Genomic DNA, 54,422 nt, shown 5'->3' on the forward strand with positions numbered 1-54,422 from the left:
CTCCGGACCGGTCCTCTACCGGCCGGCCCGTTCCCCGGCCGCGTCGAGCATCCGGCGCGCCTCGGCCCGGCCCGCCCGGACCCGTTGCCCGGCATCGGCGTCCGCGGTGGCGGCGAGCGCGACGGCGAGTTTGGCCCGCCCCTGGCTGAGCCGGCTGCGCACGGTGCCCACCGGGATCCCGCAGGCGCGGGCGATCTGCTCGTACGAGGCGTCCTCCGCGCTGAAGTAGCGCAGCACCAGCGGCATGCGCAGCACCGGGGAGAGTTCCGCCAGCGCCGCCCAGAGCCAGTCCCGCACCGCGTTGCGCTCGAGCCACTGTTCCGGGCCGGCGTCCTGCGACGGCAGGGGCAGCTCGTCCATCGGCTGCACCAGGGCGGAGTACCGCAGCACGGCCCGGCTCGCGTTGCGCACGATCGCGCGCAGCCAGGCGCCGACCGCCGCCGGGTCCCGCACGTCCCCGATCCGCAGCAGCGCCGTCAGCGCCGCGTCCTGCAGCACGTCGTCGACGTCCGCCGCCCGCCCCAGCACGCTCAGCGCGACCGCCCGCATGCCCGGCCGGTGCCGCTCCAGCAGCACCCCCAGCGCGGCGGCCTCGCCCGCCTGGGCCGCCCGCGTCAGCACCGCGTCCTCGACGAGCGCGCCCTCGGCGACTTCCCGAACCATGAGATCCCTCTCCTGCCCGGCCGGGGCGTAAGCCACGAAGCCCACGATGTGCGTCCTCGGATCAATATTCCAACTCTGACAGGTGGAACGTAGAAGCTCCGGCGACAACATGTCAAGATAGGAATGTGAGATCAGACCTGTCACTATTGGAATAAGCGAGCTAGGGTTGCGGCATGAGCCTTCGCCACGCCCTCCTGGGTCTGCTCGTCTTCCGCCCCGGCAGCGGCTACGACCTGCTGAAGATCTTCAACACCTCGCTCGGCCACGTCTGGCCGGCCCGGCAGAGCCAGATCTACGGCGAGCTGACTAGGCTGGACGCCACCGGCCTGATCACGGTCACCGACGAGGGCCCGCGGGGCCGCAAGCAGTACGCGCTGACCCCCGAGGGGCACGCGGAGGCGCGACGCTGGCTGGCCGGGACGGAGGAGCACCGGCCGCGTCGCAACCCGATGCTGCTGCAGACGTTCTTCCTCGGCCTCCTGCCCGCCGAGGAGGCGGCGGCGCGGCTCCTGCGCCACGCGGACACCGCGGCCGAGGAACACGCCGAACTGGTGGCGCTGCGCGACTCCGAGGCCTGGGACCGCGACGCGATGACCGAGTGCGGCCGGCTCGTCCTGGAGTACGGCGTCCGCCAGCGGGCCCTGGAGCAGGAGTGGGCCCGCTGGGCGGCGGAGCGGCTGCGCGAGGGCCGCCGGAGCACACCGTCCGGCCGGCCGGACGTACCGCGGGCGCCCTGACCCGGGGCCGGCGGGCAACCGGGGCTACGTCCCGCGCACCTGCCGCTCGTGGAGCTGCCGGCGGTCCGGCTGCGCGGGGGCGTCCACTAGGCCACCCGGCGGGCCGCCGCCCTACGAGCCGTCCAACAGGAAGGACACCGGAGGCAAAGGGCTCGCAAAGAACGCGATACAACTGTCCGGACTGTTCACCTTCCGGGTCGGGTCCGTTGGCCGACGGCAAGTTGTCCGGACGAGTTGGGCGACCACCGTTCCAAGGGTGAGTGCGACCAGGTATCTGGAGATCGCGGACCTGCTGGCGGCCGAACTCGACGGCTGCGCCCGCGGCACGCGGGTGGCCAGCGAGGCCGACATCGCGCGCAGGTTCGGTGTCGGGCGGGCGGCCGCCAGGGCCGCCGTACAGGAATTGGAACGCAGATTCGTGGTGCGCCGGACCCAGGGTTCGGGCACCTTCGTCAACCGCCGGATCGACTACGTCATCTCCCGCAGCGTCCCGCCGTCCTGGTCGACGACGATCGCCGCGGCGGGCGCCACCCCTCGCGCCCTGGTCAAGTCGGTACGCCGGACCACCCTCCCTGCCGACCTCGCGGACCGGTTCGAGCGCTCCGCCGGGGTGTCCGTGCACGAGGTGGTGCGGGAGTTCTACATCGACGACCTGCTGGCCGCGTGGGTGCACGAGTGGATCCCCGTCGACGAGGTGCCGGACCTCGGTCTCGCCCTGCACGCCGTCGAGTCGATGGACACCGTGCTCCGCCAGCTGGTGCGGGTACGGCCGGTGCGCGCCTGGTGCCGGGTGAGCATCGACGTCCCGCCGGCGGAGGTGCTGCGCGCCCTGCGGATGGAGAGCAGCCAGCCCGCGTGGCTGGTGGAGAGCGTCAGCCGGGCCGAGCGCACCGGCACCGTCCTGATGTGCAGCCGCACCTGGACCCGCGCGGACGCCGTGCGCGTGGTGGTCGAACTCGACGAACAGCCCGGCGCGCCGGAGACGGCACCGGAGCCGACCGGGCCGGACGACAAGGAGACACCGTGACACACGTGGTGAGCAGGGAGCAGCGCTGCGCCCTGCTGGCGGAGGCGGAACGCGAGGAGCTCGTCGCGCTCGCCGACGCCTGCCTGGAGGACGGCACGGGCGTACGGGTGCTGGTGGCGCCCGAGGTCGGCTGTGTGACCGCCCAGGTGCGCGAGCCGGTGCTGGCCGAGCGGTTCCTGCTCGGTGACGTGCTGGCCTGCCGTGCCGAGGTGGAACTGGCCGGCCACCGGGGCTGGGCGATGCGGCTCGGCGACGACCGGGCGGCCGTGCTGGCGGCGGCCGTGCTCGACGCCGAGGCGCAGTCCGGCAGGCCACGGGCGGCCGAGATCGACCGGCTGTGCGAGCGGGTCGCGCGCCGCCGGGCGGAGCGGGAGGGCCAGGAGTGGGCGGAGCTCGCCCCGACCGTCGTCGAGTTCGAGGAGCTGACGTGACCGTGGCAGAACAGCTGCCCCCGGTGGCGGGGACCGCGGACCTGGTGACCGCGGCGAAGCCGTCCCCGCGGCAGGCGCAGGCCGTGTTCCGCGCCGTGCTCGACGCGCTGGCCCGGCCGGGTACGACCACCCGGCTGCCCGCCGACCCCGCGGGCCGGGTACCCGCCGCCCTGCTGCCGCTGCTGGCCCTCGCCGACCTGGGGACGGGCTTCCGCGTCCTGGAGGCGGCGGACGGCGCGGGCGGTGCGGACGGCGCCGACGGCGCCGACGGCGCGGGCGGTCCGGGCCGGTGGTCGGAGGTGGTGGCCGTGGCGACGAACGCGCCCGCCGTGCCGCTGGCCGAGGCCCGGCTGGTCGCCGCCGTGCGCCCGGTCACACCGGCCGAGATACGGCAGCTGCGCCGGGGCAGTGCCGAGGCGCCCGAGGACGGCGCCCTGCTCTGCGTGCCGGTGGCCGCGCTGGACGGCGGGCCCAGGAAGTGGCGGCTGTCGGGCCCCGGCGTACCGGGGGGCCTGGTCGTCGCGCCGGACGGCCTGCCGGACGGGTTCGCCGAGGCACGGGCGGAGGCGGTCGCCGGATTCCCGGCCGGCATCGACCTGCTGCTGGCCGCACCGGACGGGCGCCTGCTGGGCCTGCCGCGCAGTACAGCCGTCGTGGAGGAGGAGAACTGATGGGGTACTCGGGAGCACGCGGCGGCCTGGCGGCGATCCTCGCCGCCGAGGACCTGGTCCGCCGCAAGCGCGACCACGCGCCCGTGCCGTGGGCGTCGACCGGGCAGATCACCGCCCGGTTCCGGCTGGCCGTCGACCGTGTGATGGGCGAGGCCGGGCTCTACGACGGGCCGACCGCGGCCGCGGCGCTGCGCCAGGCCGAAGGGGACACGCTGGAGGCCTCGCACCTGCTGCGGGCCCAGCGGTCCACGCTGCCCCGGCTGGCGGTGAGCGAGCCGGTCGACCCGGACGAGATGACGATCCTGCGCCGGATCGTGCCGGCGTTCCGCAGCCCGGACGGGCCGCAGCTGCTCGGCCGTACCTCGGACTACACGGGCCGGCTGCTGGAACAGCCGGACGGCCCGCCGGAACCGACCGCGGAACTGTCGGCGGAACCACCGGCGGAGCCCTCCGCGGAGGGTGCGGCCCGCACCGAGGAGCAGCGCCGCCCGCGCCGGTTCCTGGAACTCCTGCGCAAGCTGGAGCTGGTCGACGAGCAGCCGGCCCACGACGACCCGGAGCCGCACGACATCACCCGCAGGCCCGCCCGGCCGCCGGCCGCGCGCTCCGCCGTCCTCGCGGCGATGGCCCGCGCCGAGACCGGCGCCCTGGTGGCGCTCTGGTACCGCTCGGTCCTCGGCCCGGACGGAGACGTCCACGAGATCACCCTGGGCGAGCTGCGGCACGGCCGCCTGCCGCTGCGGGTCCGCCACCCGCACACCGGGAACCCGGTCGCCGTCGGCGAGTTCCGGGTCACCGAGGCCGAGGCCGTCGAGGACCTGGACGGCGCGGAAGAGGACCGTACCCGCTTCGGCGTCGGCTACGGCCTGTGCTTCGGGCACAACGAGCGCAAGGCGATCGCCATGGCCAACCTGGACATCGCCAACCGCCGGTTCGGCCGCAGCGGCCCGCTGGAGCAGCTGCTGCTGATGACGATCGACGGCCTGGACTCCGGCGGCTTCCTGGAGCACCTGAAGCTCCCCCACTACGTCACGTTCCGCTCGATGGCCGAGCGCAAGCAAGCCATGCGGGCCGCCGCCGAGGCGGGCGAGGAACCGCCCGCGCGCTTCGCCGGCCCCACCGGAAAGGACTGCCGATGACGACGACCACGGCCCACACCTCCGGCGCCTCGGCTACCCCCGGCGCCTCGGCTGCCCCCGCGACCTCCGCGACCTCCGCGATCGGCGCGCTGGTCGCCGAGGCCGATGCCGGTGCCCCGCCCGCCGGGCTCCTCGACGAGGACGCCAAGCGCGAGATCCGCCGCGCCTGCCTCACCGCGGTCTGCGTCCCCGGCTACCAGGTGCCGTTCGGCTCCCGGGAGATGCCGGTGGCCCGCGGCTGGGGCTCGGGCGGCCTCCAGGTCACCCTCGCGGTGATCGGCGCCGACGACACCGTCAAGGTGATCGACCAGGGCGACGACGCCGGGGTGAACGCCACCAACCTGCGCCGCCTCATCGCCGGGACGACCGGCTCCGCCGAGTCGGCCGACACCCGGAAGGCCACCGTCGTACAGACCCGGCACCGCGTCCCCGAGGAGGCCCTGGGCGCCCAGCACGTGCTCGTCTACCAGGTCCCGGTGCCGGAACCGCTGCGCGGGGTGCAGAAGTCGGTCGCCGAATGCGCCCGCATGCACGCCGAGGACGACTACTCGGCGATGTGGGTCAGCCTGTACGAGGACATCGTCCGCAACGGCATGATCACCGCGAGCACCGGCTACCCGGTGCTGGTCGGCGGCCGCTACGTCATGGCCACCAGCCCCGTCCCGCGCTGGGACGTGCCCCGGCTGCACCAGGCGGAGCACGTCAACCTGTTCGGCGCGGGCCGCGAGAAGCGGATCTACGCGGTGCCCCCGCACACCGACGTCCGTCCGCTCACCTTCGACGACGTCCCGTTCGAGGTCGAGCACGCACCCGGCGCCCGCTGCCGGTTCTGCGGCAGCGACGACGTCTTCCTCGTGGACTCCGGGACGTCGGGCGACTTCGCGTGCAGCGACACCGAGTGGTGCGCGCGGGTGCGGGACGGCGACGCCGACACGGCGGCCCACCGGCGCCGGGCACCCCTGGCCCTGCTGCCCGACCCGGCGGCACGGGCCCGGCACGCCACACCGGACCCGGCGGAGCACCCCGCGACGCCACGACCGGCCCCGGCCCCGGGTCAGGCCCCGGGTCAGGCGTGGGCGCTGCACGTCGACGGCATCGGCAAGGTGCACGGCGCCGGCGGCGCGGCGGCCGTCCCCGGCACCGGACCGGAGCACGGCACCGCGATCAGCCCGGCCACCGGCGCGGTGGTCGCGGCCTGGGACATCTCCTTCGACGTGGCCCCCGGCGAGGCGCTCGGCGTGATCGGCGAGTCCGGCTCGGGCAAGTCGACCGTGCTGCGCTGCGTGGTCGGCGACGAACCCGCCACGGCGGGCCGGGTCCGGCTGGCCGGGGTCGAGGGCGGTGCGGTGGACGTGCTCGCCCTCCCCGCCGCCGTACGCCGGGCGCTGCGCGTCGACACGATGGCCGTCGTCTACCAGGACCCGGCCGCCGGACTGGACCTGCGCGTCTCCGCGGGCGGCAACATCGCCGAGCGGCTCACGGCGGCGGGCTGGCGCGGCTACCACGCCATCCGGCGCCGGGCCGCCGAACTCCTCGACCGGGTCGAGGTGCCGCTCGCCCGCATGGACGACCCGGTGCACACCTTCTCGGGCGGCATGCGGCAGCGCGTCCAGATCGCCAAGGCGCTGGCCACCGAGCCCCCCGTGCTCCTGCTCGACGAGCCGACCACCGGCCTGGACGCCTCGGTCGCCGCCGGGGTCCTCGACCTGCTGCGCAGCCTGCTCGCCGAGCGCGACGTCGCCGCGGTCGTCGTCAGCCACGACTTCTCGGTCATCGAGGCCCTGACCGACCGCACCCTCGTCATGCAGACGGGCCGGGTGGTCGAACGGGGCCTGACCGACCAGCTCTTCCACGACCCGCACCACCCCTACACCCAGCGGCTGGTCGCCGCGGCCCGGAGGTGAGCCCCATGCACAGCCCCGTCCACAGCCCGACGACTGAAGCCGTTCTCACCGACGCCGATCTCACCGACGCCGATCTCGCTGAAGCCGATCTCGCTGAAGCCGATCTCGCTGAAGCCGATCTCGCTGAAGCCGTTCTCTCGGTGCGCGAACTGCGCAAGTCCTTCACCCTGCACAGCATCGACGGCCGTACGGTCCCCTCGCTGCACGGCGTCGACCTGGACGTGCACGCCGGCGAACACGTGGCGCTCGCGGGCCCCAGCGGCGCCGGCAAGTCCTCCCTGCTGCGCTGCGTGTACCGCACGTACCTCCCGGACTCCGGCTCGGTACGGCTGCACACCGACGCCGGCCCCGTCGAACTCACCGACCTCCCCGACCGCGCGATGGCACGGCTGCGCGGCCGGGAGTTCGGCTACGTCTCGCAGTTCCTGGCGGCCCCGCCGCGTACCGGGCCGCTGGAGGTGGTCGCCGCGGTGGCCCGGCGGCGCGGACTCGACCGGGGCGAGGCCCGGGAGGCGGCCGCGGCGGCACTGCGGCGCCTGAAGCTGGACGAGACGCTGTGGGACGTCGACTGCGGTGTCCTGTCCGGCGGCGAACGCCAGCGGGTGAACCTGGCCGCCGGCACCGTACAGCCGCCCCGGCTGCTGCTGCTCGACGAGCCGGTGTCCGCCCTGGACCCGGCCAACCGCGAGGCCGCCCTCGAACTCGTCGACTCCCTCGCCGGACAGGGCGTCGCCGTCCTCGCCGTCTTCCACGACATGGACGCCATCCGCCGTCTGGCCTCCCGCGTGGTGTTCGTCCGGGACGGCCGGATCACCCGCCAGTGCACCCCTGCCGAGACACTGGAGGAAGCAGCATGAGCACGGGTACGGGTACCGCCACCGGCCTTGCCGGACCGGTCGCCCAGGGCTGGACGCTGGGCGCGCCGCCCGCCGACTACGTGCTGGGCCACGTCCGGGCCGTCCTCGCCGACCGGGTCCTGGACAACGCGCTGGTGGCGGTCAGGGACGGCCGTATCGCCGCGGTGGAGCCGCACCCGGCGGGCCTGGAGGCGGACGTGGACGGCCAGGGCCTGCTCTGCCTCCCCGGCCTGGTGGACGTGCACAGCGACGGCCTGGAGAGGGAGCGGCTCCCCCGCCCCGGCGCCGAACTCCCCCTCGAATTCGCCCTGTTGTCCTTCGAGGGCAAGCTGAGCGCGGCCGGTGTCACCACGGCGTTCCACGGCGCGGCCTACGAGCAGAGCCACGGCCGGGGCCTGTCCCGCAGCGTGGAAACGGCGGAACAGATCTGCCGCGCGGTTCAGGCCCGCGCGAACGGCATGGTGGACCACCGCATCCTGCACCGCCTCGACGTCCGCTGCCCCGAGGGCCTGGCCGCGCTGCGCAGGCGGTTGGACACGGTCGACGGCACCGCGCTCGTGTCGCACGAGGACCACACCCCCGGCCAGGGCCAGTACGCCGACCGCCGCTACTACGAGCAGTACCTGATGGGCACGCGGGGCATGTCCGAGGACGAGGCCCGCGCCCATGTGGACAGCCTGATCGAGGAGCGGGACGGCCGCCTCGGCATCCGCGAGGAGGCGCTCGCCGACCTGGGCGAGCGGGCGACGGCGGGCCGGGTCCGCCTCCTCGGCCACGACCCCGGCTCGGCGCAGGAGGTGGCGGCGCTGCGCGAACGCGGCGGCGCCGTAGCCGAGTTCCCGACCACCCTCGCCGCCGCCGAGGCCGCCCGCGACCTGGGCATGCCCACCGTGATGGGCGCCCCCAACGTGCTGCGCGGCAACTCCCACAACGGCAACGCGTCGGGCCGGGACCTGGTCGGCCGCGGCCTGGTCACCGCGCTCGCCTCGGACTACCTGCCCTCGGGCCTGCTGGCGGCGGCCCTGCTGCTCGCCGAGGAGGGCCTGGCCACTCTCCCCGCCGCGGTGGGCCTGGTGACCGCCGGACCGGCCGAGGTGGCGGACCTGCCCGACCGCGGCAGCCTGGCCCCGGGCAGGCGCGCCGACCTGGTCCTGGCGGCACCGGGACGGCCGTGGCCGGTGGTGGCGGCGGTACTCCGGGACCGTACGGACGGGCTCGCGGGCCGCATTGCAAGCGGCATCACGGGCGGCAGTGCGAGCGGCACCGCGTGCGGCAGTGCGAGCGGCGCCGCGTGCGGCAGTGCGAGCGGCGCCGCGGGCGGAATCGCGACCGGACCGGAGGCATCGGCGTGACCGGAAAGATCACCTGGCCGGTCCCCGCGCCCCAGCTGCCACCCGGCGTCCACCCGGCCCTCGCGCAGGCGACCGAGGCCGCCGTCACCGCCTTCCGCACCGCCCGCGAACGCTACGACCGCGCCCAGCTCGCCGAGAAGGTCCGGACGGGCGCGGACGGAACCCCGACGACGCGGCTGGACATCCTCGTCGACACCGCCATCGCGGAGGTGGCGTCCGCGCACCGGATCAACCTGCTCAGCGAGGAGCTGGGCAGCATCGACAACGGCTCCGCGGTCACGCTGGTGACGGACCCGGTGGACGGTACGGCGAACGCCGCGGCCGGCGTCCCCCTCTCCGCCTTCGCCGGCGTCATCGCCGTGGACGGCGTCCCGGTCGAGGCCCTGACCTGCTGGCTGGACACGGGCCGCTGCTGGCACACGGTGGCCGGGCAGCCGTCGCCGTACCGCACCAGCGGACGCGAGCACCTGGACGGCGCCGCCGTCAGCCTGCTCCGCCCCCAGCGGCACATCGCCGGGGCCTGGTGGCGGGTGGCCGAGCGGGCGGCCCGGATCCGCATCCTGTCGACCAGCTGCCTGGAGGCGGCCCTGGTCGCCGAGGGCTCGACGGACGCGTTCGCCGACGCGGGCTCCGACACCCACCGGATCGTCGACCTGGCGGCGGCGATGCTGACGGTCCCGGCGGCGGGCGGCGCGGTCATCGACGTACACGGCCGCCCGCTGGAACTCGACCCCGACCTGAGCCGCCGCTGGTCGGGAGTGGTGGCGGCGACACCGCGGCTGGCCGAGGAACTGGCGGAGGCCGTCCGCGGCGACCGCCCCGACGTAGCGGAATCCCCGGAGGAATCATGAACACGCTCACTTCCGGCCGGCTGGCCGAACTGGTCGACGGCCTCGCGGGCCTCCCGTACGGCGGCGAGGCGGTGGACCAGCGCACCCACGCGCTGCAGGCCGCCCACCTGGCGAGGGCGGCCGGTGCCGACGACGAACTGGTGGTCGCCGCCGCGCTGCACGACATCGGCAGGGCGCGGCCGGTGCGGGCCGAACACCCGGGCCTGCCGCACGAGTTGGCGGGCGCCGAGTGGGCCCGCCGGCACCTGGGCGAACGCCCGGCGTGGGTGATCGCCCAGCACGTCCCGGCCAAGCGCTACCTGGTGGCCACCGACCCCGCCTACCGCGCCCTGCTCAGCCCGGCGTCCATCGCCTCGCTGAAGGTGCAGGGCGGCCCGATGGACGAGGCGGAGGCCGCCGCCTTCGCCGCCCACCCGATGGCCGGGGACGCGGTGGCCCTGCGCCGCTGGGACGACGCGGCGAAGGACCCGGAGGGCCCGGTGCTGGAGCTGGCGGAACTGCTGGCGGCGTACGAGAGGTGCGTCGCCGCTTCCTGACCGGCGCAGGGCGCTTCAGGAAGCGGCAGCCGCGGCGGCCGCGGCGGCCGGCCGGACCGTCGCCCGGATGTGCTTCATCAACGGCTGGTCGCTCTGTTCGCTGTAGTCGCACAGGGCGATCAGCACGTTCATCTCGGGCATGTACCCGGCCGCGCAGCCGCGCGGCAGGTCGTACGGAATGGCGAGGTACCCGTTGAGCACCCGTGTGCTGCCGTCCTTGGCCGTGCTCTCGATGTCCACCGGATCGAACTCGTCGATGCCGCGCTCCCGCATGTCGGCCGCGTTCATGAAGACGAGGGTGCGGAGGTTCCTGATCCCCCGGTAGCGGTCGTTGTCGGAGTAGATCGTGGTGTTCCACTGGTCGTGCGACCGCATGGTGCCGAGCGCCAGGGTCCCCGGCGCGGGTACGACGTCGGGCAGCGGCGCGGAGGAGAACTCGGCGAGCCCGGAGGCCGTACGGAAGACCAGTTCCCGCGCGGGCTGCCGGATCCGGAACCCCAGCGGCAGCCGTACCCGTCGGTTGAAGTCCTCGAAGCCGTCGAGTACCTGGGCCATGGTGTCGCGGATACGGTCGTAGTCCTCGACGTACCAGGCCCAGGGCGTGGTGCTGTCGGGAAGCGCCGCGCGGGCGATCCCGGCGATGACGGCGGGCTCGGACAGCAGGTGCGCGGAAGCCGGCTTCTTCATCCCCACGGACAGGTGCACCATGCTCATGGAGTCCTCGACGGAGGTGCCCTGGATGCCGCACCGCTGATGGTCCTTCTCGGTACGGCCGAGGCAGGGCAGGATCAGCGCCTGCCGGCCGTGGACCAGGTGGCTGCGGTTGAGCTTGGTGCTCACCTGGACGGTGAGCTCGCAGGTGCGCAGGGCCTCGCAGGTGGCGCGGGTGTCGGGCGCGGCGAGGGCGAAGTTGCCGCCCATGCCGACGAACACCTTGACGTCGCCGCGGAGCATGGCCTGGATGGTGCCGACGGTGTCGAGCCCGTGCTCGCGGGGCGGGTCGATCTCGCACACCGCGGCGAGCCGGTCCAGGAACTGGCTGGTGGGCCGGTGGTCGATCCCGCAGGTCCGGTTGCCCTGCACGTTGCTGTGCCCGCGCACGGGCGAGGGCCCGGCCCCCTCCCGGCCGAGGTTGCCGCGCAGCAGCAGCACGTTGACGATCTCCCGCACGGTGTCGACCCCGTGCTCATGCTGACTGACACCGAGACACCAGCTGATGATGCTGCGGTCGGCGTCCCCGTAGATCCGGGCCGCACGGAGGATGTCGGCGCGGCTGACCCCGGACTGCCGCTCGATCTCCTCCCAGGAGGTGGCCTCGCACACCTTCCGGTAGTCCTCGAAGCCGCTCGTGTAGCGGTCGATGAACTCCTGGTCGAGTGCCTTGGGATCGGACACGGCCTGGTCGAGTACGGCCTTGGAGATCCCGCGCATCAGTGCCATGTCACCCCCGACGCGCACCTGGAGGTTGAGGGTGCCGGTGCGGGTCGAGTGGCAGGCCGCCATGTCCACGAAGTCGTGCGGGATGATCGTCCGCCGCGAGGCCGCCTCGATCAGCGGGTTGACGTGCACGATCTGGGCACCGCGCTTGTAGGCGGCGGCGAGGGCGGTGAGCATCCGGGGCGCGTTCGACGCGGCGTTCACGCCCATGATGAAGAGCGCGTCGGTGGCATCCCAGTCCTGGAGATCGACGGTCCCCTTCCCGGTCCCCAGCGAGGCGGTGAGGCCCCGCCCACTGGCCTCGTGGCACATGTTGGAACAGTCCGGGAGGTTGTTCGTCCCCAGCTCGCGGGCCATGAGCTGGTACAGGAAGGTGGCCTCGTTGCCGAGCCGCCCGGAGGTGTAGAAGGAGGCCTGATCCGGACCGTCCAGCTCCCGCAACGCCCGCCCGACCAGCGCGAACGCGTCGCACCAGCTGATCGGCCGGTAATGGTCCGAGTCGGCGTCGTACACCATCGGCTCGGTCAGCCGCCCCTGGTCCTCCAGCGCGAAGTCACTCCATTCGGCCAGCTCGGCCACGGAGTGAGCGGCGAAGAACTCCGGCCCGACCCGCTTGCGGGTCATCTCCCAGGTGACGTGCTTGACCCCGTTCTCGCAGAGATCGAGCCGCAGCCCCTTGGTGTCGTCGGGCCAGGCACACCCGGGACAGTCGAACCCCCCGTCCTCGTGGTTCATCTTCATGATCGCCCGGGGCCCCTCGACGAGCGCCCGCTCCCGCACCAGGAACTTGGTCACGCTCTTGGCGGCGCCCCAGCCGGCCGCAGGATGGTGATACGGGTGGAAGAACGGCTCGCCCTCCGGCCTGGGCCCTACCCGCTCCTCGACCGCCCCCGGGTCCGGATCCGCCGCCCGCATCCGCTTCTGCTCGTCGTGGGAGGTACTCACGGCTCTCACCCTTTGCCGGCGCGGGGGACACACCGCCGGGGTCAGCGGCGTCCTTCTCATGCTAGGCAGGGGGGTCCGGGGAGGCGAGGCGAGACGAGCCGGGAGAGGCCCACGACAGGCGCACATCACTCTGTGTCAACACAGGGCCACACCTGCCGTGAAACGGCGGACCCACGGCGCCCGGAAGGGGTCAGATGACGGTCTCGAACTCGGACTGGCCGAGGTCGAAGTAGTCCACCCAGGAGGTGAACCGCCGGAAGTCCGGCATCAGCTCGAAGACGCCGACGATCGGGAGGTCGACGTCGTGGTCGGCGTTCGTGTAGCGGTACGAGTCGACGCGGGTCGCGATGACCGTGTTCCGCCAGGAAACGGCCTTCTGGATGGTGAGGGTGGTGTACTGGAGTATCCGGATCTGTTCCGCAAGGGCCTGCTGGATCGCGTCGCGTCCCGTGACGACACCCGGCAGGGGGATGTTCTGGTAGGTGGCGTCCGCCGCGAAGAAGTCGGCCAGTTCTGCTGCGTCCAGGTTCGACCACGCGGCACAGAACCGCTGGACGAGGGCGGTTCCCGGGCCCGGTTCCAGCGCGCCGCCGGTCTCCGGGAGCGACGGCGCGGCGGGGGCCGGCCTCCCGACCGCCCCTGACCCGATGGCGCCGAGGGAAACGCCCCCGGCGGCCCGGAGGAGTCCTCTTCTGGTGGAGCGGATGCGGATGCGGATGTCCATGCCGAACTCCGTTGCTCGTGCGGCGGATTGTGTCGCCCGTGTAGCAGCGGGCCGCCATGCCGCCGGGAGGGTGACGCGGGTAGCCGACCGAAGGGGATGAGGCTCCGCCCGAACGGGAGCCTCTCCCGACTACCTGACCGACCCCGCCATCACACCTTGCGAAGTGCCGCCGGCTGGAAGGCGAAGAACACCACCATGGGCACCACCGGGGACCGGAACGCGCCCGGCACCGGCACGTCGGGTTGCTGCCGAACTGCCTGCCCCATGGTCGAGGCGCACCCGGCCCAGGGCGGCGGTACGGTCGTGCCCGTCCAGCCCTCTGCGCAGAAATCAAGCCAACGGACGTCTGAACAGCGGCAGTTGGAGCCAGTGATGCTCCTGAGTCGAGTCGGCGCGGAATAGCGTGGGCAGCCACGACCCGCGTCCGACGGTTCGGCCCTCTTCACCACACGCAGACACAGGAGCTTCCATGGCGCACGAGGCAGACAACTCCGAGCAGGAGGCACTCTCCAAGATCGACACCTCCGTGCCGCAGTCGGCCCGGATCTGGAACTACTGGCTGGGAGGCAAGGACAACTACGAGGTCGACCGGGTGGCCGGCGACGCGTTCCGCGCGATCTTCCCCGGCATCGAGACGGGCGCCCGTGCCGCCCGGTACTTCCTCGCCCGCGCCGTCCGCCATCTGGCCGCCGACGAGGGCATCCGCCAGTTCCTCGACATCGGCACCGGACTGCCCAGCGTGGACAACACCCACGAGATCGCCCAGCGGGTGGCCCCCGAGTGCCGCATCGTCTACGTCGACAACGATCCGTTGGTCCTGGCACACGCCCGTGCGCTGCTCACCAGCACGCCGGAGGGGGTCACCAACTACGTCGACGCCGACCTGCGCGATCCGGGCACGATCGTCCGGGAGGCCAGGAAGACGCTGGACTTCGACCAGCCCGTCGCCCTGATGCTGATGGGCATCCTCGGCCACATCGCGGACCTCGACCAGGCGCGCGAGATCGTACGTCAGCTCGTGGACGCGCTGCCTCCCGGCAGCTACCTCGTGCAGTACGACAGCACGGACACGAGCAAGGAGTACGTCGAGGCCATCCGGCAGTACAACGAGGGCGGTTCGCTCCCGTACATCCTGCGCAGCCCGGCGCAGATCGCGCGCTTCTTCGACGGCCTGGAACTGCTGGAGCCGGGCGTGGCGTCGTGCTCACGCTGGCGGCCCGACGCCGGTGCCTGGGAGCTGCCCGAGGAGGTTCACCAGTACGGCGGCGTCGCCCTGAAGCGCTGATCAGGACTCAAGGACTTCAGGTCTCCTGGAGGACGCGATGCAGAATCGTCGGAGTCTCGTCCGGTGATTCTGCCTCGACCACCAGGCGGTTCATGACATCCCAGTAGCACTCGACGTCGGCCGGCCGGTCGGGATACAGGGCCGTGCCGAGCCTTTCGAGGCAGACCACGTCGGGCAACTGCCCGCCGGGCAGCCGCAGGATGGTGACCGGCCCGGACTCCGCGGCGTGGCCGCCGGCCGCGAACGGCATGATCTGCAGGGTGACCTGCGGGAGCCGGCACATCTCGACGAGATGCCGGAGCTGGGCGCGCATCGTCGCGCGGCCGCCCACCGGGCGCCGCAGCGCCGCCTCGTCGATCACCGCCCAGAGCTGGGCCGCCGGGTGCCGGTGCAGGATCCGCTGGCGGGTCATCCGCAGCAGCACCCGTCGTTCGGTCTCCGCCACGGAAGCGCCGGAGTGGGTGAGCCGGACGGCGGCACGTGCGTAGTCGGGGGTCTGCAGCAGGGCCGGAACGCGTTGGACCTCGAAGCACCGGATGACGCTCGCCGCCTGCTCGGCTCCGAGGAAGGGCTGCATCCAGACGGGCACCACGTCGTTGAAGTGCTGCCACCAGGCGGGCGCGTTCGCCTGTTCCGCCAGCGCGAGCAGAGTGGCGCGTTCGGCCTCGTCCGTGACTCCGTAGAGCGTGAGTAGATCGGCCACGTCACGCAGCTTGAACGCATGACGGCCGGCCTCCAGCCGACTGATCTTGGACCGGGAGGCCCGGATGAACTCCCCCGCGGCCTCGCGGGAGATGCCCCGCTCCTCGCGGAGCCGCCGCAACCGCGCGCCCAGCGCCAGCCTCGGCACCATGGGTCCCGCCGACTGCCCGTCCAGGGCCCCGCTGTCGTGCGGTGTCCGCGGTGTCCGTAAGACCTCTTCGCCGCCCATGGAGCACTCCTTGCATCCTTGCATTGCACGCGACTCTCCATGCATACAAGCACAGGGACCGCACGGCTCGGGCCCGGACGCGGAACCAGGGCTTCCGTCAGCAGGGCCGCGTAGATCTGCTCAGGCCGGCTCGGGTACAGCACACCGAGATGACTCGCTCCTGGCTACCGGCCCTGGTGGCCTGCGCGATGACCGAACGGCGCCCTCCTCCCCATCAGCCGGCGACTGTCGTCGACGAGCCGGAAAAGACCAGAAGTGCGGGAATGGACCTGGCCCTTCCCGGTCGCCGCTACATGATCGACCGTGCGGCACCCGGCCCCGACAGGGGCCGACAGTCCCTTCCTGGCCCCGTCGCTAGGGCCGAACGGCCCTTCTTCCTCAGCGGCCACCGATCCCTTTACGAACCCATGACGAGCCCAAAAGGTTCTACGGAACCCCCGCATCCGTATTTCTCTCCGTGCGGGATCCGAAGAACCGGATCAGGAGACACGGTGCTCGTTTCACGGAAGGCGGCGGGAACTCTCTTCGTGGGTGGTGCGCTCGGCATGACCCTCGGCTCCCTCCTCTACCCCGCCATGCTCGGAGTCCAGAAGGTCAGCAGCGCACCCGAACGGGTCGTCGCCACCCCGGCGACCGGACCGCTGACGGAAGCCGACCGGGACTTCGTGGTCGAAGTGCGCTCGGCCGGGTTGTGGGAGTACCCCGTCGGCCAGAGTGCGTCGAAGAAGGGGACGACGAAGGCGGTCAGGAACACCGGGAAGCAACTGGTCGACGGGGATGCCTCCTTGGACGCCGCCAGCCGCAAGGTCGCCGATCAGCTGGGCATCACGCTGCCCAACCAGCCGTCGCCGCAACAGCAGAGCTTCGAGACGCGGCTGAACTCAGAAACCGGCAAGCAGTTCGACACGGACCTGGCCACCACCCTGCGCGCGACGAACGGCCAGTTCCTCACCACGATCGCGAGCGTCCGCACCACCACGAGGAACTCCCTGGTCCGCGCCCTGGCCGACCAGGCCAACGACACCGTCCTCGACCACATCACGGCCGTGGAGAAGACCGGCCTGGTCGACTTCAGCCAGGCCCTCGCCCAGGAGACCACCTCACCCGGCCTACCGGCCCAGGACCTGACCCCGCCACCCGCGGTCGCGGGCCAGCCGCAGGTCGTCCTCACTCCGCGGGCGAACAGCAGGGTGTCGCCGAGTCCGACGGCGGGGTGAGGGGAGCAGCCGGGCCGAGCCGCCCAGGCGGCCCAGGCGGCCGCTGTGCTCGACCACGGAGCTCATCCGGGGCAGGCCTCTCCGTGGTGTTGGCGCGGACTGCGACGTCTTCTACTTCGACGCGGCCAACCGTCCTGGGAAGCGGAGGACGCCGTGATCAAGACCGGCCGGGAGGTGTTCGCCGACCTCCCGGCAGAGGTCGAGATCCGCAACGAGCCACGGGTACACCTCTGGTACGAGGACAAGTTCGGCGTGGCGTGTCCGCCGTACGACTCCACCGAGGCGGCGATCGACAGCTTCGCTGCCACGACCCGAACTCACCGTGCTCGACTGGCCCACGGAGAACGTCGCAGCACCCCGGTCCGGCGACTGACCTCGGCCGTGTGGGCACACCGGTCCGCGGCGGCTGGCCTGCGGAACAAGGAGCGGCAGACGAGTCGGGCTGTACGCCGGGGAGTGTCTCCGCAACGCTACCACCTGCAGAAACATGTCGAATGAGTCCCTACGCGGCTACGTAAATGGCTACTTACGCACCGCGCCCTGCACCACGCCCACAAGGCTCCGCCCCGGGTAACGCCGGACGCGCGATCGGGGATACGTCACGCCGACCCACCCGCGGCATCCCAGGATGCGGACATGATCTATGATCTACATCACACCGACCCCTGCGATCCGCTCCCTCGAGAACGGCGCCAGGCACCACACGCTCGAAATTCAGAACCCAAGCCGAACTAAGCCTCGCATTCGACTTGAGGGCGGGTTCCCGCAGCAGCACCTCACGCCAAGCGAGATCAGGTAAGTCCATTCCACCCACGTCGGCGGAGAGCCTCAAGGGAGCTACCACGGCGACGCACCCAAAGGCTCTCGCGAGCCGAACCTCAACCGGCAAGCCGCTCGCCTCAATTACACCGACGGTCGCACGGGAACTGGGGCCCGTGCGGTTAGTTAACGTCGGCCCGGACTGGCACGGATGCCCATATCGCGTATCCGCCTTTGTCGCCAAGGTGCTGTCCAATCTCGTCGGCAAGGCGGCGAACGAGGAACAGGCCAGGCTCCTCCTCCGCCGGAGGCAGCGGTCGCCGCATCTCCCCGACGGTGATCAAGACATGGTCGCCGAAGCACGAGACGCGACCGCTCAGGTCGACAGCGCCGCGGTAGCGCGCGGTGACGTCGACAAGTTCGGCCAGAACAGAGAGCACCGCCTCCGCGACGGCCGTGGCATGCGATGCGTCCGCGAGCAGCGCCGGCAGCACCTTGGCAACGAAGCTGCGGGCGCGGCGCATGCTCTCGGCGGGGGTGTGCTCCGGCCCGAGACGGAACTCGATCGAGGTTTCCGCTGCCGGCAGTTCTTGTTGCGCGGTGGCGCCTCGCTTGGCTGCGGCAGCCCGGAGGGTGGAGTCCCAGTGCGGAGAGATGGCGTCGGAAATCGTCACGGCGAGTCCGTCCCGTCGGGTAGCACGTTCATCGAATGTTAGTTCGGGGCGCCACGGAAAACCGCAGGTGCGGTTTGGTCTTTGGAGTGTCGTAGGCCACGAGGTGGGCGGATCTTTGGGGCGAATCGGCAGGAGATGCACAGAAGGGCACACGTCTGGTCACCACATGGCGCCGGAGCGTGTCGTTCCGGGTCCATCAAAGAACGTCATGAGCCCTGTCGTCAAACGATCTGTGGCTCAAACTTCATAGCCGGACACGGATCCGTGGTTTGCCGCTATGGTGATCGCCTCACCACCCGGCAGGAGAGACCACCCGACAGTGACCCCAGAACCCGCCGCCCAGGCGCCTTCCTTCGCCGAGGTCCTGAACCTGCTCCTAAAGGCGCAGGCCAAGGAAGACCCGGACAGGCCCGGCACGTTCGTCGAGCCCACCAACACCGAGATCGCCAACGCGATCAACTCCAAGTACGGATCTGGGGCGATCAGCAGCGAGACCATCCGCAAGCTCCGCAAGGGTGAGGTAAAGAGCCCAAGCGTTCAAATCGCATCGCTGATTGCGGGGGTCTTCGACCTGCCTCTCGACGTCTTCAACGCCACTGGAAGTGAAACTTCCAAGAAGGTTGTGGAGGAAGTGCAACGGTTTCTTGACTCCAAGCGTCGAACGTTGAGTGAAGAACCGCGAGAGCCACAAACCGTGGCTGTCCTTGCCCGAGCTGTCCGGCGCTTGTCCCCCGCCCGGCAGGCCTTGGTCCTTGAGTACGCCCAACGACACGAGGCTATCGAGGACATGGAACAGGCAACCGCACCAATAGCCCCGTCTGGCGACTAACCCCCCACAAGGTGTTCAACTCCGGTGATCCAGCAACCTCCTGACGGTAAGATCAAGAAAGCGCTCGCTGACCTGTCCCTCCCGGTGCCGCTGACCGCCGATTCCCTCTTCGCCGTGATGCGCGAGCACTACCAAACGCACTACGGGCGCGCCCTCGATCTGTGGCGCGGTCCGTCTCCTGTCCCCGGGCTCCACGCGAACGCCCTATGGCTGACACGCTCTGGCGCAGAAAGCGATGTCGTCTGGCTCGACGACGCACTCACCGGAGACGCCGCTACCCACAGCCTCTCCCACGAGTTCGGGCACCAGAGGCTGCGCCACAGGCCGCTCGAACTGCCTGCCGAGCCCCCGTCGGCCAAGCCCAAGACGTATGAATTTCTCAGCCCCGACTTCCTCGGCGGCTGCCTGTTCGGCCGTGCCCGCTCTCACGACGGCCCTCAAGACCCGGAGTATGTGCGGGTCGAGGACGAGGCCGAGCGGTTCGCGTTCCTCCTGCGCCGACGGGCCGCCGACATGGCCCGGGACACTCGGCATCATGACCCCCTGGTCAACCGGCTGCACCGCAGCCTGTGACCCCTGCCGCTGGAAGCCACTTCGTGCCTAGAGACGACATAATCGACCTGTTCACCACCATCCCTCTGTGGGTGGTGGTCGCGGTCCGTATCTACAACCGGCCGACCACGCCGGGCCAACGGTCCTTCCTCGCAATGTTCCTTGCTCTGACCGTCGGTGCGACCCTTCGCCTGTCTCCCGTCGAGAACGTCCTCGCTTCCCTCACGGGTATCAAGGACGCGGCGGTATTACCCAAGCACCTGGTCGTCATGCTGGCCTCTACCCTGCTGCTGGGGTGGGTGGAATCCGTCGTGCCACCGCGTGAGGTAGAGCCGGCGTGGCGCCGCTGGGTCGGCTTCAAACCGCGCATGGCCGCGCTGAGTTTGTTCAGCATCGCGGCCATCGTTGCGTTCCCGTTCGCTGAGCCCGCCATCATCGCTGCCGATGGCTCCCGCGACTTCGCCTCCGCTCAGTACGGCGACGTCGCCGGCACGGTGCACCTGACGGTCTACCTGCTGAGCATCGGGTCGGCCATGGTCCCCTCGGTCTTGCTGTTCCTCACCGTCGCCCGGCGGACGGACGACCGGCTCCTGCGGCTGTGCATGCGCCTCATGGCACTGGGCGCCGCCGTCGGCTCGTTTTACCCGGTCTACCGGATTTCGTTCCTCTTGTGCGGCTTCACCGGCTGGACGTACCCGCTGTCCGAGGCGGAGTTCCACCTGGGCGGATCGGTCATCCAGCTCGTGACGATCCTCTTCGTCATCGTCGGCAGCTCCGTACGCGCCGCCGACTTCGCGCTCCGCGCATTCCGAATGCGCCGCGGCCTGATCGCCCTCCGCCCGCTGTGGGAAGAACTCGTCTCCGTCCTCCCGCCGGACCTCGTCCGTCGCCGCCTCCAGGACGGCACCTCTGCCCAGGAAGAACGGCGCCGCCTCCGCGACCTGTACGGCCGCCTGGACCAGCGGGTCGTCGACATCTCCGACGCCTCCTTCGACCTGCTCCCATGGGTCAGCCAGGACCTGCACCGCGACGCTCTCACCGAGGCGCGCGCCGCAGGCCTGCACGGTGCCGAAGCCCGCGCTGCCCGGGAGGCGCTGTGCCTGCGGATCGCCCGCCAGAAGGCAGTCGACGGCGAGCCCCACGCAGCACAGCCCGCCATGACCGTGCTCTCCTTGCGCAACGACCTGCTGCTCAACTCCATGTGGCTGACCCGGGTCGCCCACCACTACGCATCCCCCGCCCTTGCCGACGCCGTCGCAAAGCTCACCGCGGCCTACACTCCCCAGGAAGTCACCGCATGACCAGCGCCACCACCGCCGCGCCCACCCCGGCCCGCGAGGAGAACCGCGCGGCCCGCCTCATCACCGACGGCATGGAGCCGCGCAACGTCATCATCCTGGTCAGCCTCGGTATAGGCCTGGCCCAAGACGACCGGCTCGCCGGCGTGCTCTGGGCGCTCGAGGCCATCGTATTCGCCGCCGCGATACCCGTGGCGTACATCAAGTACGGCATGCGCACCGGGAAGTGGGCCGACCGGCACGTCGGCCAGGTCCAGCGCCGCACCCTGCTGATACCTGTGATCATGGCGTCCGTCGCCGCCGGTATCGGCGGCATGCTCGTCTTCCACGCCCCCCGCGACATGGTCGCCCTGGTCGTCGCAATGCTCGCCACCCTCGCCGTCCTCCTGATCCCCACCAAGGCCTGGCACTGGAAGATCAGCGTGCACACGGCCGTCGCAGGCGGCGCACTGGCGATGCTCGCCCTCACCTGGGGCCCGCTCGTCTGGCTCACCTACCCGCTCGTCGTCGTCATCGCCTGGTCCCGCATCAGCCTGCGCGACCACACCCTCGCCCAGACCATCGCCGGCGCGGCATCGGGCACCATCACCGCGGGCTTGGTCTTCGCCGCCCTCACCGCATGACGTAAGGCGGGACGCGCCTGTGCTCCTCCCCGCCATGCAGACGCTTCCCGCAACTGGCCGCCTCGACGGCTCTCGCCACATCGGCTTCATCACCGACGGCAACCGCCGATGGGTGGCCGCCCACGGCACCACCGTCGGGGAGGGCTTCAGGCAGGGCGCGGTCGTCGTCCACCAGGTCCTCGAGCACTGCCGCACCATCGGAGTTGAGACCTCGTCCGTCTTCCTGATGTCCGACCGGAACTTCGGCCGGCTCGCGGCTGAGGTGGAGACCCTCGTCGACGTCCTGGTCGCTCTCCTCAACACCCAGGTCGCCGCGTCCACCGGCCCGATCCGCGTCCTGACCCAGTGCTCCGGCACCAATTCGGTCCCCGCCCGACTCCTGGCCGCCATCGAGCGGGCGGAGAAGGCCACGACCGACCGGCACGGGATGACCGTCTGCCTCGGGATCGGCTACGACGGCCGCGCAGATATCCGCCGGGCCGTCGCCGGTGCCCTTGCCGCCGTGGACTACGACGAGCGCCGGGAGCTGCCGGTCGACGGCTTCCTGTCCACCTGCGGATTGCCCGACCCCGCCTTGATCAGCCGCACCAGTGGGGAGCGCCGTCTGTCTGGCTTCCTGCTCCACCAGGCTGCGGATGCCACACTGTGCTTCGAGGACCGCTGCTGGCCCGACTACACACATGAGGCACTTGGGCAGTCACTCGTCGAACACTTCCAGCAGCGCCGTACTTTCGGCCGCTGAGAAGGCGTAGCACGCCCGAACGCACCAGCTCCGTTCACGAGTTCGGCGTTGCGCGCGAGGTGCGTGCGTCGAAGCCCTCACAGAAGCCGGACGCAAGGAGCCAGTTGCTGACTGCGATGTGCTGCTGCCGCAGGATGTGGTCGGGTAAGCACACTCGATAGCTGCTGAGAACTGACTGAAGCTTCCGCGAGCGCGCAACGTGCAACTGGTCCAGGATCTAGAGGTTGGAGTCGCGCTCCTCGTCGCGGTGATGCAGGGACTTGACGACTTGCCCGGCGGGGAACGAGAGACGGGCAGTGGGGATGACCCACGGTTGCCAGGAGCCGAGGCGGGCGGGTAGGTCGAGTTGGCGCGCAGCGGCGGCGATGGTGATCTGGCGCAGCGCGGTGTGCAGTGCACTCCACTGCTGGGCCTGAGTTGGGCTCAGCTCGCTGCAGAGTCCGTTGCTGTAGGTCTCTGGGCGGTCGGGGTGTGGCCGTGGAGCCAGCTCGGCTACGAAGTCGGACCAGGAGCTTTCGGGGTCGATGTTGGCCTGCTGGAAGATGCGTCTGCACAGCTCAGGACCGAGAGCAGGAAAGGCGACCAGGGCGGCGATCAAGACCAGTCCTGCGCGGTAGGGGCGGTAGTAAGTCGTAGGGGCTGTCGGGGTAGCGGGGTTGGGGTGGTCAGTATGGTCGTGCTCGCGGTGGGACTGGCGGAGGGCGATCAGCAAGCCGTAGCTGTTAGCCAGCCGCTTGACGGACCGGGGGGTCAGGGGCAGGCGGGGTGGGCCGACGATCCGTAGCAGGTGTGCCTCCTCCTCGGTAAAGGCGAAAGGGTCGGCCAGCTCGACAATAGGCAGAGCCTCGACGGCGGGACCATACAGATCCTCGTCCCAGGCCGCGGCGCCTTGGGGGGTGGAGTTCGCTAATGGGGCCGTGCCGGCATCGGGTGGGCGAGTGGCCGAGGGTTCAGGCGCGCCGCCGTCTGCGGCCGTGGCGTTAGCGGACCGAACAGGGTTGGGCACGGTGATGAGGCTGTCAAGCATGCGGGCATAGCCGGTGTGGTCGACAGGCGGGAGGGTGAAGACGATCTGAAAGATCTTCTCAAGGTACTGGGCGGGTGTGGAGATCCAGTTGTCGTCCACATCGCCTGGTGCGCCACCGGGAAGGTGCAGAACGTCGCGGTAGTGGGCGGCGATGGAACGAAGCAGCCAGCGAGGATCAATGGCCACCACGACCACGAACAGTTCGACGGCCAGTAGCAGATGGATAGCCTCCAGCATCTCCATGACGCGAGCTGGCGGGCAGCGGTCGAGGTCATCGATGTAGACAATGATTCGCTCGATCTGCGGCAGTTCATCCGTCGCTTCGTCTTCGCGCGGGGGGCCGTCCTCGTCACCGGCGGGAGCCGCAGTCGCGCGTTGTCGGGAAGCCTGGGCGAGGAGTATGGACATGCGCTGGAAGTCCTCACGGATCTGCGTCATCAGCCCGAGCTGGCCGCGGTAGTCGCCAGCGGCGGCGCGCTGACCGATCAGGCCTGCCAACTGGCCGGCAGCGGTGACGTTCTGCAGTTCCTGCTCCAACGCTGCCACTTCCGCCGTCGCGACGTCGGCTGCGGTCTGCAAGGGCGCGCGCAGCCCTTCGACCGCCCGATGCACTCTTGTCCGCGCTGCTTTCATGCTCTCCCAAGCCGGCTTGGCATGGGAGGACGCGGAGCGGACCGCCTGAGTCAGGCAAATCAACCCGCTAATGGCCAACCACCGGGACACGTTCGGCCACACCCACTCGATCCCGAAGGGCAGGACCGCGCTCGCCACGAGTGCCAGGACGAACCACAGCCATGCGCGCCGCCCCGCCGAGCGCATGAGCGTCCGGGTGTTGCTGAATGTGGCACGCAGGATTCGGACACTGCTCACACTTTCGCGGTACAGCGCCTCAGCAGGGAGCTCACCCCCGGCAGCCTCCTCGATGCTGCTACGGCGGCTCGCGTCCAGGTTCTTCCAAGGGACGTCGGCACGGGACAGGGCGTGCTGAAGGTCATCGCGGCGGTCACGGGCGGCTACAAGGCGCTCCCTCAACCGGCGCTGGGCAACCAGGTCAGCAGTCAGCCGGGACAGCTGCCGCTGTGCGGTACCCGCGTCGCCGCCCGGCGGCGTGGCGAGCTGTTTGAACATCTCAGTGACGAGGCTCGCCCATAGGCTGGTCTCGGCGTAGTGCCAGGCGTTGAAGCGGACCTGCCGCACGTATTTGTTCGCGAGCGGAATCCTGCTCAGCGCGTCGACCTGCTGGCCCAGTAGATCAAGGAAATGACTCTTTCCCTCGCCCCAGTCGCCGAACAGACCTACCGCCAGCGGCGGACGGGCGGAGCGCGCGGTGACCAGTTCGGCAACAGCGCGTGCCTCGTCTTCCCGGTTCAAATCGTCAGACGCCCACCCCCCGAGCCCGTCCGATTGATACCCGGGCAACCGCGGCACCCGACGCGCCTCGTGCACCTGCCACAGATACACCCCGTGATTGCTGCCGACGGCGAGGAGCAGCCGGTCCCCGTCGCGCCCCCACGCCACCGATTCAACCGAACCGCCTGCGACCCTGAGCGGCTCACGGAATAGTTCGGGAGCATCAACGCCCCGCCGCACCTGCCACAGATGCACCTGCCCGTTGTTGCTGCCGACGGCGAGGAGCAGGCGGTTCTCATCCCGCGCCCACGCCAAAGACGTCACCGTGCCGCCGGGGCCGGGGAGCGGCGAGCCGAAAGGCTCAAGAGCATCGCCCTGTCTCACCTGCCACAGACCCACCAGCCCGTCGGAGCGGGCGGCGGTGAGGAGCAGCCGGTCCCCGTCCCGCGCCCACGCCAAAGACGTCACCGTGCCGCCGGGGCCGGGGAGCGGCGAGCCGAAAGGCTCAAGAGCATCAGTGCCCTGCCTCATCTGCCACAGACCCACCCGACCGCCGTCGCTGCCAAAAGCGAGGAGTATCCGGTCCCCGTCCCGCGCCCACGCCAAAGACGTCACCGACTCCCCCACGGCGAGCGAGTCGTCCGGCCCGCCCAGCAGTTCAGGAACATCAGCGCCCTGCCCCACCTGCCACAGATGCAAGAAACGGCCATGGCTGACGGCCAGGAGTAGCCGCGACCCGTCCCGCGCACACGCTAAAGACGTCACCGACTCCCCCGCGGCGAGCGAGCCGATGGGCGGCGCACCCAGCAGTTCAGGAGCAGCAGCGCCCTGCCCCACCTGCCACAGACCCACGTCGGAGCGGGTGGCTGCGGCGAGGAGCAGCCGGTCCCTGTCCCGCGCCCACGCCACAGACGTCACCGTGCCGCCTCGGCAGGGGAGCGGCGCGCCGAACGACTCAAGAGCATCAGCGCCTTGCTCCATCTGCCACAGACCCACCTGACCGCCTTGGCCGACGGCCAGGAGCAGCCGAGACCCGTCCCGCACCCAGGCCACCGACCTCGCCCTGCCGCCATAGCTTCTGATTGGGAGGCGGAACGGCACTCCGTAAACATAAGGTTGATAGTGGTTCAGGTATGAGGGTGTGCTCACCGCCCGATGATGCATCAACACCTACAACGGGATGTTCCAAACGCACAACCTCGTGGACGGCGGGGGCATCCACGCTCGTCCTCCCACCAGTGGCAGACCAGGGTGCGGCTCCCCGCCGGCTCAGCGGGCACGGTGCGGCGTCCGGTACTGGTGCTCGATCGCGCCGCGCCGGTGCTGCAAGACTTGGGCGACGACCGCGGCCCAGTCGACGGCCTGGTGCCGCATCTCGGCGTCCCGCTCCCGCTTCCAGTCCGGCGCGCCTACGTTCTCCTGCAGCAGGGCCTCGGCCAGGCATTCCCCGCACACGTTCGCAGCCTCGCTCTGGTACTGGAGCCGCTCCTCCTTGTGGTCCGGGTGGAGCTCGATGTGCCGCCACGAAGCCTCGACGAGGAGACGTTTCCAGTCGACGGCTACGGCGATGCGCTCAAGGATCGCGGCCATCGCGTCCGTGATCGCCTCGTACGGATCTACGGGCATGGTGGTGATCTCGCCGAACGAGTAGTGGTGCTGCGGGCCGATGACGTCCTGTCGGAGCGACTCGACGACGGCTTTGCGGTTGGGCACGGGGATCCGTTCTCGGGTAGCCGCCGACGGGTGTACCGCGGCGATGGTCAGGCGGGGTGGGGAATGGACAGGCTGGGGAGCTCGAGCGGCCACGGCCGGCGGCGCGCGAACTCGGCGCGGTCGGCCCTCCAGCGGCCGGAGTTCGGCTTGCGACGGCGGGGCGTGACGTTCCAGCGCATGGCGGTGCCTTCCTGGGCGGGTGGTGGTCAAGCAGCTTGGGTGCCGTTCGGGTCTGGCACGATGCGCAGGTGACGCGGGCGGGACGCCTCGCGTGCGCGGGCCTTCTCGGCGGCTACCTGGGCGGACCGCTGGCGCTTGCGCTGCGAGGCGGGATCCGGCAGACGCCAACCGGACTGGGCTGCAAGCAGGGCGGCGCGGCGGGCGGCCTGCTGCTCCTCGGTCGTCATCAGAGGCTGTTGGGGCCGGGCCTCGCTAACGGGGTCACCGAACCTGCCGGTCGGGATGGCCTCGGCCATGAGGCGCTCGTACGGCGTCATCTCGCATCTCCTGCCGGTTGTGCGGGGGGGGAGGGGAACGCGGGGCCGGGCGCGCGATGGCACCCGGCCGGGACGGTTACTCGGCAGGCGAGGACTCCGCGCGCTTCCGCGGGAGCGCCTTGATGCATGCGGCGCACGACACTGCGGTGCCCTCGGGCAGGTCGACGGCATCGCCACTTCCGTAGAACTGGCCGCACGCGCCGATGTCCCCTACGTCGGGCGGGCACGCCTTCGTCGCGTGCACTGCGCGCCCGCGAACGCCCTTCTTCCGGCCCGGGTAGCCGTCGGCGGCCTGAGCCTCGGCCTCGGCCTGGTCCAAGCGGGCCGCGGCCACGCGCACGGCCTCGGGGTCGGCGAGCGTCTCGGCCCGCACCGCGGCATCGTGGGCGTCGAGCATCGCCTTGGCCTCGGCGTGGTAGACCGGGCCGCCGACGAACGGGGCCACGAGGTGATTGAAGATCGGGCGACGAGTCTCCCGGGACGGGGTCTGCGGCGCGGCACCCAGCTCGTCGGCCTGGTGGTCAAGCCACAGGGCGGACGTGAGCACGCCCTGATGGGTCTTGTCGTGCGCGGCGGCCGGGAGCTGCAGTTCCCTGGCGCGCAGGAACCGAGCAGCCTGGCGCAGAACGGGAATGTCCTTCGCGGTGAAGGAGACGGGTTCCATCGGTGTCCTCCTGGGGCGTGAGGGGTGGAAGTGTCGGGCCGCCTGGGGGAACGTCGCGGCCCGGACGGCTGTGTCAGAACAGGCCGGGCTGCCCGGCGGCCTCGAGCGCCTGGGCGGCCTCCTGCGCGCGGAGCTGCTGCCGAAGCGGGGCCTGACGCTTCACCGCGGCCGCCTTGCAGGCCTGCAGCTCCGCAGACGTTGCCCAGCGCACGATGACCTCGTGGTTGCCGAGCTCGGGCGCCTCGCTGATGACGGTGCACTTGCCGTGCGGGCTCTCGAGTCGGCCACGGATCTCGGCGAGGGTCCGGATCCAGTTCGGGCCGTACGCGCCGGCGATGACGACGAGGGTGCCGTCCTGGTGGTGTTGCCGGGTGGAGAAGCCGTCGTCGTGTCCGTCGGGACCGGCCTTCTGTGTGGCCTCGCCGAGGCCGAGGTCGAAGAGACCTCCGGCGACGAGGTGGCCGCGGATCGTGTGGGAACGCGTCACACGCGTCATGGGGGTGTTCCTCGCTTCATGGTCGGGGCCGGTTGCTCTCCGGCCCTAGAACGGGTGTTGCGGGAGCTGCTACCGGTCGCCGGGGGGCGTCCGGGTGCTGCGGGCACGGGCCGTAGACGCCGGGGCGGCCGGGGATCGCTGGGTGGACGTGCTGCCGGCCGGACAGGCTGCATGCGGTCGCCGGGTCCTCGTCGCAGCTCACGACGCACAGGCACGTGCAGTCGCGGGCGATCCACTCGACGAGCGCGGCCCGGTACTGCTGCTCGGCCACGGCGACCACCTCGCCCAGGGCGCGGATGCGGGGGGCGTGCTGGCCGATCGCCTCGGCGACCCACGGCACGGCGGCGATCTCCTCGGCCGTCCGGCGGTGCAGCGCGCCCTCCACGGTCGCTACGACCCGCTCGAGGGACATCGGGCGCCGGTCCTGGTCGGGGGCGGGCTCGATGATGCTCCGGATCGTCGCGATGGCGTCGACGAGGTTCTCCATCGCCGACAGGGCGGCGCCGTCCTCGGCGTAGGTCTCGGCGACGTCCACCAGTTCGCGGACCTTGCCGAACCGCTCGGCGAGCTTGCTGGATACGACGGACACGGGGTTCTCCTTGCAGGGGTGGGGGCCGGGGCGCCCACGGCGGACGCCCCGGAAGACGTGAGGTCAGACGGCAAGCAGGAACTGCGGGTCGTCCGGAAGGCTGTTGAGGAGCGCGTTCCGCCACGCGATGGCGTACTTCGGGCAGTTGCCGCAGTGCACGTGCTTGCCGACGCACTCGGGCATCGGGGCCCGGTTCACCGCGTTGTACGACCAGGCCATGGAGTCGGAGCTGTAGAGCTGGTGGGCGACGCGCCGCAGACCGGTCTTCTTGAAGCCGAAGCCGTGCAGGCGGATCCCCATCCCCCAGATCGTTTCGATGATCCGGGCGGCTTCGTCGGTCTGCTGCAGGCGGCACACGGAGCCGATCCCGACGACCGGTTCGAGCGTGAGGTCCACGCCGACCTGGTCGTACAGGTCGATGCACCGCAGGTAGTCGTCCAGGGTGCGGCCCTGGATGACCGGCATCCACGGCAGGTCGGCGTCCAGCGTCATCAGGTTGAGGAACGACGCGACGGTCTTGACCTGGTGGTTCTCGATCGTGAGACCGGTCTTCGTGAGGATCTCGTCCTCGCACATCCAATCCTGGATGGCGCAGGCGTCCATCATGCCGATCCCGTCGTAGTACCGACGGGCTGCCGCAGCGTACTTGTACGGCGAGATCGTCCACCGGCCGTGCTGCGACAGCTCCGTGAATCCGCGGGAGTCGAGCATCCACGGCGTCACGGCCCGCGGCAGGGTCGCGCGGTCGGCCAGGCGCCCGTGGGAGACGCACAGCGGGATGCAGTCGTTGCCGAACTCCTCGCGGGCGAGCCAAGACGGCTGGTGCGTGCCCAGGTACGTCACGCGGTCGACGTCGCCGAACCAACGGCGAGGGGCGTACACGGGGGCAGGGCGCTTTGCCTTGGGCTTAGCATCCGCCGCAGGGGCGGGAACGTCGAAGAGAACGGCAGCAGACATGGTGTTCCTCGCTTCGTTGGTTCGTCGGTGGTTGCTCTCCACCAACACGAGGAATAGTACACCAAAGGAAATCTGCGGGGATAGGGATCCGCAGAAAGAGGCGGGGGCCGCCCACCAGGACGACCCCCGCGGTGCGGGTCGGCTCAGCCCTCGTCGCGCCCTGGGACTGCCGGATCCCCCTCGATCCGCCCCGCCTCGCCGCCGTCGTAGTCGCCCCCGTGGCGGGTGACGATCGCCTCCACCTCTCGGTGCCGCTCCACCATGCCGCCGATTTCGACGTCCCGTCCGGCAAGGAGAAGCCACTCCGGCTTCTCGTCGGGCTCACGGATGCGGGTCACGTAGTCCGCCAGGTCCTGGGCGCACCGCTCGGCACTGGCCCGATCCGGGAAGCACGCCCAGTGCGTATACGGGATGGTCTTGCTGGTCATCGCTCCGCAGCTCCCTCGCTCATCATGGCCAGGATTATCGTGGGCCGCCCGTCGTCGTAGCGCAGCCGCAGCGTCCGCCCGTCCGCGTGCCGGTCCAGCCGCATCCCGTTCTCGGCGAGCGCATCGGCCACCCGGTGCGCCACCGGGTCCCCGGGCGCGGCCTGGTCCTCGACGACGTCGCCGACCGTGACCCGGTACGCCGCGCTCTCGTCGACGATCTGGGCCGCGATGCCGGCGCGCTGGCTCTCCGAGTACACCGGCGTGCCCGCGGCCTCCCGTACCCACTCCCGCGGCGGCAGGGCGGGCAGGTCCAGGATTTCCGTCCAGCCGTCCATCAGCCACACGGTGGCGCCCTCGACGGGACGCCACTTGCGGGTGGCGGGCAGACCGTCCATGCGGAGCCGGTCGCCCGTCACGTGCACCGTGTGGGACGCCGGGTCGGACGCCATGCGGGCCTCGGTGATCCGGAGCTGGTACGGCCGGGCGTTCGGGATCCCCGACAGGGCCTCCGTCACCGTGATGGTCCGGCCCACCAGGGCGCGCACCGCCTCCGGCTGCTCGTCGAGGTCTTCGGGCTGCTCGGGCATTGTCGTCTCCATCGGGAAGGGGGCGGGGGTCAGTCTGCCCGCGCCGGACCGGCCCGGCGCGGGCATGAGGTAGATCAAGCGGCCAGGCCGTACAACGCAGCCTGGCGGGCCCGGTACTTGCTCGTCGCAGCCCGCCCGACGTGCTCGGCCATCGCCGTACCGACCGGCGGCCGCGCGGCGGGCCCCTCGGCCGCCTCCAGGGCCTGGGCGCGCCGGATGATCTCCGCCATGCTCAGCCCCTTCTTGAAGTCGGTGCCGACCACGACTTCGGTCCGGGCGTACGCCGCGGCGAGCTCCGGCACACGCCGCGCGCCGTTCACGAGGTCGCTATTGCACCCGAGGACACAGAAAACGCAGCTCAGGCGCCGGTTTCCCCAGCCGTACGCCGGGTGGTACGGCAGCCGCGACCGGGCTATCTCCCGCCACACCTTCCGATCGCTCCACGCGTGGATCGGCCGCCAGGTGGTCACGACCCGCTTGCCGTTGCTCGCCCCGCGGTTGATCTCCACCTCGGCGAGCTGCGCCCGCGCGGTGCTCTCCGCGGCCCGCTGGCCGATGCACTCCAGGATCCGCACGGCGCGGCCCAGGTGCGCGAGCTCGTCGACGAGCCGCGTGTACAGGGTCCGGATCGGGCCCCGCTTTACGTCCGCAGTGCACCAGCGTGCAGAACTCGACGGCCAGGCCGGCGCAACCTTCGCCGTGGCCGGGTCCTCGCCGCGCTCCCGCGCCTCCTCCTCGGCCTTCGCCTTCAGCTTGCCGTACCGGATCTCGACGCGGTCGAGGAGATCGGCGCCCTTCGCCTGGACCACCTCGAACCGGGGAACCCCGGCGAGCGCCGCCTGAAGCTCGGCGAGTTCGCGCGTCCCCGCCCACTCAACCCGGCCCAGGTCCGCATGGACGGCAACAACCTTGTGCAGCATCCCCAACGCCTTCGCACGCCGCACGACGTACGACAGCATCGCCTGTGAATCCTTCCCACCCGACGTCGATATGACGATCCAGTCCGCGTCCCGGATCATCTCGTCAGGCACGGTCGTCGACGGCTCGAACGGCACCGACGCATGCACCACGCGCTTCCGCTTCGCCTTGGGCTTCGGCCCGGCCGGCGCTTCGACCACGGGGGCGACCGTCGGGCTCTGGATGGCCGGGAGATCGAACAGGGTGTCGGTGAACATGGCGGGCGTCCTCTAGGGCGTGGAGCGGGCGGAGAGCGGGGCTGAGGGGCCGGGGCGCAGCACGGGCCGCGCCCCGGCGGCGGTCAGCGGTACCAGTGGCCGAACTGGTTGCGGGCGGTCACGTACTGCTCGGCGTGCTCCTTGTCGCGCCAGGGGCTCGACGGCAGCGCGTAGCGGACGACCGCGCCGAACCGGCAGGTCGATACGACGGTTGCCGTGTCGCCGTCCGCGAGGGTGATCACGTCGCCGGACTCCAGCCCGAGGAAGTCAGGGGTCGGCACGCTCGCCTCGGTCCTCCACCAGGTGCCCCACGCCTTCGGCACGTGCGGGGACCTTGAGAGCGCCGCGAACCGGTCGCCGGGCCGGTAGTCGATCCACTCGATGGTGTCCGCCTTCGGGCTGTACAGGTGCTCACGGTCGTACGCGGCCGGGACGCTAGAGATGGGCAGCTCTCCCAGGGCGAGCGGCCTACGGCGCTTCACGGGGGCCGGGGCGGCGGGGGCGACGTCGAACAGGGCGAGGGTCTGCATGGGGAGGTCCTCCAGGACGTGAGGCGGGCGGAGAAGGGGGGCCGGGGAGCCGGGGCGCACCGTGCGGGCTGCGCCCCGGTCGGGGGAGCTGCTAACCGGCCCAGGCCGCGCGGATGGCGGCGATGAGCTTGGCGGCCGTGGCAGTCGCGCTTGCCGGGTCGGCGGCCGCATCGCTGCGGTGGATGACCACCTCGACTGAGCCGTAGTTGAACCTGACCTCCCAGCCACCGGCCCAGTGCTCCATCGGGTTGTCGACGAACACCCAGTCCTCACGCGCTTCGTAGACGTACGCGATCAGGTGGGGCGTCCCCACACCAGGGAAGTCGCTGCCGGTCACGGGGATGGCCAGCCACGAGTTACCGGCGTCCTTGTCGACGTGGGCGGTGATCCCGTACTCGTCGAGCGCAGCGGTCATCCGCTCGCGGGCCGTGGGCGGCGGGGTCGTGAGGATGAGCCGCGTCAGACGCTCCCGGTTGGTGTGGTCTCGCTCCCGGAACTCCTGCACGGTCCAGCCGGCCACGCGGAACAGGTCGGCGTACTCAAGGGTGACGCGCACCCGCTCGGCGTCCAACTCCTCCCGTCCGTCGGTCGGCCGGTCCTCGGCGAGGAACTCCAGGACCACCTCACCGGTCTCGCGGTTGGGGTCCAGGTAGGCCCCGGCGCTGATACACCGGTCCCGCTCGGCGAACGCGGCCAGCGGCTGCCCGTCGTGCGTGAGGAGACGGATGGCGGCCTTCACCTGGGGGACGTCGGCGCTCGCGGGGAGGCAGCCGAGGGGGCGCGGCGCGGAGGTGAGGTCCTCGGCGGGCTTGGCGGCACGGGGCATGACGGAGTTCTCCTCGATGAGGTGTGCAAGTTGGGGAGGGTGCCGAGGCGCGGCGCGTACGGTCGCGTCCCGGACGAAGGCGGTGCGGAGCTGCGGGCGTTCAGTCCTGCGGAGCGAACAGCCATTCCGCGGCGCGTGCGGCCACACGGTCGATGCGGCGGGCCGACTCGGTGACGATCTCTCGTTCGGTACCGGTGCCGTCGCCGCTGACGAGACGCCAGGTGTCGTGCCGCTGGACGGGCAGGTTCATGATGCAGTCGGCTTCCTCCGAGGCGTACAGGATGATCAACAGGTACGGCTCCCGGTCCTCCTGCGGGCGGCCCTCGCCTCGCCCGAGAACAAGCCAACTCGTCCCGGCGTCGACGTCGCCGTCCTCGAAGGCGGTGACGCCCCACCCTGCGAGTGCCGCGGTGGCTATCTGGGCGCCGGTGGCAATGGTCGGGAAGGTGGTCAGAGCGTCCATGACGTGGTTCTCCTCGGCGGTGAAGGGGGGATGGGCCGGGGCGCGTACGGTCGCGCCCCGGCGAGAGGGACCGGACCGGTCAGATGACGTCGGTGACGTCGTAGAAGCTGGCCAGGCCGCGCGTGAACCGCTCCAGGGAGAGCGTCAGCGTCGGCTCGGCGAACTCGGCGCGCGCGGCGTCCTCGTACGCGGCCTCGGCGACCGCGCGGTGCACGTGGTCGGTGGCCCAGAACCCGTTGACGGACCAGTAGTCGACGGCGAACCGAACCCACTGGCTGACGGGGTCGATGTACTTGACGAGCCGCACGAACAGGTCTGCGGTGTCGTCGGTGCCGTTGATGACCGACTCCCGCAGCGTCTCCCCGCCCAGGATGTTGAAGACGTAGGTCGGGTGCTGCTGGGAGGGAACGGCGGTCGGTGTCACGGAGTGCAGCACGGTGCGCATGGGCCCGTACTGCTCGGTGAGCTCCTCCAGGGGCTTCACTGCCAGGGCAACGTTCATGGGGGTGTTCCTCCTTCGTTGGTCTGGCGGGTTGCTCTCCCACCAACACAAAGAATAGTACACCCAGGGCAATCACGGGTAGGGATTGCCCAGTAAAACCGCGAGATTTTGCGCCATCGAATTCCTTCGACTGATCATTCCTCTTAGGCGATCAGCATCACGCCCCCGATGGTCTTCGCCCGCAGGATGGGCGGTGTCCCGTGGGTGAGCCTCCGCGGCTTCTGCTCCGGCAGCTCCCGCACGGGCGTGCCCACCATTCCGACCCGGCCCGTCAGTTGCGTGAACCGCTCCTCGAACTTCGGGCGCTGCTTGTCGTGCACCCCCGCCGGCGCCGCCACCAGGTACGCGGACGCCGTGGGGTAGCTGTCGCCATCGGTCATGTAGTGGGCCCGCTCCACGCCGGAGTGCTCGCCCCGCTCAAGGCGCATGCCGTGCTGCGCGGCCATGGCCCACACGTATGCCTCGGCCCCGGCCCGGCTCCCCTCGTACACGGTGCGCACCGACCGCCACGCCTGCCCCTTCTTCGTCTCCCCCCGGCACTCGTCGTAGCCGGAGCACCAGGGCTCGAACCGTCCGGCCGGGTGCGCGTCGACGCAGTGCCCCGTACGGGCCTGACGGCACCACCAGCGCGGCGACCGGCAGTTCCTTCCGTGCCACTGCTTGCACTCGGGCGTGCGGGCCGCGAAGTATATTCGCCGTATCTCGTACACCGCGTGCGGGGCCTGCTCGAGGGACAGGGCGAACGCCTCGAGTACCGCCGTGTTCCGGCCGTCCTGGGTGAGCCGGCCCCGGAGCGACGTCGTGCCGTACAGCGCCACCTTCTCGTTCAGAGCCTGCGACACGTACTCCATGCGCAGCACGTCCGCCGCGATGTTCGGATGCTGCCTCAGCCGCTCCTCATGCGCCCCACGGGACGCACAGACCCCACTGAAGGGACATTGCGCGCAGTAACTCTTACGGATCTTCTCGCCGAGTCGCTCGAGGACGTACGCCTCTACGGCGGCCCGCTTCATGCGCTCGTGGATCAGCGGATAGTACGGCTCGCAGATGGTGCGTCCCGCCTCCGCGTTCGCCTCGCGCTGAATACCAGTGTCCTTCTCGGCCCGGTCCATCTCCCCCGCGTGGTAGCCGATGACCCGACGGAACGACGACGTACCGAACTCGGCGGCCGCCCACGCGTCCAGGCACCAGCCTTTGAACTTGAGCGAGCACGTCCGCTTGCCCCGGGCCATCTGGGGGACCGTCCCGGCCGCGCGCAGTTCGTCGGACAGCCTCCACGGGCCCTGAGCGAAGATCCGGCGCGGCTGCCGGGAGTCATCCAGGATCACCACCCCGTCGGCGTCCTCCGGCCCGCACCGGGCGATCTGCACCAGCCGAACCCTGGCGGCCCGAAGCAACGGGAGTACCAGGCGCTCTACGTAGTCCAGAGAGTCGGGCCACTCGTCGCCGGTCACGGCGTGCACGACCACCAGGTCCGACAGGTCCGGCCGCAGCCCGTACCGCTCCGGGGAGGCGAGGAACCGCAGCAGGATCGCCGTACTGTCTGCACCCAGCCCATACGACAAAACGGTGATGCCGGACGGCCGGAACGTGGCAGGCACAGCCGCGGTGCTCACCGGGCCGGCGGGCAGGTCGAACAGGGCAGGGGTAGACACGGGGGATCCTTCGGCAGGGCAGAACACGGGCGGGGAGCTGCGCGGGATACGGCGGCCGGCTCAGCGGCGGAAGAGGCGAACCAAGAGGCAGGGGCGACGCCCACGACGCCCACGACGCCCGTACGCGCGGACCATCGCCGCCACGACTGCCGGATCCGGCGAGTGATGCCACTGGAGCCGGATAGTCACGCCTTCGCGCAGCTCCCCGTCCGGGCGTTCGAGGAACAGCGCGGCCCCGCCGTCCTTGTACCGCCACAACATCCAGACGTGGTCCGTGTCGTAACTCCGCTCGTACACCTCGGCGGAGGGAGCGGGCGGCAACTCCAACAACCGGGCCACCTCGTCCGTGAACGAGACGAACGTGTGCGTGGACGGCTCAACAGCGAGCCGAGACTGAAGCCAAGGGGGAAGCATGACGGGCCGTGAGCCTTCCTGAGAGCGGCGCGCGACGTCCGGACACACCGAACCGACCAAAGGGCGCCTGCAGAGCCGGGAGAGCGGGGTTTCTGGACTTTCTGGACCGTCCACACACGCGCGCGTGCGCGTATGGGCCCCGAGGGTGCCGCCCGACCCGATCGGCCGGGCGGCACCGGGGTCGGGATCAGACCCGGCGGTCGAGGACGTACGAGACCGGGACGTCGACGCGGAACAGGGCGCCGATCACCCTCCGGGCATTGACGGCGGCGTCCTCGCGGCCGTCCCGCCTGCGGAACTTCTCGACGACCGGCGGGTGCGCGGGGATATGCCCGAGCGGCGTGTCGACCCCGGCGGTGATCGTGGCGGTGACGTTCCAGCCGGTCCCGGAATCGCTGGCGCAGTGCACGCGCACGGTGGCCGTGCCGGTCCCGATTGCGGACAGCTCCTCGGGCGTGCTGCCGACGGCGTTGTACGCCACTGCGGCGGCCCGGATCTCCTCGGCCGTGCTGGGCATATCGGTGCCGTGCATGCGGTGGGCGTGCGGGGCGACGGTCAGGATCACCGCGCGGGCCCGCTCGACGGCGGCGCGGGCCTTGTCGTGGGCGGCGTTGCGGGCCCGCAGGTTTCCGGCGGTGCGCAGGGCCTCCCACGCCCCCTCGATGACGTCCGCTTGCGCCTCCAGGATCTCGCGGTGGTGCGCCGTGGGCGCGGCCTTGCCGACGGCGTGCAGGTGGCGCGCCAGGTCGTCGAGGTCGCGGGGGCCGTTGCAGAGCATGGTGGCCTCGTACGCGGCGAGGGCGGCGTACAGGGGCGCGGCGGCGGGGGCGGTGTCCTCGGCGGGGGTGGTGCCGAACACGGCGTCCAGGGAGGCGCGGGTGACCATCAGGTGCATGTCCGGCGGGAAGGTGCTGCCGGTGGTGGTCTCGTCGTGGCTGCGGAACGTCCAGGTGGGGCGGACCCAGGGCGCGCCGGGGCCGACGAAGGCCGTGACGGCGGAGACGGTGCGGGTCTCGTCCATGTGGGCGGCGATCACGTCCATGCCGGGGCGGATCATGTCGGCGCGGACGGGGAGGGCCGAACCGTCGGCGATGGCCTGGAAGGTCTCGGCGTAGTAGTCGGCGAGTTCGGCGCTGATGTCGCCGGTGAGTTCGGCGTCCGTGGGGCGCTCCGTCGGGGTGGGGAACGTGTCGCCGGGGGTGGCGGGGCGCAGGTACACGGTCCGGCCGTCGCGGTAGACGATGTGGGCGGTCGACTTGCTCGCGGACATCCGCTTGACGGTGCGCTTCACCAGCGGCTGCATCATCGCGGCGTTGATCTCGTCCAGGGCCTGGCGGGTCGGGATGATCTCGGCGGGGCCGTCGTTGACGATCCGAACGTGCTGGCGCTCCTGGGCGGGCGCGGCGCCGGGGGCCGGCTGCGGGACGTACCGGCGGTTCTCCACGACAATGGCGCGGTCTGCGGGGTCCTGGTGGAACGGCTGCCGCTTGAAGCGCAGGTTCGACACGATCTTGCGGACGTGGGCGGCGGGGATGCCGTCGTGCTTGCGCTCCTCGCCGACGTACACCGCGTGCGGCGCGTCGACGACGACGTCGGCGCTGGGCAGCTCCTCCAGCTTCGCGGGGGGCTTGCTCCACAGGCGGATGGAGACCGGCTCGACACCGTGCAGGCGCGTCGGGGACAGGCGATTGGACAGGCGCACGGAGATCGCGTCGGTGAGCTGCTTGTCCCAGCCGCGCGGGTCGCGGTCGCCGCCCTCGACGATCTCGTCGCGCAGGGCGTGCACCTGGTCGTCGCTCATGTGGTGGAGCTGCTCGCGGATGGCCCAGTACCGCTCATCCGGCGTGAAGATGACGCGGACGCGCTCCGACTCGGCGTTCCGGCGGATGATGCGGCGGACGGTCTCCTTGTTGGCCTTGCCGCACTCCTTGTTGGCGTCGCGGCTCATCACGGCGTCGACCAGGTCGTGTGTGACGACGCGGCCGTTGTCCTGGCGGGCGGAGATGAAGACCTGCAGTGCCATCCACTCGGCGCGGTCGGTAGCGGTCAGCGTCATGGGGTGCTCCCTCGGTTCGTTGGTGTGGCCGGGGATGCTCGCCCCGACCCCGCCTTAGTGGCGTGTGCTGAACGTACCTACCACCCCAGGAATAGTCAACCTGGGGAAATTTATGGATGGTGCGCCGTGTGACTTTATGGCACTTGAACTGCGATTCTTGCGGAATGTTGCGCCGGTGGTGTTGCGAAAGATTCCCCTGGGTGTACTGTTCATCTCGTCGCCCCGGAGAGCACCGGGGCCAACCAACGAAGCGAGGAACGCACCATGGCCATCTCCCTGGACAAGACCCCCCAGCTCCACCTCTTCATCGCGGTCGTCACCGACGCGGGCACCCACCGCGCCGCCGTCCACCACCTCGGCCTCACCGACGCCTTCGCCTACGACGACCAGGTCAACCGCGCCTGGGACGTGAAGCACGCCATCCCCGGCTCCGCCGTTCACCTCGTCGTCGCCGGGGACCGCTCCGCCGGATTCCGCGAAGCGCTCAACGGCGACAGCGCCGACGCGCTGATCAACCCGTTCTTCATGACGACGGACAGCGCCGTCTCGGCCTGACCCCCCAGACCGCACCGCCCGCCGCCACCCCCCGGCGGGCGGTGCGCCCCGCCCCCGAGGCCGGCTGTCTGCCGGAACGGGCGCAGGGCGCACCGCCCACGGTCCCGGAGAGCAACCGGGGCCCACCACGAACGAGGAGCACTCCATGCCGCGATTCCCGCGCTCCCTGGCCCACCGACCCCGCCCCGCCGCGATCCTCGCGTCCAGCGTCGCCGTGATCGTCCTGGGCACTCTGGGCGCCATCGGCGCGTCCGACGCCACCCCGGACGACTTCCGGCCCCACACGGACCGCGCGGACATCGTGACCGCGTACAACGCCGGTTGGAAGGCGGGCGTGGCCGACCTCGGCGACGGCACCCGCCCGACGATCCCGCACGTCACCGGCGACGCGAACGACGCGGGCACCGTCGCGTGGGTCGACGGCTGGATTGACGGGCAGGCCGACGCCCTCGGCGAGCACCGCGACGCAAGCCACACCAGCCGCTGACCCTCACCCCGCCCCGCCGGGGCGCGCCCTTCCGCGCCCCGGCCCCTCCGTCCAGGAAGGCCCGCACACCATGCCCAGCGCCCCCCTCACCCCCGCCCAGGCCGAGCAACTCGGCGACGCCGCCGGTCGAATCGCCGTGTACGCCGCCCGCTCCCTGGTCCAGTCGTACCCGAACCTGAACCTCGAACGGCTCGTCGAGACGTTCACCCGCCCCGTGGCCGTCGAGGGGACCGCCCGCCGCTACCTGGCCGCTCTCGACTGCGGGGCAACGCCCGCCGTCGCCGGGCGCGCCGGGGCCGCGCTCATCCGCGCATGGGCAGACGCCCGCCTGGCCGCCGCCGAGGCCGCCCGCAACGCCTGACCCACCCGACCCGCCCGCCGGGGCGCAGCACCGCGCCCCGGCCCCGCACAACCTCGAGAGGACCCACACCATGGCCCGGAAGATGAGCGCCACCGAACGAGCCGCCCGCGACGTCGTCAACGGCTACGTCCGTAGCGGTCTGATGGAGCGCGGGCAGGCCAACCGCGCGATCCGCGACGGACTGCACATCGCCGAGACCACCGTGCGCCACGAGTACGTCAAGCACGGGTGGGGCTCCGCCCTGTACTACGGGCAGAAGGTCGCTGCGGCCCGTGAGGAGTTCGACGCCGCCCGGCCCGGCTCCGTCGCCCAGCGCGTGAAGGGCGCGCACCTGCTGGCCACGGAGATCTACGCGGCCGTGTTCGCCGTCGTGGAGGCCGAGGAGGGCCCCCGCGAGGGCGCGGAGCGGCTCACACCGGCGCAGGCCGAGGAGGTTATGGCCACCGTGCGCGACACCGCCCGGGAGCTGCGCGAGGAGGCGGCCAACCCTCGCGCCCACCTCACCATCGCCGCCTGACAGCTCCCCCCATGGCGGGCGCGCCCCACGCAGCGCGCCCGGCCCCGCCCGCGCCACCCCGAGACAGGAGAGACCCCGTGAGCACTGCCACTGACCCCCAGGGCATCGACTGGACCACCATGCAGCGCGCCGACTTCGACCCGGCCGCGCCGCTCGCCTTGGTGGACGCCCGCACCGTCACCCGCCGCGTGCAGGCCGTGGCCCACTCGAACGGCACCGACGCGCTGTTCGGGGACGCCCCGACCGACCGCAGCGCCACCCGCGCCCGTAGGCCGGCCGCCGCCCCCACCCCGGACACCGACACCCTGTTCTGACCCGCCAGAACGGTAAGCCGTAGACAGTGCGCCCGACCGATCTGGAAGCGATCGGGTGCGCTTTCATCTGCGAAAACTTCGATTTGATCGGGCCACTTGCTCCCCTCGCGATTTCCCTTGGTGTAGTATTTCCCTTGTTGGTGGAGAGCAACCGCCGACACACCAACGAACCGAGGAGCACCCCATGGCCACTGCCCGCACCGTTCTCCGCGACCGCGTCCGCGCCAACCGCACCGCCTCCGCCGCCCGCCGCGAAGTCGCCCGCGCCGCCCGCCGCGTCCGCACCACCGCCCGATCCCTGGCCACGCACGTCATCGCCACCGGCGCCGACCGCGAGACCGTCAAGGGCGTCGTCAAGGCCCTGCGCACCGCCGCGAAGAACGCGGGCATCAAGGGCCGCCGCGCCCGCATCCGCCGCACCGCCCAGGGCTTCAAGCGCCACGCCGTCACCGCCTACCGGTACACCCGCGCCCAGGTCGCGCAGATCGCCGCCGCGTACAAGCCGCGCAAGGCCGAGTACAAGACCGTCCGCGCCGCGCTGATCGCCGCCTGAGCCACCCCCTGACCGCCGGGGGCGCGGCCCCACCCTCTGAGCCCCGCGCCCCCGGCCCCACCTTCCACACCCCGGAGACGGAGACACCCGTGACCACCACCACCGCCGCCCCGTTCCTCGACCAGTACCGCCAGGCCGCCCAGCGCGCCCGCGTCGTCGCCGAGATCGCCCGCACCCGGCACACCGCCGACCCCGGCATTCACGCCGCCCATCTGGCCATCGCTGAGCGCCTCGACGCCGCCGCCCGAGAGTTCGAGGCTGTCCCGCCCGGCGCGTACGAGGAGCTGCCCACCGAGGCGTGCGAGGAACTGTTCATGGCCGAGCAGGTCGCCGTGGACCACCCGGCCGCCCGCTTCCCCGCCGAGCTCGGTGAGTACGTCCTGGTGCCGCTCGTCGACCGCGAGTTGCCGTTCCCCGCTCGCCTGAACCCGGTCAACCCCGAGTTCGCCGACTTCGCCCAGCGCGAGGCCGACCTGGCGCACGCGCTGCACCTGCTCCACGACGACAACGAGCACCAGTGGGAGCGCACGGACGACTGGCTGCGCGAGGTCTTCAAGGTCTGGCAGAAGCACGCGCGCCTCGCCTCCGAAGTCCGCGTCGACAACGGCCGCCCCGGCAACCAGCACTGACCGCCCCGCCGGGCGGGCGTCACAGGATGCGCCCGCCCGGCGTACTACCCGGCGAGAGCACGCCGGGCCACCACAAACCGGAGGAACACCCGATGAGCACCGCTGCCCCCGAGGCCCCGCAGTACGACGAGCACGGCAACTACACGCCCGAGCCCGGCTATGAGTACCCGTTCAGCGTCTCCGACATCGCCCGCGCCACCGCCAAGCTCCTCGGTCAGGGCTGGACGGCCGAGTCGGGATCCTTCGGCACCAGCGGCACCGTGTTCGGCCCCTACGTCGCGAAGTTCGTGTTCTCCGTGGACTACGAGGGCGAACTGTGCATCGGCTTCAGCCACTACGAAGACGACGACTTCCCGCCCGCACCCCTCCCGGAAGGGGTGCGCGACTACGACGAGGGCCTGTTCCTCGAAGGCGCGTCTGCCACCGACGGGCTCGACCACCTCGCCGAGCTGTCCGCCGCCACAATCCGCGCTGTCACCGGCTACAACCCCGCCGACTGGGACTTCGAATCGTCCGCGTCCCGACAGCACTACATCGACACCGGCCGGTACCTGCGCGTCGGTGAAGCCGAATCGGTCTGACCCGCCCGCGACCGCCGCGTCCCGGGGCCTGGCCGAACGAGCCGCCCCGGGGCGTGGCCCAACCCCTCACCTGAACTGACCGGAGGACAAACCCAGATGGCCGCCACGCTCACCATGACGCTCCCCCTGGAGCTGCTCAGTGACGACGACCTGATGAACCTGCGCGACGAGGCCGACAGGCTCCTGGAGGCACGGAACACCGCATCGCTGCCCGGCAAGGTGCTGGAGGCGGTGAAGGACGTTCTCGCGGAGGACGAGCCCGACGCCCCCGCGCCCGTGTCCGCCGAGTTCACCACCCGCGAGTGGGAAGACGGGTTCTTCTGGAACGACGGCAACCCGACGGTCACCCTCGTCGACGGCAGCACCCGCACCCTCGACCTCTCCGGCCGCCACCGCGACCTGGACGGTGCCCTGACCGATCACTCGGGGTGGATCGAGCCGAACGACAACAGCACGCTCCTCGTCACGTTCGAGCCGCTCGCCCTGGAGCCCTGCATCTGATCACCCCGTCCGGGGCCGCGCCCGCCGCGTGGCCCCGGGCGACACAAGCACAACCCGCGTGACCCCATTCCCCGGCCGGAGAGCACCGCGCCGGACCCACCACGAAGCGAGGAACACCACCGTGATCACTGCCGCCGTCTCCCCCGCCGGGACCGCTGCCCCGCTCGCCGCCCTCCTGCCCACCCGCAAGGGTGTCGCCTGGCAGGTCGACCCGGCCCCCCAGATCATCCGCGCTGGCGCCTCCACGGCCCGCCTGGTGCAGGGGAACCGCGCCCTGGACGTCGTCGAGCAGGACGGCCGCATCTCCGTCTACGCCGACCGGCACGGCGTCGCCGATGCCCCAGACGCCGTCATCACCGAGACCGGCCCGGACCCCGTCGCCGAGCTCGCTGGGCGCCTGCTGCGCGTCGTCCTGCCCCGCCTCGACCGGGAGGCCGCCAGCGCCACCGTGCGCGCCCACGGCCGCGAACAGGTCATCGTGGACGGGGCGCAGCACCTGAACGAGGTGGGGTTCTCCCTCATCGACCACGGCGCGCACGTCGACCCCGTCCGGCATCACCTGGGCGTCGGCATGACCTGGACCGCGTCCAACGGTGCCGAGTGGGGCGTGTGGGTGATCAACGACTCCGGCAACCTCAAGATGTCGTACGAGGGGCCCATGTCGGGCCTGTACGGCTTCCTGCCGGTCGTGCTGCCCACGGCCGAAGGACGGGAGCCCGCCGACGTCGGCAGCGTCTTCACGCGCCGTCTGACGGACGCCTTCCCGCAGCTCCGCCCGCTGGACGCCCATGAGGTCGAGTTCGGCGGCCACGAGCAGCCGGGCGGCTGGATCGCGCTCCCCGGCAAGGACGAGCCCACCGACCACGCGGACGACTCCCGCCGGGTCGTCGCCGAGTTCTCCAGCCTCGGCCCGGACCTGCTGCTCACCGCCGTCTCGCACCTGGTCTGACCCTCGCCCGCCCGGCCGCGCCCCTCCGCCCGGGGGCGCGGCCCCCTCGAAAGGCCCCCGCATGACCTCCCCCGCCACCGCCCCGCCCCGCCCTGCCTGCCCCGCCCGCACCCTCGCCGAGCACGTCGCCGCGCTCCTCCCGCAGCGCGCCGGCATTCCGTGGACCGTCGAGCCGTACGCCCCCTGGTGGACGGCCAGGCACCCCGCCGCCCGCCTGGTGCACGGCACGCGCGCCCTGGTCCTGGTCGCCCGCCCCTGGGATACCGAGATCGGATGGCAGCTCCCCGACCGTGAGCCGACCCGGCCGGACCTCAAGCTCGCCACCGTCGCCCCGGCCGGGATAGCCCGCGAAGTGCTGCGCCTGGTGTTGCCCGTCGTCGACGACGAGGCCGCCCGCACCCGCGAGGACGTCTCCCGCGCCCGGCTCGAACTGCTCTACGAGATCGGCAACGCCATGCGCGCCCAGGGCGCGGTCACGTACGAGCGGGGCGGTCTCCTGGTGAACACGTCGACCGTCACCTGGTCCTCCAGCGGCCTGCGGTACTCGGCCACGCTGCACGGCAGCAACCCCGCGTGTGACGTGCAGATCGAGGGCCCGGTGCGCGCCGTCGAACGGGCCGTCGCCCGGTTCCTGCCCGCGAAGCCGTTGGTGCCGAAGACCTGGCCCATGCGCAACGTCCAGGGACGGTTGCAGCGCCGCATGGCCGCATTCCTGGCGCAGCGCGTCGACGTCGAGCAGGCCGACGCGGGCGGGATCGCGTTCGGTACCCGGCCCGGCGTGTACGGGTACGCCGCGCCCGCGCTGGACTCGGCCGCCCGGGTCCGTGACACCAGCCCCGCGTCCGTCGACCTCCACGGCGTCGGCGTCGACTTCCTGGTCTCCCTCGCCCCGCGCCTCGCCCGCTGACCCGCCGCGCCCCGTGGGCCCGGCTCGCGGGGCGCACCCCGCCTCTGGAAGGACGACCCAACCCGTGACCACTGCGACCCTGACCCCGTTCTCCGCGTTCGAGGACGCTCGAGCCAAGGCGCGCGCCGCCGCTGGCGCGATGGTCCCGCTCCTGGCCGCCACGCTGCACGCCCAGTTCCCCGACGCCCGGTTCCTTGTGATCACCCGGCACGAGACCGACTACGACGGGGATTACCTCCGACTCGACTCGGTCCGTGGAGCTGAGGGCGAGATCGTGCGGGCGTTCCCGGAGCTGCTGAGCCGCGCCGAGCAGCTCCCGGCCGTCCCGGAGGAGATCGCCGCCCTGTGGGGCGCGCACGACCCGCGCGACCCGGGCGCAATCCTCGGCCTGGCCCAGCGTGTCGAGGACACCGCGCCGCACGACTTCCTCGACTTCCTGCCCGAGAGGGCCCGGACGGACGAGGAGATCGAGGGGGAGAACGCGGGAGGGCGTACGCCGCTGGGTATCGCCCTGCCCTGCCCGTGCGGCGCCCCCGGCGGGGAGTGCGCGCCCTGCTGCGGCTCCAAGCCGTGCCCCACGGTGTGCTCCGGCTGCAGCACCTGGCGGCCCGAGTTCCACTGACCCCACCCCTACATCCCAGGGAAAACGCACAGCCCAAGGTAACGGTCTTCACGTTTTCACTGTTCCCCGTCTCGGGATTTCCCTTGGTGTACTATTTGGCGTGTTGGTGGAGAGCAACCACCGGCGGACCAACGAACAAGAGGAACACCAGATGCGGATCATGCCCCCAGCGGTCGCAACCGCCGTTCACGTCGCCACCCTCGCCCGGAAGAGCGGCCTGCCGATCCCGCCGAAGGTGTACGCCGTCCTGGAAGCCGCCGCGAACCCGTGGCCGGCTGAGTGGCTGCTTGCCCCGCTCCCCGGCGACCCGATCCGCATAGTCGAGCTGTTCGCGGGCCCCGGCGGCTGGTCCGAAGGCATCGCCGTCGTCCTCGGCGTCAAGGTCGACGCCGTCGGCGTGGACGTCTCCAAGGACGCATGCGCCACCGCCCGCGCCGCCGGACACCGCCGCATCTGCATCGACATCACGACCCTGGACCCCGAGCACATCGCACTGCGGTACGTGCGCGGCCTGATCGTCTCCCCGCCCTGCCCCTCGTTCTCCCCGGCCGGGAAGCACTCCGGCCAGGACGAGGCGAACATCTTCACCCTGTGCCGGGTCCTCGCCCAGACCTCCGAGGCGGGCGGCTTCCTCCCCGGCAACGAGCTGGACGACTGGTGCGGGGGCTGCGACACCTGCGATGAACTCGGCTACCACGACGGGTTCGCCCCGCGCTCCGGCGTCACCTGGGACGAATTGCGCGCCCAGCTCGCCCCGCTCACCGACCCTCGCATCGGCCTCATGGCGGAGCTGCTGTTCTGGGCGTTCGGCATGCAGGCTGCGGGCGCGCCGCTCCAGTTCATCGCGATGGAGCAGTCCAGCCGACTGCCTCAGCAGATCCTCGACGACATCCGCCTGGAGCTGTGCGGCGGCCAGGAAGAGGGAGAGTGGTACTGGAGCACCGAGGGCATCCTCGAAGCCTCCGAGTTCGGACTTGCCTCCCGTCGTGAGCGGGTGTTCTTCCTGGCCTCCCGTCGCCTGTCGTACCTGCCCACGCCCGCCGAGAACGTTCGCCCGACCACGATGGCGCAGGCCCTCGGCTGGAAGGAGGGCGAGCGGATCAACACGCGCGGCGTCCGCCCGATCGACCCGGCCACCGGCCGCGCCAAGGGCGGGAACGAGTTCTCCGCCGATAAGCCGTCCAACTGCCTCACCGGCAAGGCCCGCACCTGGAAGCGCGTCAGCGACGGTCTGCGCCTCACCCCGAACGAGGCCGGTCTCCTCGTCGGCTTCCGCCGCTCGTACCCCGGTGAGGGTTCCCGCACGAGCGTGTTCCAGCAGCTCGCCGACGTCGTCCCCCCGCTCATGGCGGCGCGGGTGCTCGCCCAGTTCTTCGACGTCGACGGTGAGGCCCTGGCCGCTGACTACCTGTGCCAGCTCTACCGGCTGAACGAGTTCCTCGACTCCGAGGACTACGACACGGTCGCTTAGCCCCCGAGCACGCCCGGCCCCCGCCCCGCGCGGAGGCCGGGCGTTGTCGTTGGCTCGAACTAGGCTGCGAAGCATGAGCACGCCTGCCCCTGCCCCCGAGACGTCCGCCGCCGAGGAGGAGAAGTTCGACCCGAACAACTTCCCCCAGGAGTTGCGCGCCGCGCAGCTCCACGCCGCCGAGCTGTACGCCGAACTCCACGCCCACCAGAAGACCCTCCCGTGGTCCCGCGATCCTCACCCCGGGTGGCCAGAGGAGAAGGAGCGGGGCAGGGAGCACCCGGAGCGGCCCGCGTCGCCCGGCTGGACGGACGAGCAGGCCGCCGAGTACGACCGGCTGTTCGCGGCGCTGCGAGAGGCCACAGCGGCCGTGCAGGGTCACAAGCACTGGAAGGACAGCCGGGAGCACGGCGTCCAGGGCGCCGACATGGTCGCCCTCCGGCAGGCACTCAAGCACGCAGAGGGCGCCGTGCCCCTCCGGCAAGAGGACGTCGAGCAAACCGCCTGAGCGGCCCGTACGCGGCCGATCCTGTCCGGTAGGGCCCGAGGAGCGCGAAGGGGTACAGGGCGGCCCACACGGGGCGCGCCCCCGCTCGAGAGGCCAGATCATGGCTCGCCCCGCCCGCACCTACCTGGTGACGAACTCCCGCGCCCTGTTCGGCGCCCGCGTCATCCGCTTCCGCAGCTCCGCCCCCGCCGGTTCCATCGTCCCGCTCAAGGTCGACGGCCGCCCCGTCCGCGCGCTCCTCACGGACACCCCGCTCGTCGGCGACGTCCTGGTCGCGGAGCTGCAGGACGTCTACCTGTAGCCGAACACCCCGGCGGCCCCGCTACGCCCCGCGGGGCCGCGCCTGGGGCATGTTCCCCTGCCGCCGCTCGTCGACCGCCCTGGACGGCTTGGAGCCGCTGTCGTAGCCCTTCCGCAACCCCGGCTGTGGCCACTGGTACGTGTTGATCGTGACCATGGTGTCCCCGCGTAGGTCCACCTCGACCTGGTAGCGGACCGTCCCGTCCGGCCAGTTCTGCCGTGCCATGACGGGCGCGTGCCGCCACGCCCCGGCTGACCAGACCTCGAGCGCGGGGCGGTCGCGGTTCGGCCATGTCCACACCTCGGGCCTGGGCCCGTCCTCCGGGCGCCAGGGGCGGGCCGGCTCCGGCTCCGGGATCTGCTCCCCCACGCCCTGTTCCTCGCTCATCCTGCGAGCGTACGCCCAGGTCACAGGCTCGAATGCTTCGGGCGGATCCGCCCGAAGCAGGGACGGCCCGCCTATGGCGGATCCGCCATAGGCGGGCGGGTGACGCACGGCGCTCGCAGGGGACTCCAACCCCTCGTGGCACTGAAGGCGGTGATCATGGCGGGCCCGCGGGCGCGCCCACGCCTTGCTGCAGGTAGCGCGCGGCGCCGTGCGTGATCCCACCGTGGCCGGCCGGGGAAGGAACGGGCAAGCCGATTCCGCAGCGCGCGACGCAAGGCGTGGCAGGGGCCCCACGATCCGCGGCCTTACCCGTCCGTCTGGAAGGCCCCCGCTGTGAAGACGCTCCGCCCCTCGTTCGGGCACATGTCCACCCTGCTCATGTCCGTCGTGGCTGCGCTGATGGTTTTCGGCCTGGTGCTCCTGGCCGCCGCCTGCAGTGCTCCCGACGACAGGAGCAGCTCCCGCCACTGCTCCGGGTACGCCGTCGCCTCGATCGCCTGCCAGCCCCACGGCCACGGCCACGGGCACGGGCACCGGCCGCACCCGAGGTACACGAAGGTCGTGCCGACCGCGAACGTCACGAAGCTGCCCGGCGTGACCCCCTCGCCGGTGCCCAGGTACACCCCGCCGCAACGCGTCGCACCGAAGGCTCCGGCCGCGCCGCGGCTCTCCCTGCGGAAGTGACCGCGCGACACAAGCCGTCCGGGCCCGGCACCGTCCGTGCGCCTGCTCACACGTACGGAAGGAACCCCGTGTCTGACACCGCCCCGGCCCCGGCCGAGCTCGAGCTGATCTCCGATGGCCACGGAGAACGCTGCGCGCGCTACAGCATCGTGATCATCGTTCTGCTCACGATCAACCTGATCGCCACCATCGGGTTCGGTCTCCTCGGCGTCCACGACCGCAGGACCTCGACGGTCCCGAACCCGAAGCCGTCGCACACCGCGACGTCCACGCCCACCCCCAGCTCGAGCCCAAGCCCGCCTGAGCCGTCCGGCACGTCCACCCCGAGCCCGCCGAGTCCGTCGCTCTCCATGCCGTCCGACCCGACCGGCACCGCGTGCAGCATCTGGGACCCCGAGTGCGACAGCGGGTCCATCACCGGCGGTACCTCGAGCTGACCCCTCACCGCAACACTGCGCCCCGGCCGGACGACTCCCTGGCCGGGGCGCAGTCATGTCCCGGTGACGCCCTCGGCCGGTCCTGGTGACCGGCTGGTAACCCAGCGGCGGACACAAAACCTTCACGCCGTGCAGGGTGCGCCCTCGCTCGCCGCGCGCCCGCGGCCGCCGACCGGTGGCCACGCGCAGCGGGCAGAAGGGAGCAGCGTGCAGCCGCACGTCATGAAGGCAATGCACGACTGGCGGATGAGCTGGGACGACCAGCAGTTCGCCGCACAAGAGGCCTTCACCACGGCGTTCCCCGCCCTCACCCCGGCGGAGAAATGCCAGTGCTTCGGCCCCACTCTGCGCTGGGAGACCCCTGGCGAGGGAGAAGGGAAGGTGTGCCTCGACGACCACGGGCGCGCCACGATCGAGTTCGAGCGCGTCCCCAAGGCCGCCGTCGGCCAGGCCATGAGGGAGACGTGGGGCGCCGGCTGGTTCGACGAGGGCACCGGCGGGTTCGCCGACGCCGAGCCAGGCAGCTACCACTACGAGGACGAGCAGTCGTACGCCGAGTACGAGTTCGACGTCCACGACGACGGGACCGTCACCTTCGGGATCTCCTACGTGAAGATCGACGACATCGCGACGATCCTCGACGAGCTCGAGCAGGCCCTCGCCGCGCACCGCTGACCCGGGCGCGAGGTGATGTGACGTGGTGCCCCGGATCCGTATCGCGTCACCTCACCTGCCGCCCGATCCTCTGGAGTGACCACACCCAAGGTCCCTCGTTTGGCCGGTCATGGAGACCTCTGAACAAGTCGCCGAACCCGACGCCCAGGAGGACGCCGAGGCGGCCGAGTACGCGCGCCGGCTGGTGCTGTGAACGGCCGTCGCCCGCGCCGAAAAATGCCTGCGCACAGCAGCGGAAGAGGCCACGGCCAAGTACCCCGGCCTTCGAGAGCCATACGAACTCGGCATGCTCCGGACGGCGCTGGAAAACCTGGTCGCCGAGGTGAAGCCGTTCGGCGCCTCCACCGAGGAAGTCGAACGCTTCTGGGCACCCTCGCGCGGAAAGTAGCCGCAGGGCCAGAGAGGTGACGTGACGCGCCCAGAGCTGCGGATTCGCGTCACGTCACCTCACCGCGCATCGTCTCCCGAACCGCGGCGCCGAGTGGCAATGATCGTGACGATGACACTGAATGCGCCGGTAATGATGGCCCCGATGATGACGTCCATGTCTCCCCTTTTTCGATGGCACGGAATTGCGCCGGGAATGAGAATCGCACCCCTTCGCCGGTCATTCCAAGGGCCATTCCAGGGGTGTCTATTCGGGTCGGGAAATCCTGGAATTAGTTTTCGGCAGTGACCGCCTTCTTTTCCGTGGACGATTCGGCTTCGTTTCCGCACAGCAACCCGCTTAGGAAACGTGCAGCTCACGCCCACCGCGCGACCACCTCGGAAAACGCGCACCCCCTAGCACCACGGCGGCGCCCGACCCTAAGAGACTTCACCGCGGACCCCTGGCACACCTCACAGGCTCCCCTGGACAAGAAATCGGGATAGACGGAGCCCGCCCACGTCGTACACGGGGTGCGACCTCCGCGGTAGGCGCCGAGTAGCGCGCGACGCTAGCCGCGGCCGCGCCTACGGTCCGCGGCCATGTCTCCGACCGCTGCTCCGCCCCGTACCCGGATCGCCGGCCTCGCGGCCCGCGCCCGGAACATCGTCGACTCCGGCCTGTGCCCCCAGACCGCCGCCGTGCCCGATTGGCTCGCCCGCCTGGACCAGCTCGAGCATCTGACCGCGGCCCCCGCCGCCGACCGGCGCGCCACGATCGCGATCCTCAACGACGACGTCCTGTGTGACCTCCTGGTCCTGTCGTACCTGCGCCACGGCACCCCGTACGCCTTGTGGGCCGACACTCTGACCGGGTTCGCCGAGGACGTCCTGGGCGTGACCACCTGGGCGCAGCTGCACAGGCTCCTGGACAGGCCCTCGCCCAGCGCGGGCCCTCGATGAGCGAGGAGAAGACACGGCTGCACCTGGTGCCGGTCCGCCAGAAGGACGCCAAGGAGTTCATTGCCACGTGGCACCGGCACCACAAGCCGCCACCTGGGGCAGTGTTCGCCGTCGGGGCGGCGGATCAGGGCAGCACCCTGCGCGCCGTGGCCATGGTCGGCCGCCCGGTGGCCCGACACTTCGACGACGGCCAGACACTCGAGGTCACCCGGACCGCAACGGATGGCGTACGCAACGCCAACAGCTTGCTGTACGGCGCGGCATGGCGAGCCGCGAAGGCGCTCGGGTACACCCGACTGATCACCTACACGCAGGAAGGCGAGACCGGCGCCAGCCTGCGCGCGGCCGGCTGGACGGTGGTGGCACAACGCCGCCCCCGGCCCGGCTGGAACTGTGCGAGCCGACCCCGCACGGCGCAGGGCACGGAGAACGTGGCGCGCACCCTGTGGGAAGCGCAGCCGGTCGACACGACGTGAACCGCGGCCGCCCTCCTCGGTAGGCTCTGCTTCGGAGACCTCGTCGGACTCCCCCTCATGGGCCCCGCAGCGCGGGGATACAGCCCGTTCCGACCGGGCTGACCGTGCGCGCCCCATACCGGCCGCGCTCGTCCGCCGCCTATGAGGAGATCCCCTCAATGCCCACCCCTGAGCACGTCCTTGTTGCGCCTGTCTCCGAGGGCGGCGCGCTCGTCTTCGCGCACACCCTCGGCAGCGGTATCCGCGTCTGGATGCGAGGTCTGGTCCGTCACGTCGACGAACGCACACGGCCCCGCGGCGTCGCCGCCCCGCTGTACGGCGGCACCTTCCGTGAGGTGACGGCCCTGCGCGACTTCCTCGCCGACTTCCTGGACTACGGCGTCGACGACCCGGCCATGCCGTTGCGGCCGGGCCGTATCCGGGACACCCGGCCGCTGGTCGCGCGGACCGATCTCGACAGCCTGACCAGCCGGATGCACTTCCAGTACCGGTCCATGTCGCCGATGCACACCTACGGCCCGTGGAACGGAGCCGCGGCCGAGCTGCTCGTCAGCCGCGTGCGGGGCGTGGAGAATCCGCGCCTCGGCTACTTCGCTACGGGCCTGCCGGAGTTCCCTGCTGATGCCGCCCTCGACGCGCCGCCGGCCGGACCGTCCTCGGCTGTCATCAGCCGGGAGCGGGCCGAGTACCTCGTCGAGTTCCTGGACGCTCCGGTTGGCCATGTCCTCCACCACCTCGGGCGCGGCTTCAAGGGGTGACGGGTACCGCGCGACGTAAAGCGCGGCCGCCGCCCACTCTCCCCGCCTCGCCCCGGGCGTGCCCACCAGGGCCGTGAACACCGTGGTCCGGCGCCCGGGGCAGGCGAGGAGACCAGTGCTGTGAAGGCACGACAGCGAACCGGCCCCACCGACGTGGTGAAGGCGATCGTCTACGACCGAGACGGCGGTGCCTGCGTGCGCTGCGGCGGACGGCAGGACCTGACCATCCACCACCGCGTGAACCGCGGCATGGGCGGCGCCCGCGAGGAGTGGATCAACCAGGCGCACAACCTGCTGCTCGTGTGCACCGTGTGCAACTCCTGGTTCGAGGACCACCCGCGGGAGTCGTACGAGGCCGGGTGGAAGGTGCGCCGGCCGGAGCTCCCCGGCGAGGTCCTGGTGCGCTACCCCGACGGCCGCGAGTACCGGCTCGCGCCCGACGGTGTGCGGTCCCCGACCGTGGCGGCCGTCCGATGAAGCGCCGCCGTTACGGGCAGTGCCCTATCTGGTCGTGTCTCGACAGCGAGTTGCGGTGTCAGCGTCGGGAAGGCCATCGCGGAGCGCACCGCGCATCCGTGTCGGGCCTGGAGGCAATGCACCGGTCGTGGCACAAGAACGTGTACGAGTGGCGTCCGGGGACTGCCCTGTACGCGCCCCGCGCGACCACCTACCGCATCGGGTGGCACGGGGCGGACATCCTGTCGGTGCTCGGTCTGTGGGCGTTCGCCTCCGTGGGCGCGGCCGCCAGCTTCGCCGTGCTCGAGGTGCTGCTGTCGATCCGGCAGCCGCGGTTCGTCGACCTCGGCCGGTTCACCGCCGGGGTGTGGCACGTGCCCTACTCGGCGAAGCCCCGGGTGTTCGGCATCGCGTGCGGTATCGACGGCGGGCAGCGGTCCCGGCAGAGAGCCGGAGTGCAGGTCGTCATCGGAGGGGTGTCCCTCGGCGTCTTCGCCCTGCTCGATCGGTACGAGTGGCGGCAGTGGAAGGAGCACCTACGGGAGCAGGCGGCAGTACGGAGCGACCGGAAGGAGAGCCGGTCGTGAGCCCCCGCGTCACACTGCACCGCCGCGTACGAGCCCCTCGAGGCCTGCGCCTGGGCCCGTTTCGGCTGTGGGCCGCGCGGATACCGCACGGACCGGCCCTCGGCGCCGGACGGATCGCGACCACCGACACCCCCAGCAACCCAGCTCCCGGGCAGCAGTACGCGCGTGACGGGAGCGGCTGGGTTCTGGTGCTGGGCGGTGTCGCGTTCGCCGTGCTCCGCTGCAGGTCAGTGCCTGTGCTGCCGCGGCATCCCTGACAAGGGTATTTACCTTGGTGTACTGTTCTCGCCTCGGCGGGATGGGGTTGCCCAGTCGCCGCGCCAGCGCAAAACCGCGCCACAGTTGGACGGAGAACAGCCACCATGCCCAAGGCTGGGATCACCTACGGCCCGCGCATCAAGGCCCCGGATTACAAGCAGATCGCCGCGGACGCCGAGAAGCAGGTCCTCGAGCACCTCGGCCTCGAGCGGCCCGAGGACCTGGTCGCCAAGGCGCGCCCCGACAACCTGGTTGTGGGGGCCGCGGAGGTCGTCGACCAGGCCGACGCGGAGCTCGCCCTGTACCTGGACGAACGTGACCAGGCGTTGGCGCACCTCTGGTTCTACGAGCAGCGCCTCGGCCTGTCCAAGACAGCCGGCCTGACGAACATGGGCTACCGCCACGCTCTCGCGAAGCTGATGTTCGGCGACAAGCGGCACACGCTGCCGGACGGGACGAACGAGGAACTCGTCCAGGCCGCCGAGCAGGCGGGCATCGAGCGCGTACCGGATGCCGAGGCGCAGCTTCTCAAGACGGCTCCGATCGTGTTCGCAGCGCGGGCCCGTCGCGATGTCGCTGTGCGCTACATGCAGGAGGCGGTACTCGCCCTGTCCCAGTCGCCGTACGACTGGACACCTGACAAGATCGCCGAGCACGCTGGCGTTCACCGGGAACTGATCTACAAGCAGCGGTCAGCGGCCCGTAAGCGCCACGGCCTGTAAGCCGTCACCCGCTCGACACCGACCGGCCCCAGGTCTCTTGGGGCCGGTCTTTTTGTTGCCCCGATTCTGTTCACACCGGGAACCGGTTTTCGGTCCCCGGTCACCGGAGACCGTTTTCCGGTCGCCGGTTTCTGGGGCGCCGTAGAACCGGGCGCCCGAGGATTGGGCCCCTTTAGTAAGAAGATCAAGTACCACCATCAAGTAGGTTCCGATGCCTTCGCTTCGCTCAGGCATCGGCGGGTCCCAGGGCTTGCTAGAGCTCCAACGCCACCAGGCGCAGCAGCCGC

63 protein-coding genes and 1 pseudogene are annotated in these 54,422 nt (G+C 71.2%); 42 read left to right on the forward strand and 22 right to left on the reverse strand.

Features of this window, described 5'->3' with window-relative positions; translation table 11 throughout:
- Positions 1-15: 15 nt before the first annotated feature.
- Positions 16-663: an RNA polymerase sigma factor gene (locus ACIQVL_RS03020; RefSeq protein ID WP_403474113.1), complete on the reverse strand. Its 648-nt coding sequence runs from the start codon at positions 661-663 to the stop codon at positions 16-18.
- A gap of 173 nt (positions 664-836) precedes the next feature.
- Between ACIQVL_RS03020 and ACIQVL_RS03025 the strand changes: the two genes are divergently transcribed.
- The 10 genes from ACIQVL_RS03025 to ACIQVL_RS03070 all read left to right on the forward strand — a co-directional run bounded on the left by ACIQVL_RS03025 (position 837) and on the right by ACIQVL_RS03070 (position 10,168).
- Positions 837-1,400 carry a PadR family transcriptional regulator gene (locus ACIQVL_RS03025; RefSeq protein ID WP_403430843.1) on the forward strand — a complete coding sequence of 188 codons (564 nt, stop codon included), beginning with the start codon at positions 837-839 and terminating at the stop codon, positions 1,398-1,400.
- Between the two features lie 256 nt (positions 1,401-1,656).
- On the forward strand, positions 1,657-2,427 hold the full coding sequence (locus ACIQVL_RS03030; RefSeq protein ID WP_403474114.1) for a GntR family transcriptional regulator: 771 nt from the start codon (positions 1,657-1,659) through the stop codon (positions 2,425-2,427).
- The gene (locus ACIQVL_RS03035; RefSeq protein WP_403430838.1) at positions 2,424-2,858 is read left to right on the forward strand and encodes a phosphonate C-P lyase system protein PhnG; all 435 of its coding nucleotides are present in this window, start codon (positions 2,424-2,426) and stop codon (positions 2,856-2,858) included. The genes ACIQVL_RS03030 and ACIQVL_RS03035 overlap by 4 nt, the downstream gene beginning before the upstream one ends.
- A complete protein-coding gene (gene phnH, locus ACIQVL_RS03040) occupies positions 2,855-3,529 on the forward strand; it encodes a phosphonate C-P lyase system protein PhnH (protein WP_403474115.1) in 675 nt (224 codons plus the stop codon). The genes ACIQVL_RS03035 and phnH overlap by 4 nt, the downstream gene beginning before the upstream one ends.
- Positions 3,529-4,668, forward strand: a complete 1,140-nt coding sequence (locus ACIQVL_RS03045; RefSeq protein ID WP_403474116.1) for a carbon-phosphorus lyase complex subunit PhnI — start codon at positions 3,529-3,531, stop codon at positions 4,666-4,668. Before phnH ends, ACIQVL_RS03045 begins: the two co-directional genes overlap by 1 nt.
- The gene (locus tag ACIQVL_RS03050) at positions 4,665-6,572 is read left to right on the forward strand and encodes an alpha-D-ribose 1-methylphosphonate 5-phosphate C-P-lyase PhnJ (RefSeq protein WP_403474117.1); all 1,908 of its coding nucleotides are present in this window, start codon (positions 4,665-4,667) and stop codon (positions 6,570-6,572) included. The genes ACIQVL_RS03045 and ACIQVL_RS03050 overlap by 4 nt, the downstream gene beginning before the upstream one ends.
- 5 nt (positions 6,573-6,577) lie before the next feature.
- Positions 6,578-7,429 (forward strand): ATP-binding cassette domain-containing protein, encoded by an 852-nt coding sequence (locus ACIQVL_RS03055; protein WP_403474118.1) that lies wholly within the window; start codon positions 6,578-6,580, stop codon positions 7,427-7,429.
- A complete protein-coding gene (locus tag ACIQVL_RS03060) occupies positions 7,426-8,781 on the forward strand; it encodes an alpha-D-ribose 1-methylphosphonate 5-triphosphate diphosphatase (RefSeq protein ID WP_403474120.1) in 1,356 nt (451 codons plus the stop codon). The genes ACIQVL_RS03055 and ACIQVL_RS03060 overlap by 4 nt, the downstream gene beginning before the upstream one ends.
- Positions 8,778-9,632: an inositol monophosphatase family protein gene (locus ACIQVL_RS03065; protein ID WP_403474121.1), complete on the forward strand. Its 855-nt coding sequence runs from the start codon at positions 8,778-8,780 to the stop codon at positions 9,630-9,632. Before ACIQVL_RS03060 ends, ACIQVL_RS03065 begins: the two co-directional genes overlap by 4 nt.
- Complete coding sequence (locus ACIQVL_RS03070; protein WP_403430826.1) at positions 9,629-10,168, forward strand: HD domain-containing protein; 540 nt, start codon at positions 9,629-9,631, stop codon at positions 10,166-10,168. Before ACIQVL_RS03065 ends, ACIQVL_RS03070 begins: the two co-directional genes overlap by 4 nt.
- 15 nt (positions 10,169-10,183) lie before the next feature.
- Here ACIQVL_RS03070 and ACIQVL_RS03075 read toward each other — a convergent pair whose 3' ends face one another.
- Positions 10,184-12,520 carry an FdhF/YdeP family oxidoreductase gene (locus tag ACIQVL_RS03075; RefSeq protein ID WP_403474783.1) on the reverse strand — a complete coding sequence of 779 codons (2,337 nt, stop codon included), beginning with the start codon at positions 12,518-12,520 and terminating at the stop codon, positions 10,184-10,186.
- A 220-nt stretch (positions 12,521-12,740) separates the two neighbouring features.
- Positions 12,741-13,274, reverse strand: a complete 534-nt coding sequence (locus ACIQVL_RS03080) for a nuclear transport factor 2 family protein (protein WP_403474122.1) — start codon at positions 13,272-13,274, stop codon at positions 12,741-12,743.
- A 469-nt stretch (positions 13,275-13,743) separates the two neighbouring features.
- On the opposite strand from ACIQVL_RS03080, the gene ACIQVL_RS03085 reads away from it, so the two are divergent.
- On the forward strand, positions 13,744-14,559 hold the full coding sequence (locus tag ACIQVL_RS03085) for an SAM-dependent methyltransferase (RefSeq protein WP_403430822.1): 816 nt from the start codon (positions 13,744-13,746) through the stop codon (positions 14,557-14,559).
- Positions 14,560-14,575: 16 nt separating this feature from the next.
- On the opposite strand, the gene ACIQVL_RS03090 is transcribed toward ACIQVL_RS03085, so the two are convergent.
- Entirely contained in the window at positions 14,576-15,490 is a 915-nt protein-coding gene (locus ACIQVL_RS03090) for a helix-turn-helix domain-containing protein (RefSeq protein ID WP_403474123.1), read from the reverse strand.
- Positions 15,491-16,017: 527 nt separating this feature from the next.
- Here ACIQVL_RS03090 and ACIQVL_RS03095 point away from each other — a divergent pair.
- On the forward strand, positions 16,018-16,707 hold the full coding sequence (locus ACIQVL_RS03095; protein ID WP_403474784.1) for a DUF4142 domain-containing protein: 690 nt from the start codon (positions 16,018-16,020) through the stop codon (positions 16,705-16,707).
- A gap of 61 nt (positions 16,708-16,768) precedes the next feature.
- Positions 16,769-17,019: pseudogene (locus ACIQVL_RS03100) on the forward strand (nucleotidyltransferase family protein); the annotation flags it as partial.
- Between the two features lie 629 nt (positions 17,020-17,648).
- Here the strand turns inward: ACIQVL_RS03100 and ACIQVL_RS03105 are convergent.
- Positions 17,649-18,140, reverse strand: coding sequence for a hypothetical protein (locus ACIQVL_RS03105; protein WP_403474124.1), 492 nt, complete (start codon positions 18,138-18,140; stop codon positions 17,649-17,651).
- Positions 18,141-18,459: 319 nt separating this feature from the next.
- On the opposite strand from ACIQVL_RS03105, the gene ACIQVL_RS03110 reads away from it, so the two are divergent.
- From ACIQVL_RS03110 to uppS, 5 genes are read left to right on the forward strand one after another with little or no spacing between them, the layout of a single operon-like run.
- Positions 18,460-18,969 (forward strand): hypothetical protein, encoded by a 510-nt coding sequence (locus tag ACIQVL_RS03110; protein ID WP_403474125.1) that lies wholly within the window; start codon positions 18,460-18,462, stop codon positions 18,967-18,969.
- 24 nt (positions 18,970-18,993) lie between these two features.
- Positions 18,994-19,542, forward strand: coding sequence for a hypothetical protein (locus ACIQVL_RS03115; protein ID WP_403474127.1), 549 nt, complete (start codon positions 18,994-18,996; stop codon positions 19,540-19,542).
- A gap of 23 nt (positions 19,543-19,565) precedes the next feature.
- A complete protein-coding gene (locus tag ACIQVL_RS03120) occupies positions 19,566-20,822 on the forward strand; it encodes an MAB_1171c family putative transporter (RefSeq protein ID WP_403474128.1) in 1,257 nt (418 codons plus the stop codon).
- Positions 20,819-21,442, forward strand: coding sequence for a hypothetical protein (locus ACIQVL_RS03125; protein WP_403474129.1), 624 nt, complete (start codon positions 20,819-20,821; stop codon positions 21,440-21,442). Before ACIQVL_RS03120 ends, ACIQVL_RS03125 begins: the two co-directional genes overlap by 4 nt.
- Before the next feature lie 34 nt (positions 21,443-21,476).
- Positions 21,477-22,184, forward strand: a complete 708-nt coding sequence (uppS, locus tag ACIQVL_RS03130; protein WP_403474130.1) for a polyprenyl diphosphate synthase — start codon at positions 21,477-21,479, stop codon at positions 22,182-22,184.
- Between the two features lie 217 nt (positions 22,185-22,401).
- Here uppS and ACIQVL_RS03135 read toward each other — a convergent pair whose 3' ends face one another.
- From ACIQVL_RS03135 to ACIQVL_RS03210, 16 genes are all read right to left on the reverse strand, one after another.
- Positions 22,402-25,557, reverse strand: a complete 3,156-nt coding sequence (locus ACIQVL_RS03135) for a P-loop NTPase fold protein (RefSeq protein WP_403474132.1) — start codon at positions 25,555-25,557, stop codon at positions 22,402-22,404.
- 273 nt (positions 25,558-25,830) lie between these two features.
- The gene (locus tag ACIQVL_RS03140) at positions 25,831-26,274 is read right to left on the reverse strand and encodes a hypothetical protein (protein ID WP_403474133.1); all 444 of its coding nucleotides are present in this window, start codon (positions 26,272-26,274) and stop codon (positions 25,831-25,833) included.
- 206 nt (positions 26,275-26,480) lie between these two features.
- Entirely contained in the window at positions 26,481-26,771 is a 291-nt protein-coding gene (locus ACIQVL_RS03145; protein WP_403474134.1) for a hypothetical protein, read from the reverse strand.
- A 76-nt stretch (positions 26,772-26,847) separates the two neighbouring features.
- Positions 26,848-27,435 carry a hypothetical protein gene (locus tag ACIQVL_RS03150; RefSeq protein ID WP_403474135.1) on the reverse strand — a complete coding sequence of 196 codons (588 nt, stop codon included), beginning with the start codon at positions 27,433-27,435 and terminating at the stop codon, positions 26,848-26,850.
- Between the two features lie 73 nt (positions 27,436-27,508).
- Positions 27,509-27,931, reverse strand: coding sequence for a hypothetical protein (locus ACIQVL_RS03155; protein WP_403474136.1), 423 nt, complete (start codon positions 27,929-27,931; stop codon positions 27,509-27,511).
- 16 nt (positions 27,932-27,947) lie between these two features.
- Positions 27,948-28,520, reverse strand: a complete 573-nt coding sequence (locus ACIQVL_RS03160; protein WP_403474137.1) for a hypothetical protein — start codon at positions 28,518-28,520, stop codon at positions 27,948-27,950.
- A gap of 63 nt (positions 28,521-28,583) precedes the next feature.
- Complete coding sequence (locus tag ACIQVL_RS03165) at positions 28,584-29,402, reverse strand: hypothetical protein (protein ID WP_403474138.1); 819 nt, start codon at positions 29,400-29,402, stop codon at positions 28,584-28,586.
- A 218-nt stretch (positions 29,403-29,620) separates the two neighbouring features.
- Positions 29,621-29,905 (reverse strand): ribonuclease E inhibitor RraB, encoded by a 285-nt coding sequence (locus ACIQVL_RS03170; RefSeq protein ID WP_403474139.1) that lies wholly within the window; start codon positions 29,903-29,905, stop codon positions 29,621-29,623.
- Positions 29,902-30,492 carry a hypothetical protein gene (locus ACIQVL_RS03175; RefSeq protein WP_403474140.1) on the reverse strand — a complete coding sequence of 197 codons (591 nt, stop codon included), beginning with the start codon at positions 30,490-30,492 and terminating at the stop codon, positions 29,902-29,904. Before ACIQVL_RS03175 ends, ACIQVL_RS03170 begins: the two co-directional genes overlap by 4 nt.
- Before the next feature lie 74 nt (positions 30,493-30,566).
- Positions 30,567-31,667, reverse strand: coding sequence for a phosphoadenosine phosphosulfate reductase family protein (locus ACIQVL_RS03180; RefSeq protein WP_403474142.1), 1,101 nt, complete (start codon positions 31,665-31,667; stop codon positions 30,567-30,569).
- Positions 31,668-31,750: 83 nt separating this feature from the next.
- Positions 31,751-32,197: a hypothetical protein gene (locus ACIQVL_RS03185; RefSeq protein ID WP_403474143.1), complete on the reverse strand. Its 447-nt coding sequence runs from the start codon at positions 32,195-32,197 to the stop codon at positions 31,751-31,753.
- Between the two features lie 91 nt (positions 32,198-32,288).
- Positions 32,289-33,023, reverse strand: coding sequence for a hypothetical protein (locus ACIQVL_RS03190; RefSeq protein ID WP_403474144.1), 735 nt, complete (start codon positions 33,021-33,023; stop codon positions 32,289-32,291).
- Between the two features lie 100 nt (positions 33,024-33,123).
- Positions 33,124-33,486: a hypothetical protein gene (locus ACIQVL_RS03195; protein ID WP_403474145.1), complete on the reverse strand. Its 363-nt coding sequence runs from the start codon at positions 33,484-33,486 to the stop codon at positions 33,124-33,126.
- Between the two features lie 79 nt (positions 33,487-33,565).
- Entirely contained in the window at positions 33,566-33,988 is a 423-nt protein-coding gene (locus ACIQVL_RS03200; RefSeq protein WP_403474146.1) for a hypothetical protein, read from the reverse strand.
- A 143-nt stretch (positions 33,989-34,131) separates the two neighbouring features.
- Positions 34,132-35,643: a hypothetical protein gene (locus tag ACIQVL_RS03205; protein WP_403474147.1), complete on the reverse strand. Its 1,512-nt coding sequence runs from the start codon at positions 35,641-35,643 to the stop codon at positions 34,132-34,134.
- A gap of 601 nt (positions 35,644-36,244) precedes the next feature.
- The gene (locus ACIQVL_RS03210; protein WP_403474148.1) at positions 36,245-38,113 is read right to left on the reverse strand and encodes a hypothetical protein; all 1,869 of its coding nucleotides are present in this window, start codon (positions 38,111-38,113) and stop codon (positions 36,245-36,247) included.
- 264 nt (positions 38,114-38,377) lie between these two features.
- Between ACIQVL_RS03210 and ACIQVL_RS03215 the strand changes: the two genes are divergently transcribed.
- From ACIQVL_RS03215 to ACIQVL_RS03285, 15 genes are all read left to right on the forward strand, one after another.
- Complete coding sequence (locus tag ACIQVL_RS03215) at positions 38,378-38,668, forward strand: hypothetical protein (RefSeq protein ID WP_403474149.1); 291 nt, start codon at positions 38,378-38,380, stop codon at positions 38,666-38,668.
- A 145-nt stretch (positions 38,669-38,813) separates the two neighbouring features.
- Entirely contained in the window at positions 38,814-39,155 is a 342-nt protein-coding gene (locus ACIQVL_RS03220) for a hypothetical protein (protein ID WP_403474150.1), read from the forward strand.
- Between the two features lie 70 nt (positions 39,156-39,225).
- A complete protein-coding gene (locus ACIQVL_RS03225) occupies positions 39,226-39,516 on the forward strand; it encodes a hypothetical protein (protein ID WP_403474151.1) in 291 nt (96 codons plus the stop codon).
- A gap of 70 nt (positions 39,517-39,586) precedes the next feature.
- Positions 39,587-40,033 (forward strand): hypothetical protein, encoded by a 447-nt coding sequence (locus ACIQVL_RS03230; protein WP_403474152.1) that lies wholly within the window; start codon positions 39,587-39,589, stop codon positions 40,031-40,033.
- Positions 40,034-40,110: 77 nt separating this feature from the next.
- On the forward strand, positions 40,111-40,347 hold the full coding sequence (locus ACIQVL_RS03235) for a hypothetical protein (RefSeq protein ID WP_403474153.1): 237 nt from the start codon (positions 40,111-40,113) through the stop codon (positions 40,345-40,347).
- Positions 40,348-40,531: 184 nt separating this feature from the next.
- On the forward strand, positions 40,532-40,900 hold the full coding sequence (locus tag ACIQVL_RS03240; protein ID WP_403474154.1) for a hypothetical protein: 369 nt from the start codon (positions 40,532-40,534) through the stop codon (positions 40,898-40,900).
- A gap of 89 nt (positions 40,901-40,989) precedes the next feature.
- On the forward strand, positions 40,990-41,529 hold the full coding sequence (locus ACIQVL_RS03245) for a hypothetical protein (protein WP_403474155.1): 540 nt from the start codon (positions 40,990-40,992) through the stop codon (positions 41,527-41,529).
- Positions 41,530-41,621: 92 nt separating this feature from the next.
- Complete coding sequence (locus ACIQVL_RS03250) at positions 41,622-42,110, forward strand: hypothetical protein (RefSeq protein WP_403474156.1); 489 nt, start codon at positions 41,622-41,624, stop codon at positions 42,108-42,110.
- Positions 42,111-42,206: 96 nt separating this feature from the next.
- Complete coding sequence (locus ACIQVL_RS03255) at positions 42,207-42,611, forward strand: hypothetical protein (RefSeq protein ID WP_403474157.1); 405 nt, start codon at positions 42,207-42,209, stop codon at positions 42,609-42,611.
- Between the two features lie 121 nt (positions 42,612-42,732).
- Positions 42,733-43,560, forward strand: a complete 828-nt coding sequence (locus tag ACIQVL_RS03260) for a hypothetical protein (protein WP_403474158.1) — start codon at positions 42,733-42,735, stop codon at positions 43,558-43,560.
- 61 nt (positions 43,561-43,621) lie between these two features.
- Complete coding sequence (locus ACIQVL_RS03265; RefSeq protein WP_403474159.1) at positions 43,622-44,467, forward strand: hypothetical protein; 846 nt, start codon at positions 43,622-43,624, stop codon at positions 44,465-44,467.
- Between the two features lie 64 nt (positions 44,468-44,531).
- Positions 44,532-45,089: a hypothetical protein gene (locus tag ACIQVL_RS03270; RefSeq protein ID WP_403474160.1), complete on the forward strand. Its 558-nt coding sequence runs from the start codon at positions 44,532-44,534 to the stop codon at positions 45,087-45,089.
- Positions 45,090-45,240: 151 nt separating this feature from the next.
- Positions 45,241-46,560, forward strand: coding sequence for a DNA cytosine methyltransferase (locus ACIQVL_RS03275; RefSeq protein WP_403474161.1), 1,320 nt, complete (start codon positions 45,241-45,243; stop codon positions 46,558-46,560).
- 73 nt (positions 46,561-46,633) lie between these two features.
- Complete coding sequence (locus tag ACIQVL_RS03280) at positions 46,634-47,065, forward strand: hypothetical protein (protein WP_403474162.1); 432 nt, start codon at positions 46,634-46,636, stop codon at positions 47,063-47,065.
- A gap of 100 nt (positions 47,066-47,165) precedes the next feature.
- Positions 47,166-47,366, forward strand: coding sequence for a hypothetical protein (locus ACIQVL_RS03285; protein ID WP_403474163.1), 201 nt, complete (start codon positions 47,166-47,168; stop codon positions 47,364-47,366).
- A gap of 21 nt (positions 47,367-47,387) precedes the next feature.
- On the opposite strand, the gene ACIQVL_RS03290 is transcribed toward ACIQVL_RS03285, so the two are convergent.
- Positions 47,388-47,753 carry a hypothetical protein gene (locus tag ACIQVL_RS03290; RefSeq protein WP_403474164.1) on the reverse strand — a complete coding sequence of 122 codons (366 nt, stop codon included), beginning with the start codon at positions 47,751-47,753 and terminating at the stop codon, positions 47,388-47,390.
- A 363-nt stretch (positions 47,754-48,116) separates the two neighbouring features.
- On the opposite strand from ACIQVL_RS03290, the gene ACIQVL_RS03295 reads away from it, so the two are divergent.
- From ACIQVL_RS03295 to ACIQVL_RS03335, 9 genes are all read left to right on the forward strand, one after another.
- The gene (locus tag ACIQVL_RS03295) at positions 48,117-48,437 is read left to right on the forward strand and encodes a hypothetical protein (protein ID WP_403474165.1); all 321 of its coding nucleotides are present in this window, start codon (positions 48,117-48,119) and stop codon (positions 48,435-48,437) included.
- 68 nt (positions 48,438-48,505) lie between these two features.
- Positions 48,506-48,874 carry a hypothetical protein gene (locus ACIQVL_RS03300; protein ID WP_403474166.1) on the forward strand — a complete coding sequence of 123 codons (369 nt, stop codon included), beginning with the start codon at positions 48,506-48,508 and terminating at the stop codon, positions 48,872-48,874.
- A 222-nt stretch (positions 48,875-49,096) separates the two neighbouring features.
- Positions 49,097-49,549, forward strand: a complete 453-nt coding sequence (locus tag ACIQVL_RS03305) for a hypothetical protein (RefSeq protein ID WP_403474168.1) — start codon at positions 49,097-49,099, stop codon at positions 49,547-49,549.
- A 969-nt stretch (positions 49,550-50,518) separates the two neighbouring features.
- Positions 50,519-50,878: a hypothetical protein gene (locus ACIQVL_RS03310; protein WP_403474169.1), complete on the forward strand. Its 360-nt coding sequence runs from the start codon at positions 50,519-50,521 to the stop codon at positions 50,876-50,878.
- On the forward strand, positions 50,875-51,354 hold the full coding sequence (locus tag ACIQVL_RS03315; RefSeq protein ID WP_403474170.1) for an XF1762 family protein: 480 nt from the start codon (positions 50,875-50,877) through the stop codon (positions 51,352-51,354). Before ACIQVL_RS03310 ends, ACIQVL_RS03315 begins: the two co-directional genes overlap by 4 nt.
- 158 nt (positions 51,355-51,512) lie before the next feature.
- Positions 51,513-52,112, forward strand: a complete 600-nt coding sequence (locus tag ACIQVL_RS03320; protein ID WP_403474171.1) for a hypothetical protein — start codon at positions 51,513-51,515, stop codon at positions 52,110-52,112.
- A 120-nt stretch (positions 52,113-52,232) separates the two neighbouring features.
- Positions 52,233-52,589, forward strand: coding sequence for an HNH endonuclease (locus ACIQVL_RS03325; RefSeq protein ID WP_403474172.1), 357 nt, complete (start codon positions 52,233-52,235; stop codon positions 52,587-52,589).
- Positions 52,590-52,705: 116 nt separating this feature from the next.
- Entirely contained in the window at positions 52,706-53,155 is a 450-nt protein-coding gene (locus ACIQVL_RS03330) for a hypothetical protein (protein WP_403474173.1), read from the forward strand.
- Positions 53,156-53,517: 362 nt separating this feature from the next.
- Positions 53,518-54,135 carry a hypothetical protein gene (locus ACIQVL_RS03335; protein ID WP_403474174.1) on the forward strand — a complete coding sequence of 206 codons (618 nt, stop codon included), beginning with the start codon at positions 53,518-53,520 and terminating at the stop codon, positions 54,133-54,135.
- The last annotated feature ends 287 nt before the right edge of the window (positions 54,136-54,422 follow it).

The sequence above is a fragment of the Streptomyces sp. NPDC090499 genome, assembly GCF_044769305.1.
Classification (GTDB): domain Bacteria; phylum Actinomycetota; class Actinomycetes; order Streptomycetales; family Streptomycetaceae; genus Streptomyces.

Bases quoted from the DNA above. Each gene is read 5' to 3' on its own strand.
- ACIQVL_RS03020 (WP_403474113.1), bottom strand. From the start codon at position 663: ATGGTTCGGGAAGTCGCCGAGGGCGCGCTCGTCGAGGACGCGGTGCTG.
- ACIQVL_RS03025 (WP_403430843.1), top strand. From the start codon at position 837: ATGAGCCTTCGCCACGCCCTCCTGGGTCTGCTCGTCTTCCGCCCCGGC.
- ACIQVL_RS03045 (WP_403474116.1), top strand. From the start codon at position 3,529: ATGGGGTACTCGGGAGCACGCGGCGGCCTGGCGGCGATCCTCGCCGCC.
- ACIQVL_RS03050 (WP_403474117.1), top strand. From the start codon at position 4,665: ATGACGACGACCACGGCCCACACCTCCGGCGCCTCGGCTACCCCCGGC.
- ACIQVL_RS03055 (WP_403474118.1), top strand. From the start codon at position 6,578: ATGCACAGCCCCGTCCACAGCCCGACGACTGAAGCCGTTCTCACCGAC.
- ACIQVL_RS03060 (WP_403474120.1), top strand. From the start codon at position 7,426: ATGAGCACGGGTACGGGTACCGCCACCGGCCTTGCCGGACCGGTCGCC.
- ACIQVL_RS03070 (WP_403430826.1), top strand. From the start codon at position 9,629: ATGAACACGCTCACTTCCGGCCGGCTGGCCGAACTGGTCGACGGCCTC.
- ACIQVL_RS03075 (WP_403474783.1), bottom strand. From the start codon at position 12,520: ATGCGGGCGGCGGATCCGGACCCGGGGGCGGTCGAGGAGCGGGTAGGG.
- ACIQVL_RS03080 (WP_403474122.1), bottom strand. From the start codon at position 13,274: ATGGACATCCGCATCCGCATCCGCTCCACCAGAAGAGGACTCCTCCGG.
- ACIQVL_RS03085 (WP_403430822.1), top strand. From the start codon at position 13,744: ATGGCGCACGAGGCAGACAACTCCGAGCAGGAGGCACTCTCCAAGATC.
- ACIQVL_RS03090 (WP_403474123.1), bottom strand. From the start codon at position 15,490: ATGGGCGGCGAAGAGGTCTTACGGACACCGCGGACACCGCACGACAGC.
- ACIQVL_RS03125 (WP_403474129.1), top strand. From the start codon at position 20,819: ATGACCAGCGCCACCACCGCCGCGCCCACCCCGGCCCGCGAGGAGAAC.
- uppS (WP_403474130.1), top strand. From the start codon at position 21,477: ATGCAGACGCTTCCCGCAACTGGCCGCCTCGACGGCTCTCGCCACATC.
- ACIQVL_RS03145 (WP_403474134.1), bottom strand. From the start codon at position 26,771: ATGACGCCGTACGAGCGCCTCATGGCCGAGGCCATCCCGACCGGCAGG.
- ACIQVL_RS03150 (WP_403474135.1), bottom strand. From the start codon at position 27,435: ATGGAACCCGTCTCCTTCACCGCGAAGGACATTCCCGTTCTGCGCCAG.
- ACIQVL_RS03155 (WP_403474136.1), bottom strand. From the start codon at position 27,931: ATGACGCGTGTGACGCGTTCCCACACGATCCGCGGCCACCTCGTCGCC.
- ACIQVL_RS03170 (WP_403474139.1), bottom strand. From the start codon at position 29,905: ATGACCAGCAAGACCATCCCGTATACGCACTGGGCGTGCTTCCCGGAT.
- ACIQVL_RS03175 (WP_403474140.1), bottom strand. From the start codon at position 30,492: ATGCCCGAGCAGCCCGAAGACCTCGACGAGCAGCCGGAGGCGGTGCGC.
- ACIQVL_RS03180 (WP_403474142.1), bottom strand. From the start codon at position 31,667: ATGTTCACCGACACCCTGTTCGATCTCCCGGCCATCCAGAGCCCGACG.
- ACIQVL_RS03185 (WP_403474143.1), bottom strand. From the start codon at position 32,197: ATGCAGACCCTCGCCCTGTTCGACGTCGCCCCCGCCGCCCCGGCCCCC.
- ACIQVL_RS03190 (WP_403474144.1), bottom strand. From the start codon at position 33,023: ATGCCCCGTGCCGCCAAGCCCGCCGAGGACCTCACCTCCGCGCCGCGC.
- ACIQVL_RS03195 (WP_403474145.1), bottom strand. From the start codon at position 33,486: ATGGACGCTCTGACCACCTTCCCGACCATTGCCACCGGCGCCCAGATA.
- ACIQVL_RS03200 (WP_403474146.1), bottom strand. From the start codon at position 33,988: ATGAACGTTGCCCTGGCAGTGAAGCCCCTGGAGGAGCTCACCGAGCAG.
- ACIQVL_RS03210 (WP_403474148.1), bottom strand. From the start codon at position 38,113: ATGACGCTGACCGCTACCGACCGCGCCGAGTGGATGGCACTGCAGGTC.
- ACIQVL_RS03215 (WP_403474149.1), top strand. From the start codon at position 38,378: ATGGCCATCTCCCTGGACAAGACCCCCCAGCTCCACCTCTTCATCGCG.
- ACIQVL_RS03220 (WP_403474150.1), top strand. From the start codon at position 38,814: ATGCCGCGATTCCCGCGCTCCCTGGCCCACCGACCCCGCCCCGCCGCG.
- ACIQVL_RS03225 (WP_403474151.1), top strand. From the start codon at position 39,226: ATGCCCAGCGCCCCCCTCACCCCCGCCCAGGCCGAGCAACTCGGCGAC.
- ACIQVL_RS03230 (WP_403474152.1), top strand. From the start codon at position 39,587: ATGGCCCGGAAGATGAGCGCCACCGAACGAGCCGCCCGCGACGTCGTC.
- ACIQVL_RS03240 (WP_403474154.1), top strand. From the start codon at position 40,532: ATGGCCACTGCCCGCACCGTTCTCCGCGACCGCGTCCGCGCCAACCGC.
- ACIQVL_RS03250 (WP_403474156.1), top strand. From the start codon at position 41,622: ATGAGCACCGCTGCCCCCGAGGCCCCGCAGTACGACGAGCACGGCAAC.
- ACIQVL_RS03255 (WP_403474157.1), top strand. From the start codon at position 42,207: ATGGCCGCCACGCTCACCATGACGCTCCCCCTGGAGCTGCTCAGTGAC.
- ACIQVL_RS03265 (WP_403474159.1), top strand. From the start codon at position 43,622: ATGACCTCCCCCGCCACCGCCCCGCCCCGCCCTGCCTGCCCCGCCCGC.
- ACIQVL_RS03275 (WP_403474161.1), top strand. From the start codon at position 45,241: ATGCGGATCATGCCCCCAGCGGTCGCAACCGCCGTTCACGTCGCCACC.
- ACIQVL_RS03280 (WP_403474162.1), top strand. From the start codon at position 46,634: ATGAGCACGCCTGCCCCTGCCCCCGAGACGTCCGCCGCCGAGGAGGAG.
- ACIQVL_RS03285 (WP_403474163.1), top strand. From the start codon at position 47,166: ATGGCTCGCCCCGCCCGCACCTACCTGGTGACGAACTCCCGCGCCCTG.
- ACIQVL_RS03290 (WP_403474164.1), bottom strand. From the start codon at position 47,753: ATGAGCGAGGAACAGGGCGTGGGGGAGCAGATCCCGGAGCCGGAGCCG.
- ACIQVL_RS03295 (WP_403474165.1), top strand. From the start codon at position 48,117: ATGTCCACCCTGCTCATGTCCGTCGTGGCTGCGCTGATGGTTTTCGGC.
- ACIQVL_RS03305 (WP_403474168.1), top strand. From the start codon at position 49,097: ATGAAGGCAATGCACGACTGGCGGATGAGCTGGGACGACCAGCAGTTC.
- ACIQVL_RS03310 (WP_403474169.1), top strand. From the start codon at position 50,519: ATGTCTCCGACCGCTGCTCCGCCCCGTACCCGGATCGCCGGCCTCGCG.
- ACIQVL_RS03315 (WP_403474170.1), top strand. From the start codon at position 50,875: ATGAGCGAGGAGAAGACACGGCTGCACCTGGTGCCGGTCCGCCAGAAG.
- ACIQVL_RS03320 (WP_403474171.1), top strand. From the start codon at position 51,513: ATGCCCACCCCTGAGCACGTCCTTGTTGCGCCTGTCTCCGAGGGCGGC.
- ACIQVL_RS03330 (WP_403474173.1), top strand. From the start codon at position 52,706: ATGCACCGGTCGTGGCACAAGAACGTGTACGAGTGGCGTCCGGGGACT.
- ACIQVL_RS03335 (WP_403474174.1), top strand. From the start codon at position 53,518: ATGCCCAAGGCTGGGATCACCTACGGCCCGCGCATCAAGGCCCCGGAT.